The sequence below is a fragment of the Streptomyces sp. NPDC059009 genome (assembly GCF_042740175.1).
Taxonomy (GTDB): domain Bacteria; phylum Actinomycetota; class Actinomycetes; order Streptomycetales; family Streptomycetaceae; genus Streptomyces.
Genome location: NZ_JBHYJB010000019.1, coordinates 56,641 through 114,311, shown reverse-complemented (window position 1 = coordinate 114,311; position 57,671 = coordinate 56,641). Strand labels below are relative to the sequence as shown.

General features: G+C 72.0%; 38 protein-coding genes (2 of these 38 only partly in view). 29 read left to right on the top strand and 9 right to left on the bottom strand.

Features of this window, described 5'->3' with window-relative positions; translation table 11 throughout:
• The 3 genes from ACFWYM_RS20375 to hflX form a co-directional block, all read left to right on the top strand.
• Positions 1-967, top strand: the final stretch of a protein-coding gene (locus tag ACFWYM_RS20375; RefSeq protein ID WP_384838696.1) for a RelA/SpoT family protein. Its footprint begins 1,172 nt before the window's first position; the window shows 967 of its 2,139 coding nt (coding positions 1,173-2,139); the start codon falls outside the window, past its left edge; it ends in the stop codon at positions 965-967.
• A 109-nt stretch (positions 968-1,076) separates the two neighbouring features.
• On the top strand, positions 1,077-2,573 hold the full coding sequence (locus ACFWYM_RS20370) for a M1 family metallopeptidase (protein WP_384838693.1): 1,497 nt from the start codon (positions 1,077-1,079) through the stop codon (positions 2,571-2,573).
• Positions 2,574-2,733: 160 nt separating this feature from the next.
• Entirely contained in the window at positions 2,734-4,224 is a 1,491-nt protein-coding gene (gene hflX, locus ACFWYM_RS20365; RefSeq protein WP_384838690.1) for a GTPase HflX, read from the top strand.
• A gap of 134 nt (positions 4,225-4,358) precedes the next feature.
• On the opposite strand, the gene ACFWYM_RS20360 is transcribed toward hflX, so the two are convergent.
• Both ACFWYM_RS20360 and ACFWYM_RS20355 read right to left on the bottom strand, forming a co-directional pair.
• Positions 4,359-5,576: a trypsin-like serine peptidase gene (locus ACFWYM_RS20360; protein WP_384838688.1), complete on the bottom strand. Its 1,218-nt coding sequence runs from the start codon at positions 5,574-5,576 to the stop codon at positions 4,359-4,361.
• 183 nt (positions 5,577-5,759) lie between these two features.
• Positions 5,760-7,001: a trypsin-like serine peptidase gene (locus ACFWYM_RS20355; protein ID WP_384838685.1), complete on the bottom strand. Its 1,242-nt coding sequence runs from the start codon at positions 6,999-7,001 to the stop codon at positions 5,760-5,762.
• 357 nt (positions 7,002-7,358) lie between these two features.
• On the opposite strand from ACFWYM_RS20355, the gene ACFWYM_RS20350 reads away from it, so the two are divergent.
• The 5 genes from ACFWYM_RS20350 to ACFWYM_RS20330 all read left to right on the top strand — a co-directional run bounded on the left by ACFWYM_RS20350 (position 7,359) and on the right by ACFWYM_RS20330 (position 16,312).
• Positions 7,359-8,894, top strand: coding sequence for a diaminobutyrate--2-oxoglutarate transaminase family protein (locus tag ACFWYM_RS20350; protein ID WP_384838682.1), 1,536 nt, complete (start codon positions 7,359-7,361; stop codon positions 8,892-8,894).
• A gap of 269 nt (positions 8,895-9,163) precedes the next feature.
• Positions 9,164-11,293, top strand: a complete 2,130-nt coding sequence (locus ACFWYM_RS20345; RefSeq protein ID WP_384838679.1) for an IucA/IucC family protein — start codon at positions 9,164-9,166, stop codon at positions 11,291-11,293.
• A 198-nt stretch (positions 11,294-11,491) separates the two neighbouring features.
• Positions 11,492-12,337 carry a GNAT family N-acetyltransferase gene (locus tag ACFWYM_RS20340; RefSeq protein WP_384838676.1) on the top strand — a complete coding sequence of 282 codons (846 nt, stop codon included), beginning with the start codon at positions 11,492-11,494 and terminating at the stop codon, positions 12,335-12,337.
• 44 nt (positions 12,338-12,381) lie between these two features.
• Complete coding sequence (locus ACFWYM_RS20335) at positions 12,382-14,211, top strand: IucA/IucC family protein (RefSeq protein WP_384838674.1); 1,830 nt, start codon at positions 12,382-12,384, stop codon at positions 14,209-14,211.
• 40 nt (positions 14,212-14,251) lie between these two features.
• Positions 14,252-16,312, top strand: a complete 2,061-nt coding sequence (locus tag ACFWYM_RS20330; protein WP_384838671.1) for an ATP-dependent DNA helicase — start codon at positions 14,252-14,254, stop codon at positions 16,310-16,312.
• Positions 16,313-16,376: 64 nt separating this feature from the next.
• On the opposite strand, the gene lexA is transcribed toward ACFWYM_RS20330, so the two are convergent.
• Positions 16,377-17,162 (bottom strand): transcriptional repressor LexA, encoded by a 786-nt coding sequence (gene lexA, locus ACFWYM_RS20325; protein WP_384838668.1) that lies wholly within the window; start codon positions 17,160-17,162, stop codon positions 16,377-16,379.
• A 494-nt stretch (positions 17,163-17,656) separates the two neighbouring features.
• On the opposite strand from lexA, the gene nrdR reads away from it, so the two are divergent.
• On the top strand, positions 17,657-18,202 hold the full coding sequence (nrdR, locus tag ACFWYM_RS20320; RefSeq protein WP_384838665.1) for a transcriptional regulator NrdR: 546 nt from the start codon (positions 17,657-17,659) through the stop codon (positions 18,200-18,202).
• A 132-nt stretch (positions 18,203-18,334) separates the two neighbouring features.
• Entirely contained in the window at positions 18,335-21,232 is a 2,898-nt protein-coding gene (locus ACFWYM_RS20315) for a vitamin B12-dependent ribonucleotide reductase (protein WP_384838662.1), read from the top strand.
• Positions 21,233-21,341: 109 nt separating this feature from the next.
• On the opposite strand, the gene ACFWYM_RS20310 is transcribed toward ACFWYM_RS20315, so the two are convergent.
• Positions 21,342-21,869, bottom strand: a complete 528-nt coding sequence (locus ACFWYM_RS20310) for a TerD family protein (protein WP_384838659.1) — start codon at positions 21,867-21,869, stop codon at positions 21,342-21,344.
• Positions 21,870-21,985: 116 nt separating this feature from the next.
• On the opposite strand from ACFWYM_RS20310, the gene ACFWYM_RS20305 reads away from it, so the two are divergent.
• Positions 21,986-22,807: an arylamine N-acetyltransferase gene (locus ACFWYM_RS20305; RefSeq protein WP_384838656.1), complete on the top strand. Its 822-nt coding sequence runs from the start codon at positions 21,986-21,988 to the stop codon at positions 22,805-22,807.
• A gap of 33 nt (positions 22,808-22,840) precedes the next feature.
• Positions 22,841-23,446: a YdbC family protein gene (locus ACFWYM_RS20300; protein ID WP_384838653.1), complete on the top strand. Its 606-nt coding sequence runs from the start codon at positions 22,841-22,843 to the stop codon at positions 23,444-23,446.
• A gap of 97 nt (positions 23,447-23,543) precedes the next feature.
• Here the strand turns inward: ACFWYM_RS20300 and ACFWYM_RS20295 are convergent, their stop codons facing one another.
• Positions 23,544-24,167, bottom strand: a complete 624-nt coding sequence (locus tag ACFWYM_RS20295) for a TetR/AcrR family transcriptional regulator C-terminal ligand-binding domain-containing protein (RefSeq protein WP_384838650.1) — start codon at positions 24,165-24,167, stop codon at positions 23,544-23,546.
• 115 nt (positions 24,168-24,282) lie between these two features.
• On the opposite strand from ACFWYM_RS20295, the gene ACFWYM_RS20290 reads away from it, so the two are divergent.
• The 3 genes from ACFWYM_RS20290 to ACFWYM_RS20280 are packed head-to-tail and all read left to right on the top strand — an operon-like array spanning position 24,283 to position 27,520.
• Positions 24,283-25,893 carry an ABC-F family ATP-binding cassette domain-containing protein gene (locus ACFWYM_RS20290; RefSeq protein ID WP_384838648.1) on the top strand — a complete coding sequence of 537 codons (1,611 nt, stop codon included), beginning with the start codon at positions 24,283-24,285 and terminating at the stop codon, positions 25,891-25,893.
• 46 nt (positions 25,894-25,939) lie between these two features.
• On the top strand, positions 25,940-26,599 hold the full coding sequence (locus ACFWYM_RS20285; protein WP_384838645.1) for a histidine phosphatase family protein: 660 nt from the start codon (positions 25,940-25,942) through the stop codon (positions 26,597-26,599).
• Between the two features lie 12 nt (positions 26,600-26,611).
• Entirely contained in the window at positions 26,612-27,520 is a 909-nt protein-coding gene (locus ACFWYM_RS20280) for an ADP-ribosylglycohydrolase family protein (protein ID WP_384838643.1), read from the top strand.
• Between the two features lie 61 nt (positions 27,521-27,581).
• Here ACFWYM_RS20280 and ACFWYM_RS20275 read toward each other — a convergent pair whose 3' ends face one another.
• A complete protein-coding gene (locus ACFWYM_RS20275; protein ID WP_384838640.1) occupies positions 27,582-28,532 on the bottom strand; it encodes a L,D-transpeptidase in 951 nt (316 codons plus the stop codon).
• A 117-nt stretch (positions 28,533-28,649) separates the two neighbouring features.
• Between ACFWYM_RS20275 and ACFWYM_RS20270 the strand changes: the two genes are divergently transcribed.
• Both ACFWYM_RS20270 and ACFWYM_RS20265 read left to right on the top strand, forming a co-directional pair.
• Positions 28,650-29,174, top strand: a complete 525-nt coding sequence (locus ACFWYM_RS20270) for a SigE family RNA polymerase sigma factor (RefSeq protein WP_384838637.1) — start codon at positions 28,650-28,652, stop codon at positions 29,172-29,174.
• Positions 29,164-29,793: a L,D-transpeptidase gene (locus ACFWYM_RS20265; RefSeq protein WP_384838634.1), complete on the top strand. Its 630-nt coding sequence runs from the start codon at positions 29,164-29,166 to the stop codon at positions 29,791-29,793. The genes ACFWYM_RS20270 and ACFWYM_RS20265 overlap by 11 nt, the downstream gene beginning before the upstream one ends.
• Before the next feature lie 12 nt (positions 29,794-29,805).
• On the opposite strand, the gene ACFWYM_RS20260 is transcribed toward ACFWYM_RS20265, so the two are convergent.
• The gene (locus tag ACFWYM_RS20260; RefSeq protein WP_384838631.1) at positions 29,806-31,368 is read right to left on the bottom strand and encodes an MFS transporter; all 1,563 of its coding nucleotides are present in this window, start codon (positions 31,366-31,368) and stop codon (positions 29,806-29,808) included.
• A gap of 260 nt (positions 31,369-31,628) precedes the next feature.
• On the opposite strand from ACFWYM_RS20260, the gene ACFWYM_RS20255 reads away from it, so the two are divergent.
• The 3 genes from ACFWYM_RS20255 to ACFWYM_RS20245 all read left to right on the top strand — a co-directional run bounded on the left by ACFWYM_RS20255 (position 31,629) and on the right by ACFWYM_RS20245 (position 33,755).
• The gene (locus ACFWYM_RS20255; protein ID WP_384838628.1) at positions 31,629-32,243 is read left to right on the top strand and encodes a TetR/AcrR family transcriptional regulator; all 615 of its coding nucleotides are present in this window, start codon (positions 31,629-31,631) and stop codon (positions 32,241-32,243) included.
• Between the two features lie 61 nt (positions 32,244-32,304).
• Positions 32,305-33,006: a ribonuclease HII gene (locus ACFWYM_RS20250; protein WP_384838625.1), complete on the top strand. Its 702-nt coding sequence runs from the start codon at positions 32,305-32,307 to the stop codon at positions 33,004-33,006.
• 77 nt (positions 33,007-33,083) lie between these two features.
• Entirely contained in the window at positions 33,084-33,755 is a 672-nt protein-coding gene (locus ACFWYM_RS20245) for a hypothetical protein (protein WP_384838622.1), read from the top strand.
• 171 nt (positions 33,756-33,926) lie between these two features.
• Here the strand turns inward: ACFWYM_RS20245 and ACFWYM_RS20240 are convergent, their stop codons facing one another.
• Positions 33,927-34,565, bottom strand: coding sequence for a hypothetical protein (locus ACFWYM_RS20240; protein WP_384838620.1), 639 nt, complete (start codon positions 34,563-34,565; stop codon positions 33,927-33,929).
• 308 nt (positions 34,566-34,873) lie between these two features.
• Between ACFWYM_RS20240 and ACFWYM_RS20235 the strand changes: the two genes are divergently transcribed.
• The gene (locus tag ACFWYM_RS20235; protein ID WP_384838617.1) at positions 34,874-37,033 is read left to right on the top strand and encodes a RecQ family ATP-dependent DNA helicase; all 2,160 of its coding nucleotides are present in this window, start codon (positions 34,874-34,876) and stop codon (positions 37,031-37,033) included.
• A 55-nt stretch (positions 37,034-37,088) separates the two neighbouring features.
• On the opposite strand, the gene ACFWYM_RS20230 is transcribed toward ACFWYM_RS20235, so the two are convergent.
• Positions 37,089-38,036, bottom strand: a complete 948-nt coding sequence (locus ACFWYM_RS20230) for a methionyl-tRNA formyltransferase (RefSeq protein WP_384838614.1) — start codon at positions 38,034-38,036, stop codon at positions 37,089-37,091.
• 191 nt (positions 38,037-38,227) lie between these two features.
• Between ACFWYM_RS20230 and ACFWYM_RS20225 the strand changes: the two genes are divergently transcribed.
• The 8 genes from ACFWYM_RS20225 to ACFWYM_RS20190 all read left to right on the top strand — a co-directional run.
• Entirely contained in the window at positions 38,228-39,580 is a 1,353-nt protein-coding gene (locus ACFWYM_RS20225; RefSeq protein ID WP_384838611.1) for a lysine N(6)-hydroxylase/L-ornithine N(5)-oxygenase family protein, read from the top strand.
• A gap of 65 nt (positions 39,581-39,645) precedes the next feature.
• Positions 39,646-40,704: a FecCD family ABC transporter permease gene (locus ACFWYM_RS20220; RefSeq protein WP_384838609.1), complete on the top strand. Its 1,059-nt coding sequence runs from the start codon at positions 39,646-39,648 to the stop codon at positions 40,702-40,704.
• Entirely contained in the window at positions 40,701-41,783 is a 1,083-nt protein-coding gene (locus ACFWYM_RS20215; RefSeq protein WP_384838607.1) for a FecCD family ABC transporter permease, read from the top strand. Before ACFWYM_RS20220 ends, ACFWYM_RS20215 begins: the two co-directional genes overlap by 4 nt.
• 44 nt (positions 41,784-41,827) lie before the next feature.
• Positions 41,828-42,673 (top strand): ABC transporter ATP-binding protein, encoded by an 846-nt coding sequence (locus ACFWYM_RS20210; protein ID WP_384838604.1) that lies wholly within the window; start codon positions 41,828-41,830, stop codon positions 42,671-42,673.
• Positions 42,674-42,817: 144 nt separating this feature from the next.
• Complete coding sequence (locus ACFWYM_RS20205) at positions 42,818-43,876, top strand: iron-siderophore ABC transporter substrate-binding protein (protein ID WP_384838601.1); 1,059 nt, start codon at positions 42,818-42,820, stop codon at positions 43,874-43,876.
• A 43-nt stretch (positions 43,877-43,919) separates the two neighbouring features.
• Positions 43,920-45,719: an ABC transporter ATP-binding protein gene (locus ACFWYM_RS20200; RefSeq protein WP_384838598.1), complete on the top strand. Its 1,800-nt coding sequence runs from the start codon at positions 43,920-43,922 to the stop codon at positions 45,717-45,719.
• Positions 45,720-45,805: 86 nt separating this feature from the next.
• Positions 45,806-56,998, top strand: coding sequence for an amino acid adenylation domain-containing protein (locus ACFWYM_RS20195; protein ID WP_384838846.1), 11,193 nt, complete (start codon positions 45,806-45,808; stop codon positions 56,996-56,998).
• Positions 56,985-57,671, top strand: the start of a protein-coding gene (locus tag ACFWYM_RS20190; RefSeq protein WP_384838595.1) for an ABC transporter ATP-binding protein. Its footprint extends 1,026 nt past the window's final position; the window shows 687 of its 1,713 coding nt (coding positions 1-687); it begins with the start codon at positions 56,985-56,987; its stop codon lies off the right edge, out of view. The genes ACFWYM_RS20195 and ACFWYM_RS20190 overlap by 14 nt, the downstream gene beginning before the upstream one ends.

The following is a 57,671-nucleotide window of genomic DNA, read 5'->3' as shown; positions in this document are numbered from 1 at the left end:
GGTCGACGGCGAGCGCGCCGACCCCACCCGCCCCGGCTGGCTCTCCCGCCTCCTGGACTGGCAGCAGGCCGCACCCGACCCCGACACCTTCTGGTCCACGCTGCGCGAGGACCTCGCCCAGGACCGCGAGATCGCCGTCTTCCGGCAGGACGGCGGCACGCTCGGGCTGCCCGCCGGAGCCAGCTGCGTCGACGCCGCCTACGCGCAGTACGGGGAGGACGCCCACGCCTGCATCGGCGCCCGCGTCAACGGCCGCCTGGCGACGCTCAGTACGGTCCTGCGGGACGGCGACAGCGTGGAGCTGCTCATGGGGCAGGACCCGGCCTCGGGGCCCTCCAGGGAGTGGCTGGAGCACGCGCGCACCCCCGCCGCCCGCATCGCCATCCGGCGCTGGCTCACCGCCCACCCCGACCCGGCCACGCCCGCCGCGCCGCCGTCCGGGCGCCGCGCCCAGGTCCCGGCTGCCGCCACCCGCCCCCAGGACGACTCCGCGCCGGAGCGCCCCGCCCCCGCGAGCGCCGTGGTGGTCGACCGGGAGGGCGCCACCGTCCGGCTCGCGGGCTGCTGCACCCCGGTGGCACCGGACGACATCACGGCCTTCTCGGTGCGCGGCGGCGTCGTGACCGTGCATCGCGTGGAGTGCCCCGCCGTGGAGCGCATGAAGGCGGTCGGGCGCGCGGAGGTCGGTGTGCGCTGGGGGGACTCCGCGGAGTGCCGGGTCACGCTGATTGCCGAATCGTTCGGCCGGGCCCACCTCCTTGCGGACCTCACGGAGGCCATCGCCCTGGAGGGCGTCGCCATCATCTCCGCGACCGTCGAGCCGCCCACGCAGCAGCGCGTCCGCCACACGTACACCCTCCAACTCCCGGACGCCGGGCACCTTCCGGGCCTGATGCGGGCCATGCGCAAGGTCCCCGGGGTGTACGACGTGAGCCGCGCCCAGCATCCGGCGGCGGCCACTTCGTAGGGGGCGTTCCGGGCCGGTGTGCCTCTTCGTAGTCGCACGCCAGACTCGTTCGAGTGGCATGGCGCGCGGCACCCCGGGTGCGGAAGGTGCGCGCTGATAGCGGTAGTTCATGCTGCTCACGCCTCGCACCACCCCGCAGACCAAGGCCCCGCGGCGGACGGCCCGCATCGCCACCGCCCTGCTCGCCGCCTCCGCGTCCCTGCTCGCCGCGAGCGCGCCCTCCCCGGCCACCCCGCTCGGCATCGGCGACCCGCTCTTCCCGCACCTCGGCAACCCCGGGTACGACGTGACGTCGTACGACATCTCGTTCACCTACCACGGGTCGAACACCAAGCCGCTCGACGCCGTGACCGTGATCGACGCCCGGGCGACGGCCCCCATGGAGCGCGTGAACCTCGACTTCGCGCACGGGAAGGTCCGCTCCGTGCGGGTCAACGGGACCGCCGCCCGCTTCGACACCACGGGCCAGGACCTCGTCGTCACCCCGGTCAGGCCGGTGGCCCGGGGCGACCGGATGCGGATCACCGTCCACCACACCAGCGACCCGGTGCCCGCGAAGGACGCGGAGGGCGGCTGGGTGCAGACCGGCGACGGGCTCGCCATGGCCAACCAGGCCGACGCCGCACACCGGGTCTTCCCCTGCAACGACCACCCGTCGGACAAGGCCGCCTACACCTTCCGCGTCACCGCGCCCCGGGACGTCACGGTCGCCGCGAACGGGCTGCCCGCGGCGAAGCCGGTCACCAGGAGCGGCGGGGGAGCGACCACCTGGACGTTCCGCACCCGGCACCCCATGGCGACCGAGCTGGCGCAGGTCTCCATCGGGCGGTCCGAGGTGGTCCACCGGACGGGGCCGCACGGGCTGCCCATGCGCGATGTGGTGCCCGCCAAGGACCGTCGCTCCATGGAGCGTTGGCTCAAGAAGACGCCGGGGCAGATCGGCTGGATGGAGGGGAAGGTCGGGCGCTATCCCTTCGAGACGTACGGGGTGCTGATCGCCGAGGCGCAGACCGGCTTCGAGCTGGAGACCCAGACGCTCTCCCTCTTCGAGAAGCAGCTCTTCACGGCGAACGAGTATCCGGAGTGGTACGTCGACTCGATCATGGTGCACGAGCTGGCGCACCAGTGGTTCGGCGACAGCGTGAGCCCGCGCGCGTGGTCCGACCTGTGGCTCAACGAAGGGCACGCCACCTGGTACGAGGCGCTGTACGCGCAGGAGAAGGCGCAGCAGTCGCTTCAGACGCGGATGAAGGACGCCTACCGGCAGTCCGACCGCTGGCGGGCGGCCGGCGGACCGCCCGCCGCTCCGAAGGCCCCCGACACGGGCCAGAAGATCAGCATCTTCCGACCCGTCGTCTACGACGGCAGCGCGCTGGTCCTCTACGCCCTGCGCCAGGAGATCGGGCAGCGCGCCTTCGACCGCCTGGAGCGGGAATGGGTGCGCACGCACCGTGACGGGACCGCGACGAGCGCGGACTTCCAGCGCATGGCCTCGCGCATCGCCGGGCGTGACCTCGGCGCGTTCTTCCAGGGCTGGCTGTACGGGGCGAAGACGCCGCCGATGCCGGGGCACCCGGACTGGAGCACCGCCGAGCCCGGCCACTAGGACAGGCCCTGGGGCGCGCGGCCCGGGAAATAACCCGGGTGACGAGACGGGCCGTCCCGTGCAACCATCGTCAGGTCGGCTGCGCGGGCGGCCCGGGGAATCTCCGGGCGGCGCCGGACGTTGACGACTGTGACGGATTCCCCTTGGACGTAAGGACCCAATGACCTCCTCTTCTTCCCCTTCCCAGGACGCACAGAGCTTCGCGCAGAACTACCCCGAAGGTCTTCGGGCCGATGCCCTGATGGAAGAGGACGTCGCCTGGAGCCACGAGATCGACGGAGAGCGGGACGGCGAGCAGTTCGACCGCTCCGAGCGCGCGGCTCTGCGCCGCGTCGCCGGCCTCTCCACCGAGCTCGAGGACGTCACCGAAGTCGAGTACCGCCAGCTCCGCCTGGAGCGCGTGGTCCTCGTCGGCGTATGGACCTCGGGCACCGTCCAGGACGCGGAGAACTCGCTCGCCGAGCTGGCGGCCCTCGCGGAGACCGCGGGCGCCCTCGTGCTCGACGGTGTCGTCCAGCGCCGCGACAAGCCCGACCCGGCCACGTACATCGGCTCCGGCAAGGCCCTGGAGCTGCGCGACATCGTGCTCGAGACCGGTGCCGACACCGTCGTCTGTGACGGTGAGCTCAGCCCCGGCCAGCTGATCCACCTCGAGGACGTCGTCAAGGTCAAGGTGGTCGACCGCACCGCCCTGATCCTCGACATCTTCGCCCAGCACGCCAAGTCCCGTGAGGGCAAGGCGCAGGTGGCCCTCGCGCAGATGCAGTACATGCTGCCGAGGCTCCGTGGCTGGGGTCAGTCGCTCTCCCGTCAGATGGGTGGCGGCGGCGGTGGCGGCATGGCCACCCGCGGTCCCGGTGAGACCAAGATCGAGACGGACCGGCGGCGGATCCGCGAGAAGATGGCGAAGATGCGCCGGGAGATCGCGGAGATGAAGACCGGCCGCGACATCAAGCGCCAGGAGCGCCGCCGCAACAAGGTCCCCTCGGTCGCCATCGCCGGCTATACGAACGCGGGCAAGTCCTCGCTGCTCAACCGCCTCACGGGCGCGGGCGTCCTGGTGGAGAACGCACTGTTCGCCACCCTCGACCCGACCGTCCGCCGGGCCGAGACACCGAGCGGCCGCCTGTACACCCTGGCCGACACCGTCGGGTTCGTCCGGCATCTGCCGCACCACCTCGTCGAGGCGTTCCGCTCCACGATGGAGGAGGTCGGCGACTCGGACCTGATCCTGCACGTGGTCGACGGCTCGCACCCCGTACCGGAGGAGCAGCTGGCCGCCGTGCGCGAGGTCATCCGTGACGTCGGCGCGACGGACGTCCCGGAGATCGTGGTGGTGAACAAGGCGGACGCGGCCGACCCGCTGGTCCTCCAGCGCCTGCTGCGCAATGAGCGGCACGCGATCGCCGTCTCGGCCCGCACGGGCGCCGGTATCGACGAGCTGCTCGCGCTCATCGACGCCGAACTGCCGCGCCCCGAGGTCGAGATCGAGGCCCTCGTGCCGTACACCCACGGCCAGCTCGTCTCGCGCGCCCACGCCGAGGGCGAGGTGCTCTCCGAGGAGCACACCGCCGAGGGCACGCTGCTCAAGGCCCGGGTGCACGAGGAGCTCGCGGCGGAGCTCGCTCCGTATGTGCCGGTCGCGCGCTGAGCACGTGAGCACCGAGTAGCCGAGCACGTGAGCACGTGAGCACGTGAGTAACTGAGTGTCTGAGCAAGCACGGTGAAGGCCCGCCCCCTGGAAGTAGGGGGCGGGCCTTCACCGTTCAATCAAGCACCGAGCGGTCACTGACCGCCGTACTTCTTGGACATGAAGTCGAAGACCTGCTGGGCGCCCGAGCCCAGCTGCGGTCCGGCGAGCCAGGTGTTGTCGGCCGGGCCGATCGACGTGTTCGAGACCAGCTTGGTCTTGCCGTCCACCACGCGGAACCAGCCGCCACCGGAGGAGCCGCCGGTCATGGTGCAGCCGATGCGGTACATCGACGGCAGCGACGGGGCCAGCGAGAGGCGGCCCGGGCGGTCGATGCACTTGTACATCAGCGCGCCGTTGTACGGGTCGGCCTGCGGGTAGCCCCAGGCGCCCATCGAGCCGACGCTCTTCGTCGCGGGGGCGGAGAAGTCGACGGGCAGCGCGGCGCCGACCGTCTCCTCAAGGGACTTGCCGCCCTGCTGCTCCGGCTGCACGTGCATCACGGCGTAGTCGTACGGGGCGCCCTCGCCGCCGGTCGGGCCGCCGCCGTTGATCCACTCGTTCGAGGTGGAGACCCAGTTGGCCCAGAACTGGCCGTAGGGGGCGACTTCCTGCGGCGACGCGCTCTGCAGCGCCTCGGGCGACTTGCCGAGGTCGTTGTACGCGGGCACGAAGGTGATGTTGCGGTACCAGCCGCCGGTCTTGCCCTCGTGCACGCAGTGGCCCGCGGTCCACACGAGGTTGGACTTGCCCGGGTGGCGGGGGTCCTTCACGACCGTGCCGGAGCAGACCATGGAGCCCTTGGGGGAGTCGAAGAAGATCTTCCCGACCGGGGCGGCGTTCTTGTGGTACGGGGTCTTCTCGGCCTTGGCCTGGACCGGCTGCGGCTCGGGGTCGGTGGCGTCCTGGTCGCTGGGCGCGTCCTTGGCGGCGAGCGTCTTGTTCGGGTCCTTGGCGTCAGCCATGCGCTTCGGCTTCCACAGGTCCTTGATGACCGGGTTCACGAAGTCCTTGGCCTCGCGCATCCACTTGTCCTTCGAGAAGTCCTTCCACCCCCCGTCGGCCCACTTGTCCACGTCGATGCCGTGCTCCTTGAGCTTGTCGGCGATGTCGGTGGGCAGCTTGACGTCGGAGCCGGAGTCGGAACCCTTGTCCGCGCCCTGCGACGACGAGGAGTCCGCCTTGTCGCTCGAGCTGTCGTCGCTCGGACCACAGGCGGTGGCGGTGAGCGCCAGGGCGGCGGCGAGGCCGGTGGCGGCGAGTGCGGCACGTCGGCCGCGCCCGCGCGCGAAAGGCGCACGAATGGAACGCATGGTGCTGATACCCCCGAAGGAACGTGTATTTGCCATGTTCGTGTCAGGCGCTGGTGCAGACCTTTGCAGGTCATCCGGCGCAACACCCCACTATGCCTGTGAGGTTGAGGAGGAACGACGGCGGGGTCGTGAAGGTATCCGGTGCCCCGCCGCCGTACCCGAGTCGCTTGCAGTCCGGCTCGCCTACTGACCGGCGAACTTCTTGCTCACCGCGCCGTAGATGCCCTTGGCTTCCTTGCCCAGGTGCGGCCCCGCGAGCCAGCCCGCGGTGACCGGGCCGATCGAGGTGTTGGACACGAGGGCCGGCTTGCCGTCGGCGCCCGCCGCGACCCAGCCGCCACCGGACGAACCGCCGGTCATCGTGCAGCCGATGCGGTACATCGTCGGGTCGTTCTTGGCGAGCGAGAGGCGGCCCGGCTTGTCCGGGCACTGGTAGAGCGCCTCGCCCTTGAAGGGGGGCGCGGCCGGGTAGCCGGTCGCCGTCATCTTCTTGATCTTCGGCACGGCCGGGGCGTTGAAGTCCACCGGGAGCGCCGAACCGACCGTCTCCTCGAGGGACTTGCCGTTGCCGCCCTTCTCGGGGGTCACGTGCAGGACCGCGAAGTCGTACGGGGCCGCCTTGCCGCCCGTCGGGCCGCCGGTCTCGATCCACTGGTTCGAGGTCTGCGCCCAGTCGCTCCACCAGACGCCGTGCGGGGCGACCTCTTCCTTGGGCGCGCCCTGGAGTTCCTCGACCGGCTTGCCCTGGTTGTTGTACGAGGGCACGAAGACGATGTTGCGGTACCAGCCGCCGTCGGCGCCGGCGTGCACGCAGTGGCCCGCGGTCCAGACGAGGTTGGACTTGCCGGGGTGCGCCGGGTCCTTGACCACCGTGGCGGAGCAGACCATCGAGCCCTTGTCGCTGTCGAAGAACAGCTTGCCCGCCTCGGGGGCGCTCGCGTCGTACGGGGCCTTCACCGGCTGGGCCTTGACCGGCTGCGGGGTCGGGTCGGTGACGCCCTGGTCACCGGAGATGTCGTTCTCGTCGACGCCGCGGTCGGTGTCGGGGTTCTTCTTGTCGGCGTCCCGCATGCGGTCCGCGTCCCACAGGCCGTCGATGATCGGGTTGACGAAGTCGCCGGCCTCGCGCAGCCAGTCCTTCTTGTCCCAGTTCTTCCAGGCGCCGTCCTTCCACTTGTCCAGGTCGATGCCGTGCTCCTTGAGCCGGTCCTGGATCTCCTGGGGAATCTCGATCTTGTCGTTGCCGCCGGTCGTCTTGCTCGCCGAGGCCGACGGCTTGTCGTCCGCGTTGTCGTCGCCGGGGCCGCAGGCCGTCGCGGTCAGGACGAGCGCCGCGCCGATGCCGACCGCCGCCGCCACGGGGGAGGTTCTGCGGCGCGCGCTCGCTCCTCGGCGAGCGGCGGAGAGCGGGCGTATGGGTCGCATGGTGAGAATCCCCCTGGGCCTCGACGATGGTTCCTCGGCTCCGGACAACCGGGCCTGAGCGGTGTGCCTGCACAGTGCCGCACACCCCGTTCCTGGTGAACGGCACCCCACACTATGCCGGTGCCGTAGGGGACGGCCGACGGAACGGCAACGGTTCCGTCACACGAGGATCTTCCCCGGGGTCAAGGAACTTCGGTTTGCCCGTGATCCTCCGGAGTCGGCGTCGTTGGTACGTACGGGGGACTCGCGGTGTGCGTTCATCCCTCGGTCAAGTCAGCCACAGAATCGCCCATATATGGCCATTCGGCGTCATATGCGGTGAGAGCGCGCCCAGTTCGAGCGGGAGGACCCATAGTCGTGGCCGTGACGGAGCCTGCGTCCGCGGTGGTCGCCGCGGCACATGAGGGAATTCTGCGGCGCCAGTCGGCGCGCGAGTCGGCGGCGCGCACCTATGCGCGGGCCCTGCCGATCGTGCCCGTGCGGGCCCGCGGACTGACGATCGAGGGCGCCGACGGGCGGCGCTATCTCGACTGCCTCTCCGGCGCGGGGACCCTGGCCCTCGGCCACAACCACCCCGTGGTCCTCGAGGCCATCAGACGCGTCCTCGACTCGGGTGCCCCGCTGCACGTCCTCGACCTGGCCACGCCCGTCAAGGACGGCTTCACCACCGAGCTCTTCCGGACCCTGCCGCCCGGCCTCGCGGACCGGGCGCGCATCCAGTTCTGCGGGCCCGCGGGCACCGACGCCGTCGAGGCGGCCCTGAAGCTGGTGCGCACCGCCACCGGGCGCGAGGACCTGCTGGCCTTCACCGGCGCCTACCACGGCATGACCGCGGGGGCGCTCGCGGCGTCCGGGGGCGCGCGGGACGTACGGGTGGCGCGGCTGCCCTTCCCGCAGGACTACCGCTGTCCGTTCGGGGTCGGCGGCGCCCGCGGGGCCGAACTCGCCGCCCGCTGGGCCGAGTCGCTGCTCGACGACGACAAGTCGGGGGTGCCCGCGCCCGCCGGGATGATCCTGGAACCGGTGCAGGGGGAGGGCGGTGTGATCCCCGCCCCCGACGACTGGCTGCGCCGGATGCGGGAGATCACCGCGGCGCGCGGCATCCCGCTCATCGCCGACGAGGTGCAGACGGGCGTCGGCCGCACCGGCACCTTCTGGGCCGTCGAACACAGCGGCGTCGTGCCGGACGTGATGGTGCTCTCCAAGGCGATCGGCGGCAGCCTCCCGCTCGCCGTCGTGGTCTACCGCGACGACTTGGACGTCTGGCCGCCCGGCGCGCACGCGGGCACCTTCCGCGGCAATCAGCTCGCCATGGCCGCGGGTGCTGCCACCCTCGCGTACGTCAGGGAGAACCGTCTCGCGGAGCGCGCGGCCGCCCTTGGGGCCCGCATGATCGCTCAACTGCGCGCCCTGGCGGCCGAGTTCCCGTGTGTGGGGGAGGTGCGGGGGCGCGGGCTGATGATGGGGGTCGAGCTGGTGGATCCCGGAGCGGGTGGAGGTGCGGGTGCGGGGGTGCCGGGGCATGGGGGTGCGCCTGGATCGCGGACTGTGCCCGCGCACGGCGGGATTCCGGCCCAGGGCGGCGGTGCGCTCGCGCGGGGCCGCGATACCGCCCTCGAGACTGCCCCGCCACCGCCACCGCCATCGGCCTCTGCCCCGCCATCGGCCTCTGCCCCGCCATCGGCCTCTGCCCCGTCGCCGCCCGCGCCCGAACTCGCCGTCGCCGTCCAGCGCGAGTGCCTGCGGCGGGGGCTCATCGTCGAACTCGGCGGCCGGGACGCCAGCGTCGTACGCCTCCTGCCGCCCCTCACCATCACCGACGAGCAGGCGGCCGCGATCCTCGACCGCCTCGCCGACGCGCTGGCCGCGGCGGTCCGTTCGCGCCACGAATAGCCCGGGCGGGTGCGTCGTCCCGGCTGGTTCTGCCGCGCCGGGCCGGGCCGGGCCGGATCGCTCGACCGATCCGATCGGTCCGGGCGGTTCGATCGGATTGGCCCACCCGGTCGGTTCCGTTCCGGCCCAGACCTCGCCGGACGACGTCGCATCCGCCCGCCACCCCGTCACTCCCCACGGAGCCCGAACAACCCACCAAGGAAGCTCTCTTGAACCCCAGTCCCGCATCCGACGGCCGCTCCCAACCACACGCGTCAGGCGCGCGCGGCATGCATTCCTCGCTGGTGGCGGAGGCCGGTACGGTCCCCCGGCAGCACACCGGGGGCCGCCGGACCGAGCAGCTGCGCGGAGCCCCCGTCGACCTCCTCGAGCACCCCGACCCGCACACCGCGGCCCAGTCCGCGGCCGTGGAGAACCTGCTGCGCTGCTGGGTGCGCGAGAACGGCCTCGGTGCGCCCGAACACGGCGTCCTTCGCGTCCCGTTGCCCGCCAGCGGGTCCGCGCTCCTCGTGCCCGTGCGGTACTGGTCGGCGACCGGATGGCACCGCTTCGACCTGCCCTACCTGGAGGACGGACCGAGCAGCGCACCGCCCGTCGACGCCGTCACGGTCGCCGCGCTGCTCGGGCGGGAGACGGCTCGGGCCGGGGCTGCGCAGGATGAGTCCGTACGGGAGGAATCCGTACGGGCCGAGTCCGTACGGGATGAGTCCGTACGGGATGACTCTGCACGGGACGGGGACGGGGACGGGGACGGGGGCGGGGGCGTCGGCACGGGGCGTGACGAGACCGGCCAGGGTGAGCCGGGCCACGACGAGCCGGGCCATGACGATCCCGGCCACCGCGAGGCCGGCCGTGGCGACCTCGATGGGGACGAGCCCCCCGCAGGCGCGCCCTTCGATGATGGCGCCGCCCACGACGAGGGCCACCCCGTCGCCGAGCCCCCCGACGGCGGCGACCTCGTCGGCCGGGTCGCCGACTCGGTGCGGCGCACCGCCGTGTTCATCGCCGACCGCCGGGCCAGCCCCGGCGACGAGGAGGACCGGTTCCTCGCCGCCGAACAGTCCCTGCTCCTCGGCCACCCGCTGCACCCCACCCCGAAGAGCCGCGAGGGCCTGTCCGACACCGAAACCCGGCTCTACTCACCGGAGTTGCGCGGCGCCTTCGCCCTGCACTGGCTCGCCGTCGACCCGTCCGTCCTCGCCGCCGACTCGGCCTGGACCGAGCGCGGCCGCACCGTCTCCGCCGACCGGCTCACCGCCCGCCTCGCCGGACCCGGACTCCCGCTCCCGGCCGGGCACGCCGCCCTGCCCCTGCACCCCTGGCAGCTCCGCGAACTCCGGCACCGCCCGCAGACCGCCGCCCTGTTCGACGCCGGACTGCTCCATGACCTCGGCCCGCACGGCGCACCCTGGTACCCCACCTCCTCCGTCCGCACCCTCTACCGCTCCGGCGCGCCCGCGATGCTCAAGCTCTCGCTCGGCCTGCGCATCACCAACTCCCGCCGGGAGAACCTCCGCAAGGAACTCCACCGCGGCGTCGAGGTGCACCGACTGCTGCGCAGCGGCCTCGCCGAGCAGTGGCAGGCGGCCCACCCCGGATTCGACGTGGTCCGCGACCCGGCCTGGCTCGCCGTCACCGCCCCCGACGGCACGCCCGTCCCCGGACTCGACGTGATGATCCGGCACAACCCCTTCGGGCCCGGCGACGACGCCAACTGCGTCGCCGGACTCGTCTCCCCCCGGCCACCGGGGCAGAGCGCGGGGCAGGACCGGCCGTCGATGCGCTCCCGGCTCGGCGAGACGATCACCCGGCTCGCCGGGCGGACCGGGCGCCCGCGCGGAGCCGTCGCCACCGAGTGGTTCCTGCGGTACCTGGAGAGCGTCGTCCGTCCGGTGCTGTGGCTGGACAGCGAGGCGGGGGTCGCCCTGGAGGCGCACCAGCAGAACACCCTGCTCCTGCTCGACCCCGACGGCTGGCCGGTCGGCGGGCGCTACCGCGACAACCAGGGCTACTACTTCCGCGAGTCCCGGCGCGCCGAACTCGACCAGAGGCTGCCCGGCATCGGCCGGCACAGCGACACCTTCGTCTCCGACGAGGTCACCGACGAACGCTTCGCCTACTACCTCGGCATCAACAACGTCTTCGGTCTCATCGGGGCGCTCGGATCCCAACACCTCGCGGACGAACGGCTGTTGCTCGCCGGCTTCCGCCGCTTCCTCCGCGACGTCGCCGCCGGACCCGACCGGCTGCGCTCACCCCTGCCCGCGCTGCTGCTCGACTCACCCGTACTGCGCTGCAAGGCCAACCTGCTCACCCGGCTGCACGGGCTCGACGAACTCGTCGGCCCGGTCGACACCCAGTCCGTCTACGTCACCATCGCCAACCCCCTCCACGCGTGAGCGCCCGCGCGCGCTCCGCGCCCCCACCGGCTCCCGCCGCCCCGCCCCCGACCGTTGACCACCCCTGATCCCCCCTGAGGAACATGTCCCGCTCTCCGTATCCGCACCATGCGCACCACCCGCACGACCCGCCCTCCGTCCCGAGGCCCCTGTCCCACCCTTTCCACCACCGTCCACGCCTCTGACAGGAGCGACCCCGTGCCTCCCACCGACGCGAGCACCGGCGCCGGAACCGAAACCGCCTCCGGCGCCGGAGCACCCCCGGCCACCGCCGACGCCCGCGACGACTCCGAGCCGGGCGGCTCGGACGGCCAGGACACCCTCGACCTGCGCCTGCCCGACGAACTCGTCGCCTTGCTCGCCGCCGAGGCCACGGCCGCACCGCCCCCCTCCGCCGGACCCGCCGCCCGGTCCGCCGGACCCGCCACCCGGGCACGACCCGCCTCTTCCGGCGGCGACCTGCTCGGCGACATCGCCGACTGGGGGCCGGTCACCACCCCGGTGGGCGTCTTCCAGCTCGTCCCCGTACGCGTCGAGCGGGACCTCCCGCTCATCAGCCGGTGGATGAACGACCCGGCCGTGGCGGCCTTCTGGCAGCTCGAAGGCCCCGACACCGTCACCGAGGGCCACCTCCGCGCCCAGCTCGACGGCGACGGACGCAGCGTGCCCTGCCTCGGCGTGCTGGACGGCACGCCGATGAGCTACTGGGAGATCTACCGCGCCGACCTGGACCCGCTGGCCCGCCACTACCCGGCCCGCCCGCACGACACCGGGATCCACCTCCTCATCGGTGGTGTCGCCAACCGCGGCCGTGGCCTCGGCAGTTCACTCCTGCGCGTCGTCGCCGACCTGGCCCTCGACCACCGTCCCGCCTGTGCGCGGGTCATCGCCGAACCCGACCTGCGCAACACTCCCTCCGTCTCCGCCTTTCTGAGCGCCGGCTTCCGCTTCTCCGCCGAAGTGGATCTCCCGGACAAGCGGGCCGCGCTCATGGTCCGCGACCGGGCCCTGCGCGCCGTGCTCCGACCCGGTCACAGTCTGTAACGAAGCTCGATCTGATCCGGTTCCCTCCCTCCCGAGGAGTCCCCGTGCCGCAGCCCCCCGCCACCCCGACTTCCCGAGAGCCGTCCGTGCTCTATGACCCGCCCGAGCTCTCCCAGGACGGCTGGGCGCGCGCCGAACGCCGTCTGCTCGCGAAGATGATCGCGGAGTTCGCGTACGAGGAGATCGTCCAGCCCACCGCCGACGCCCTGGGCGGGTACATCCTGCGTCTCGACGGCGCGGAAGGTGCGGCTCCCACGCTCACCTTCCGTGCCCGCCGTGGCTCGTACGGCAGTTGGTACGTGGACCCGGCCGGCCTCGCCCTCGCCGAGGGCGGCGCACCGCCGCGGCCCTTCGCCGACCCGCTCCGCTTCCTCACGCTCGCCCGCCGCACCCTGGGCCTCGACGGCGCCACGCTCGGCCACCTCATCCGCGAGCTCACCGTCACCCTCGCCGCCGACGCCCGCCTGGACCACGCGGCCCTCTCCGCGGCCCGGCTCGCCGACCTCGACTACGCCGAACTCGAAGGCCGCCAGGTGGGCCACCCCTGGCTCGTCCTCAACAAGGGGCGCCTCGGCTTCTCGGCGAGCGACACCGCGCGCTGGGCGCCGGAGTCGGGCACCGAGGTGGCGCTCCCCTGGATCGCGGTCCACACCGACCTCGCCGACTACCGGGGCGTGGCCGCCCTCGACAGCCCGGACAAGCTCTATGCCCGTGAACTGACGCCCGCCACAAGGGAGTCGTTCGAAGCCATACTCCGCGCGCGGGGCGCCGACCCGCGAAGCTATCTCTACTTGCCGGTGCACCCCTGGCAGTGGGACGAGATCGTGCTGCCGCTCTTCGCCCCCTCCGTGGCCGCCGGGGCCATCGTCCCGCTCCCCACCGACGGCGACACCCGGCTGCCCCAGCAGTCCATCCGCTCCTTCCTGAACACCGCACGACCGGACCGGCACACCGTCAAACTGCCCCTGTCCGTCCTCAACACCCTGGTGTGGCGCGGCCTCCCCACCGAGCGGACCCTCGCCGCCCCCGCCGTCACCGCCTGGATGCACGCACTGCGCGACAGCGACCCCTTCTTGCGCGAATGCGGGGTGATCCTCCTCGGCGAGGTCGCCTCCGTGGCCGTCGAGCACCCCCTGTACGACGGCCTCCCCGAAGTCCCGTACCAGTACAAGGAGTTGCTGGGCGCCATCTGGCGCGAGCCCGTCACCCGCTATCTCGCCCCAGGAGAGCGCGCCCGCACTCTCGCCTCGCTCCAGCACACCGACCCGGACGGCAGGGCCTTCATCGCCGAACTCGTCGAGCGTTCGGGCCTGGAGCCCATGGTCTGGCTGCGCCGCCTGTTCGCCGCCCTGCTGCCCCCGCTGCTGCACTTCCTCTACCAGTACGGCACCGTGTTCTCCCCGCACGGAGAGAACGCCATCGTGGTGTTCGACGACAAGGACGTGCCCGTCCGGCTCGCCGTGAAGGACTTCGTCGACGACGTGAACGTCAGCGCCGAGCCCCTCCCCGAGCACGCCACCATGCCGGACGACGTGCGCACGGTCCTCCTCACCGAGCCGCCCTCCTTCCTCACCCAGTTCATCCACTCCGGGCTCTTCGTGGGCGTCTTCCGCTACCTCGCGCCGCTCTGCGAGGAGCAACTGGGCGTCCGCGAGACCGACTTCTGGTCCGCCGTCCGCGCCGAGATCCTCCGCCACCAGGCGCGCCACCCGCATCTGAAGGACCGGTTCGAGATGTTCGACCTGCTGGTGCCGCGCATCGAGCGGCTCTGCCTGAACCGCAACCGGCTCCACCTCGACGGCTACCGCGACCGCCCCCGACGCCCCCACGCCGCCGTGCACGGCACCGTCCCCAACCCCCTGCACCAGCCGTGATCGCGGGACTGTCAGTGGCGCACCGTAGGGTGGTCCGCCTATGACGAAGCCCTCTCTCCCCGATCTCCTGCACGCCGCCGTCGAGGCCGTCGGCGGCACGGAGCGCCCTGGCCAGGTGTCCATGGCCGAGACCGTCGCCGAGGCGATCGACGATGGTTCGCACCTGCTCGTCCAGGCGGGCACCGGCACGGGCAAGTCCCTCGGCTATCTCGTGCCCGCCCTGGCGCACGGGGAGCGGGTGGTGGTCGCGACGGCCACCCTCGCCCTCCAGCGGCAGCTCGTCGAGCGCGACCTGCCACGGACGGTGGACGCACTGCACCCGCTGCTGCGCCGCCGCCCCCAGTTCGCCATGCTCAAGGGCCGGTCGAACTATCTGTGTCTGCACCGCCTCCATGAGGGCGTGCCGCAGGAAGAGGAGGAGGGCCTCTTCGACCAGTTCGAGGCGGCCGCGCCCACCAGCAAGCTGGGCCAGGACCTGCTGCGCATGCGCGACTGGGCGGACGAGACCGAGACGGGCGACAGGGACGACCTCACCCCGGGCGTCTCCGACCGCGCCTGGGGGCAGGTCTCCGTCTCGTCCCGCGAGTGCCTGGGCGCCTCCAAGTGCGCGTATGGAGCGGAGTGCTTCGCCGAGATGGCCCGCGAGCGCGCCAAGCTCGCCGAGGTCGTCGTCACGAACCACGCGCTGCTCGCCATCGACGCCATCGAGGGCGCCCCGGTCCTCCCGCAGCACGAGGTCCTGATCGTGGACGAGGCCCACGAGCTGGTCTCCCGCGTCACGGGCGTGGCCACCGGCGAGCTCACCCCGGGCCAGGTCAACCGAGCGGTCCGCCGCTCCGCGAAGCTGGTCAACGAGAAGGCGGCCGACCAGCTCCAGACCGCCGCCGAGGGCTTCGAGCGGCTCATGGAGCTGGCCCTGCCGGGCCGCCTCGAAGAGATCCCCGAGGACCTCGGGTACGCCTTGATGGCCCTGCGGGACGCCGCCCGCACGGTGATCTCGGCGATCGGCGCCACCCGCGACAAGTCGGTGCAGGACGAGGACGCGGTCCGCAAGCAGGCCCTCGCCTCGGTGGAGACGATCCACGACGTGGCGGAGCGGATCACGAACGGCTCGGAGTGGGACGTCGTCTGGTACGAGGAATCCCGCGGCGGCTCCGCGTACCGACAGGGCGGGGTCTCCCTGCGCGTCGCCCCCATGTCCGTATCGGGCCTGCTGCGCGAGAAGCTCTTCACGGACCGCTCCGTGGTCCTCACCTCCGCCACCCTCAAGCTGGGCGGCGATTTCAATGGGGTGGGGGCATCCCTGGGCCTCGCCCCCGAGGGCACGCAGGCGGAGGACTCCCCGGCCTGGAAGGGCCTCGACGTCGGCTCCCCCTTCGACTACCGCAAGCAGGGAATCCTGTACGTGGCGCAGCACCTCTCCCGCCCGGGGCGCGAGGGGACACGCGGCGACATGACCGATGAGCTGGCCGAGCTCATCGAGGCCGCGGGCGGTCGCACACTCGGTCTGTTCTCCTCCATGCGTGCCGCCCAGGCCGCGGCGGAGGAGCTGCGGGGCCGCCTCGACATGCCGATCCTGCTCCAGGGCGAGGAGACCCTCGGCGAGCTGATCAAGAGCTTCGCGGCCGACGCGAGGACCTGCCTCTTCGGGACGCTCTCGCTCTGGCAGGGCGTCGATGTGCCGGGCGCCAGCTGCCAGTTGGTGGTCATGGACAAGATCCCGTTCCCGCGCCCCGACGACCCGCTGATGAGCGCACGGCAGAAGGCGGTGGACGAGGCGGGCGGCAATGGCTTCATGGCCGTCGCGGCGACCCACGCCGCGCTGCTGATGGCGCAGGGTGCGGGCCGTCTCGTCCGGGCGTCGGGCGACCGCGGTGTGGTGGCGGTCCTGGACCCCCGCCTGGCGACGGCGCGCTACGGCAGCTATCTCCGCGCCTCCCTGCCCGAGTTCTGGTACACGACGGACCGCAATCAGGTCCGCCGCTCCCTGGCCGCGATCGACGCGGCGGCACAGGCCAAGGAAGGCCACGACGCGGCGGCACAGGCCAAGGAAGGCCAGGCCGAGGAAGGCGCCGAGCAAGGCCAGTCCCAGGAGGCGTAGCAGGCAAAAGTCAGGCCCCGGAACCGGCGCAGTTGGTCCCGGGGCCCGGTCATGGGCGGAAGGCTCACACCCGCCGCAGCACCGCCACCACCTTGCCGAGGATCGTCGCCTCGTCACCGGGGATCGGCTGGTACGCGGCATTGTGAGGCAGCAGCCACACGTGCCCGTCCTCGCGCTTGAACCGCTTGACCGTCGCCTCGCCGTCGAGCATGGCGGCGACGATGTCCCCGTTCTCCGCGACGGGCTGGCGGCGGACCGTGACCCAGTCCCCGTCGCAGATCGCGGCCTCGATCATCGAGTCACCGACGACCTTCAGGACGAAGAGCTCGCCGTCACCGACCAGCTGCCGGGGGAGGGGGAACACATCCTCGACGGACTCCTCGGCGAGGATCGGCCCACCGGCGGCGATGCGGCCGACCAGCGGGACGTACGAAGCGGCCGGCTTGCCCGTCGTGTCCGTGGGCTGCGTGCTGGGCTGGTCCGAGCCGCGCACCTCGTAGGCGCGCGGGCGGTGCGGGTCGCGGCGCAGGAAGCCCTTGCGTTCGAGCGCCATGAGCTGGTGCGCCACGGAGGAGGTGCTGGAGAGGCCGACGGCCTGCCCGATCTCCCGCATCGACGGTGGGTAGCCGCGCCGCTGGACGGAGTCGCGGATGACTTCGATGACCCTCCGCTGGCGGTCCGTGAGTCCCGAGCTGTCGGCGCGGATGCCTGGAGGTCGACCGGGCAGGGAGCGCGTGGGCTTGGGCCCCTCCGGGTTCGTGGCTGCGTCATTCATGGCATGCACCGGCTCGAGTCGGCCCTGGGAACGGTCCTGGGCAGTGATGGTGGCGCTGTCTGCGGTGGTGGTCACGTCGGTCGGCCCCTCTCGAGATGTTCTCCCTAGCTAGCCAACGGTAGTTGCTTTCGAAAGGTTGCGCCAAACACACGTTCGAGTGAAAAATCGCAGATTGCCTGACGTGATCATGTGCCTGGGTGTATGGCTGACGCTCGGACCGAATGGCAATTCGGTTCATTACGGTACGCTTCACCGCCGGGGTCGAGACCCCCTCCGATGGGGTCCCCAGTGTGCCATTCGTTGCTCCGTCAACCTGGCATCGGCCCTCGTTCCGTGCGGCGACGACGGGTGTCCTCCCGCTCCCCGCGGTGCGCGGCGGCGCGACACGCGATGGCGTCGAATTTACGGCCAAACCCCAGATCTAGTGGTTGGATTGCAACAGCAGCCCAGAAGTTGTGGTCCCCGGTCCTTCGGGGCCTCGGCCATCGCCTATGCTTGGGGCTGCTTCGAGGGCCCCAAGGGCCCGGTGGAGCCTACGAGTCGTGCCGTGAAGGAGGGTTGGGAGTTCCATGCACTGCCCCTTCTGCAGGCACCCCGACAGCCGCGTAGTCGACAGCCGCACCACGGACGACGGAACGTCGATCCGCAGGCGCCGTCAGTGCCCGGACTGCTCCCGTCGTTTCACGACTGTGGAGACGTGCTCGCTGATGGTGGTCAAGCGCAGTGGCGTGACCGAGCCCTTCAGCCGTACGAAGGTCATCAACGGTGTGCGCAAGGCGTGCCAGGGGCGGCCGGTGACCGAGGACGCGCTCGCGCAGCTCGGCCAGCGGGTCGAAGAGGCGGTGCGTGCCACCGGAAGCGCCGAGCTGACCACCCACGACGTGGGGCTGGCCATACTCGGTCCGCTGCAGGAGCTCGACCTCGTCGCCTACCTGCGCTTCGCGTCCGTGTACCGGGCGTTCAATTCACTCGAAGACTTCGAAGCTGCCATCGGGGAGCTGAGGGAACAGCGGCCCGAACAGGCGCCGCACGACGCGTCCGGGGAGCGGGACGCGCATGACAGCGGGCCCGGAGGGACTGTCGAAGTCCCGGTGCCCGCCACCGCCGCCGACTGACCGGCTACCGACCGCTCGGCGGCAATCCAGACCTGCTGTGCGCCCTTGTGGGCCGCGCAGCATCAGACACACACCGTGCCACGGGAAGAACGTGGCACTTCAGGGCGTTTTAGCCTGATACAGGGAGGCGGCATGACCGAGACGACGAGCGGCCCGGCACGAGGTTCCCGCGCCAAGGGATCCAAGGCCAGCAAGGGTCTGCGTATCGAGCGCATCCACACGACCCCCGGCGTGCATCCGTACGACGAGGTGGCCTGGGAGCGCCGTGACGTCGTCATGACCAACTGGCGCGACGGCTCGGTCAACTTCGAGCAGCGTGGCGTCGAGTTCCCCGACTTCTGGTCGGTGAACGCGGTCAACATCGTCACCAGCAAGTACTTCCGCGGGGCCGTCGGTACCCCGCAGCGCGAGACCGGCCTCAAGCAGCTGATCGACCGCATCGTGAAGACGTACCGCAAGGCAGGCGAGGACAACAGCTACTTCGCCTCGCCCGCCGACGCGGAGATCTTCGAGCACGAGCTGGCGTACGCCCTCCTGCACCAGGTCTTCAGCTTCAACTCGCCGGTGTGGTTCAACGTCGGCACGCCGCAGCCGCAGCAGGTCTCGGCCTGCTTCATCCTGTCCGTCGACGACTCCATGGAGTCGATCCTCGACTGGTACAAGGAAGAGGGCATGATCTTCAAGGGCGGCTCCGGCGCCGGCCTGAACCTCTCCCGGATCCGCTCCTCCAAGGAGCTCCTCTCCTCCGGCGGCAACGCCTCCGGCCCCGTCTCCTTCATGCGCGGTGCCGACGCCTCTGCAGGAACGATCAAGTCCGGTGGCGCCACCCGGCGGGCCGCCAAGATGGTCATCCTCGACGTCGACCACCCCGACATCGAGGGCTTCATCGAGACGAAGGTCAAGGAAGAGGAGAAGATCCGCGCCCTGCGCGACGCGGGCTTCGACATGGACCTGGGCGGCGACGACATCACGTCCGTCCAGTACCAGAACGCCAACAACTCGGTGCGCGTGAACGACGAGTTCATGAAGGCCGTCGAGGCCGGCTCCAAGTTCGGCCTGCGCGCCCGCATGACCGGTGACGTCATCGAAGAGGTCGACGCCAAGGGCCTCTTCCGCAAGATGGCCGAGGCCGCCTGGGCCTGTGCCGACCCCGGCATCCAGTACGACGACACCATCAACGCCTGGCACACCTGCCCGGAGTCCGGCCGCATCAACGGCTCGAACCCGTGCAGCGAGTACATGCACCTGGACAACACGTCCTGCAACCTCGCCTCGCTGAACCTGATGAAGTTCCTGAAGGACGACGGCAAGGGCAACCAGTCCTTCGAGTCCGAGCGCTTCGCCAAGGTCGTCGAGCTGGTCATCACCGCGATGGACATCTCCATCTGCTTCGCGGACTTCCCGACCCAGAAGATCGGCGAGAACACCCGCGCCTTCCGCCAGCTGGGCATCGGCTACGCCAACCTCGGCGCCCTGCTGATGGCCACCGGCCACGCGTATGACTCGGACGGCGGCCGCTCCCTCGCCGGTGCCATCACGTCGCTGATGACCGGCACCTCGTACAAGCGCTCCGCCGAACTGGCCGCGGTCGTCGGCCCGTACGACGGCTACGCCCGCAACGCCACGCCGCACAAGCGCGTCATGAAGCAGCACGCCGACGCCAACACCGCGGCCGTCCGCATCGACGACCTGGACACCCCGGTCTGGGCCGCGGCCACCGAAGCCTGGCAGGACGTGCTCCGCCTCGGCGAGAAGAACGGCTTCCGCAACTCCCAGGCGTCGGTCATCGCCCCGACCGGCACCATCGGTCTCGCGATGTCCTGCGACACCACGGGCCTGGAGCCCGACCTCGCCCTGGTCAAGTTCAAGAAGCTCGTCGGCGGCGGCTCGATGCAGATCGTCAACGGCACCGTGCCGCAGGCCCTGCGTCGCCTCGGCTACCAGGAGGAGCAGATCGAGGCGATCGTCGCCCACATCGCCGACAACGGCAATGTGATCGACGCCCCCGGCCTCAAGACCGAGCACTACGAGGTCTTCGACTGCGCCATGGGCGAGCGCTCCATCTCCGCGATGGGCCACGTCCGCATGATGGCCGCGATCCAGCCGTGGATCTCGGGCGCCCTCTCCAAGACGGTCAACCTCCCGGAGACCGCCACCGTCGAGGACGTCGAAGAGGTCTACTTCGAGGCGTGGAAGATGGGCGTCAAGGCGCTCGCCATCTACCGCGACAACTGCAAGGTCGGCCAGCCGCTCTCCGCCAAGAAGAAGGAGGACGAGAAGGCTGAGATCACCGAGAAGACCGAGGACACGATCCGTGCCGCGGTCGAGAAGGTGGTCGAGTACCGCCCGGTCCGCAAGCGCCTTCCGAAGGGCCGTCCCGGCATCACCACTTCCTTCACTGTGGGCGGCGCCGAGGGCTACATGACCGCCAACTCCTACCCGGACGACGGTCTGGGCGAGGTCTTCCTGAAGATGTCCAAGCAGGGCTCGACCCTCGCGGGCATGATGGACGCCTTCTCCATCGCCGTCTCCGTCGGCCTGCAGTACGGCGTGCCCCTGGAGACGTACGTCTCGAAGTTCACGAACATGCGCTTCGAGCCGGCCGGCATGACGGACGACCCGGACGTGCGGATGGCGCAGTCGATCGTCGACTACATCTTCCGCCGCCTGGCGCTGGACTTCCTGCCCTTCGAGACGCGCTCCGCGCTCGGTATCCACTCCGCCGAGGAGCGCCAGCGCCACCTGGAGACGGGCTCCTACGAGCCCGCCGACGACGAGGTGGACGTCGAGGGCCTGGCCCAGTCCGCCCCGCGGCAGACCGAGTCCCTGAAGGCGGTCGCCGCGCCGAAGGCCGAGGCGGAGCCGGCCAAGGCGGCCCCGCAGCAGGCGCACACCAGTGCCGAGCTCGTCGAGATGCAGCTGGGCATCCAGGCCGACGCACCGCTGTGCTTCTCCTGCGGTACGAAGATGCAGCGCGCGGGCTCCTGCTACATCTGCGAGGGCTGCGGCTCGACCAGCGGCTGCAGCTGAGCCGACCGCCCGCTGAGGGCGTGAGCTGAGGAGCGGCGGGACCCGGGCGGGTCCCGCCGCTCTTTGCTGTTGGCCGGCGCAGCACTGGCCCCCAGTGCGACGGTGTCGGTCAGTGCGCCGAGCCCATGGCCGCGGCGAAGGCCGAGGGGTCCGCTTCGAAGCCGCGCAGGACCTCACGGAAGGCCCACTCGCCCGTCGGCCGCCGGGTGAATTCCGCGACCGTGGCCGCCGTGCACCCGGCGACCTCGGCGAAGTCGTGGTGGACCAGCTCGGCGTACTCGTCGCGGATGCGTACCGCCGTGCTCGGCACGTCGGCGAAGACCTTGAGCGTTGCGGGCTGCTGGATCAGCACGCCGACGACCACGCGCGCGTACCGCGCGTCGAGCCGGTCCAGCTCCAGGGTCATGACCTCGTCGAAGCCGAAGCCCTGGCCGGTCCTGCTGTCCCGGTTCAGGACGATCGTGCCGTCGGGGGAGCGGCTGTCGAAGTGCACGAGATAGGCGGGGCCGCCGTGCGGATCGTCGGCGGTGTAGGTCGCGGCGATGATGTCGAGGTCGTGGGGTGGCTCACCGATCGGACTCGGGTCCCACTTCAACCCGACCTCGACCTTGCGGGATCCCTTTCTGACGCTGCTCACAGAACTCCCCCTTGCTGTCCCGTTGTTGATCCTCCTCAGGACACGCTACGTCCTCGGACCGACAGAGGGAGAAAAGGGAGTTGGCGAGCGGCGGTGGTGCGGTGATCATTACCGGCATGACATGGAACGGGGAACAGCTGGATTTCGACGCCTACTTGGCGCGGATCGGATACGAGGGCAGTCCGAAGCCCGACCTGGAGTCGCTGCGCACGCTCCACCGGGCGCACGTGGCGGCGGTGCCCTTCGAGAACCTGGAGATCATGCTCGGCCGTCCCGTCCTGCTGGACCTGGAGGCCCTGCAGGACAAGCTGGTGCGCCGGCGCAGGGGCGGCTACTGCTATGAACAGAACCTGCTGTTCGCCGCGGTGCTGGAGCGGACCGGCTTTGCTGTCACCGGACTTGGGGCCCGGGTGCGCGCGGGCGCCACCGCGATGCGTGCGGTGACCCACATGATCCTGAAGGTCGAGGCGGACGGTGAGGAGTGGCTGTGCGACGTCGGGTTCGGCGCCGAGGGGCTGCTGGAACCGATCCGGCTGCGTGACGGCGAAGAAGCGCGGCAAGGAACGTGGCGCTTCGGCCTGGTGGCCGAGGAGGGCGGCGTGAAGGCGCTGCGCACGCTGCACCACGACGGCTGGTTCGACATCTACGGCTTCACCCTGGAGCCGCGCTTCACCGTGGACTACGTCCTGATGAACCACTACACGTCCACACACCCGAAGTCCGCCTTCACCCGGCGCCCGGTGATCCAGCGGGCCGCGCCGGGCGTGCGGCGCTCCCTGGTGGGCGCGCGGCTGACGGTCACGCGCCCCGGCGGCGAAGTGGAGGAACGGGACGTGGCGGAGGGCGAGTTGAAGGACGTCGTCGTCCAGGAGTTCGGGGTGGAACTGAGTGACGACGACTGGCGAACGCTGATCCGGGTGTACTCCGCCGGAGCGTGACCCGCGCCACGTTCAGGGCCGTACGATGGCGCGGTGCTGGTCAAGTGGATTCGCTGCAACGTGGTGGACCGCCGGGGGTTCGAGCGGGGGCAGCGGAAGTGGGCGGGGCTTCTGGGGGAGCCGGGATTCCGGGGGCAGGGCGGGGGGTGGAGCAGAGGGCGGCCGGGTGTGGCGCACGTCTTCGCCTTCTGGGAGAACCGCGCCTTCTACGACTCCTTCATGGCTCGCTCGCACGACCGGCTCGCGGCCGCTCAGGCGCGCACCTTCAAGGACATGCAGGTCAAGCTCTTCGACCACCGCTTCGACGTGAAGACGGGGTTCGAGCCGCGCTTCACGGACGCGGACGTGGTGCGGGTCGCGCACTGCCGGGTCCGGGAGGCGCGCGTGGAGCACTTCGTGCTCATGCAGGAGAAGGTCTGGAACCCCGCGATGGCGGGCTCTCCGGGCATGGTGCGGGGGCTGTTCGGCGAGGCGGCCGAGCATGAGTTCCTGGTGCTCTCGATGTGGCAGTCCGCCGCCGAGCACGGCAAGTACCGCGTCGAGCGGGTGGAGCGGCTCGCCCTGCGGGCGCAGACCGAGGCCGATGTGGCGGCGCTCGCCGGTGACATCGTGGAGCTGGAGCCTTCCTGGATCGTGTGACGCGCCCTTCTCCGGATCGTGTGACGTGCCCTGCTCTTGATCGTGGACGCGCCTTCCCTGGACCGAGTGACACCGCAGGCCGGCGCACGCCGGTCGCTCAGCGCCGGGTGAAGGCTCCCGCACGCGTTGCCGCCAGGGCCGCCGCGGCCGACTGGTCGGCGAGTTCGCCGTCGATCGGCTCCCGGGTGATGAAGAGGCGGAGCATCAGCGGCGCCGACACGGCCCGCACGAGCGCCCCCGCGTCCACGTCCGCCGTCGCCTCGCCCCGCGCCACGGCTCGCGCCACGACGGCCTCGCAGCGCGTGAACCGCTCCGCGTAGAAGGCGCGCAGGGCCTGTTCGGCGCGCTCGGACTGGAAGGCCGCCCCGATGAAGGCGGTGGGGGCGGCCGCCGCGGCGTCATCCGTGAACGCATCGACGACCTCGTGGGCGAGGGCGCGCAGATCGCCCTCCAGGCTCCCGGTGTCGGGCGGGGTCCAGGTGTCCTCGCCGGCCAGGTCGAGCGCGTCGGCGACCAGCCCTTCGAGCCCGCCCCAGCGGCGGTACAGCGTGGTCTTGTGGACGCCCGAGTGGTCGGCCACGTACTCGACGGTGAGGCCGGGATAGCCGTGGTCGGCGAGTCCGCTGAGCACGGCGTCGCGGACGGCGGCGCGGGTGCGGGCCGTGCGGCCGCCGGGGCGGCGGGTGCCGGGGGGTGGGGTGGGTGGCGTGGACTCCGTCATGGTCAGCAATCTATCGCTACGGCTGTTGCATTAGCGAGCCGGTCGTGTCAGACTCGTCGTAATGCGACTCGAGTTGCGTTTGACGGTGGGTCCACTACGGATTCGGGGGTGCCCTTTGCCTACTCAGATCTCTCTGCGCGGCGTGACCAAGGCCCGCGGCGAGCGGCTGCTGCTCGACGGGGTGTCGCTCGCGGTGCGCCCGGGCGAGCGCATCGGGGTGGTGGGGGAGAACGGCGCGGGGAAGTCGACGCTGCTGCACCTCCTGGCGGGGACGGAGCGGCCCGACGAGGGCGAGGTCGTCACCGTCGCCGAGGGCGGTGCGGGGCTGCTCGCGCAGACTCCGCAGCTCCCCGCCGACCGCCTCGTCAGTGACGCCATCGACGCGGCTCTCGCCGAACTGCGCACCATGGAAGGCGCGTTGCGTGCCCTGGAGGCGGGCCTCGGCACGGCCACCGAGCGGACCCTCGCGGAGTACGGGGACCTGCTCACGGCCTTCGAGCTGCGCGGTGGGTACGAGGCGGACGCGCGTGTGGACAAGGCCATGCACGGACTCGGCCTCGGGCACATCGACAGGGACCGCGTCCTCGGCAGTCTCTCCGGCGGCGAGCAGGCCCGCCTCGGGCTCGCCTGCCTCATCGCCTCGGCCCCCGAGGTGATGTTCCTGGACGAGCCGACGAACCACCTGGACGAGGGCGCGCTCGACTGGCTCGAAGAGGCCCTCGTCGCCCACCACGGCACGGTGATCGCCGTCTCCCACGACCGCACGTTCCTGGAGCGCGTCGCCACCACGATCCTCGAGGTGGACGACGCCCGGCGCACCGTCGTGCGGTACGGCGGCGGCTACCCCACCCTGGTCGCCGAGCGGGCGGCGGCCCGGCAGCGCTGGGAGCAGGCGTACGCGCAGTGGTGCGAGGAGACGGCGCGGCTCGAGGAGTTCACGGTGACCACGGCCCACGCCGTCGCGGGCGGCCGTGGCATGAAGGACAACAACAAAATGGCGTACGACCGGGCGGGCGGCCGGGTGCAGGCGTCCGTCGCGGGCCGGGTGCGCAACGCCCAGGAGCGGCTGCGGCGCCTGCGGGAGCAGCCCGTTCCGCGCCCGCCCGAGCCGTTGCGCTTCGCGGCCCGGCCGGTTGCGGGGGCGGCCGAGGGGGAGCTGGTGTCCCTGCGGGACGTGCGCGTCGGGGACCGCCTGTCGGTGCCGGAGCTGACCGTGTCGGCGGGCGAGAAGCTGCTGATCCACGGGGGCAACGGAGCGGGCAAGTCGACCCTGCTGCGGACCATGACCGGGCTGACGGAGCCGGACGCGGGAACGGTGGTCCGCCGCGGCCGCATCGGACACCTGGCCCAGGAGATCGCGGTCAACCACCCCGCCGAGCGGATCCTGGCCGCCTTCGGCAGGGGCCTCGCGCTCACCGAGGAAGAGGCGGCCGAACTGCTGCTCTCGTACGGCCTCTTCCGGCCCCGCGACCTCCACGTCCCGGTGGGCTCCCTCTCCGCCGGGCAGCGCCGCAGGCTGGCCCTCGCCCGCCTCCTGGCCCGCCCCGCCGATCTGCTGCTGCTCGACGAGCCGGCCAACCACTTGGCGCTCGGCCTGGTCGAGGAGCTGGAGGACGCCCTCGAGCAGTGGACCGGCGCGCTCGTGGTCGTCTCCCACGACCGTTCGCTGCGGCGCCGCTTCACCGGGCGAATACGCCGGATGGAGTCGGGGCGGCTGCTCGACTGACCGGCCCGATGAGCCGACCAGTGCGGGGCCGATCTAGGGTTTTGGCATGGCACGACCGCGGCGGATCTTCCTTGTCCGGCACGGTGAGTCGGAGGGAAACGCCGACGACACCGTGTACGAGCGCGAGCCCGACCACGCCCTCGCGCTCACCGAGACGGGCTGGCGTCAGGCCGCCGAGACGGGCAAGCGGCTGCGCGAGGTGGTCGGCCGCGAGCGGGTCAGCGTGTACGTCTCGCCGTACCGGCGCACCCACGAGACGTTCCGGGCGCTGCGGCTCGACCCCGAGCAGGTGCGGATCAGGGAGGAGCCGCGGCTGCGCGAGCAGGACTGGGGCAACTGGCAGGACCGGGACGACGTCCGGCTTCAGAAGGCGTACCGGGACGCGTACGGGCACTTCTTCTACCGCTTCGCCCAGGGCGAGTCGGGAGCCGATGTGTACGACCGGGTCGGGGCGTTCCTGGAGAGCCTGTACCGGAGCTTCGAGGCCCCGGACCACCCGCCGAACGTGCTGCTTGTGACCCATGGGCTGACGATGCGGCTGTTCTGCATGCGGTGGTTCCACTGGACGGTCGCGGAGTTCGAGTCGCTGTCCAATCCGGGCAACGGGGAGATGCGGATGCTGCAGCTCGGGGAGGACGGCAAGTACAGCCTGGACCGGCCGTTCGAGCGCTGGCGTGAACCGGAGCCTTATGGGATCACCGGTTAGAGTGGCAGCGCGATGACCGCCGAATTCTCTTCCGACGCGTCCCGGGACCGCGCCCTGGCCAGCCTTCGCGGGCTCGCGGTGGGGGATGCGCTGGGCTCCCAGTTCTTCGTGCCCGCGCACTACCCGCTGCTCAAGCGCCGGGAGCTGCCGCCCGGGCCCTGGCCGTGGACCGACGACACCGAGATGGCCTCCTCCGTGCTGGCCGTCCTGGTGCGGTACGGGCGGATCGACCAGGACGCGCTCGCCCTGTCGTTCGCCGAGTACCAGCACACGGACCGGGGGTACGGCCCGGCCGTGGACCGGCTGCTCGGGCAGATCCGGGAGGGCGGTGACTGGCGGGAGCTGGCCTCCGCGCTGTTCAAGGGACAGGGTTCGTGGGGGAACGGTGCCGCGATGCGGATCGCCCCGCTCGGGGCCTGGTACGCGCACGACCCGGAGCAGGCCACCCACCAGGCGGAGATCTCGGCCTATCCGACGCACCAGCACCGCGAGGCCGTCGTCGGAGCCATGGCGGTGGCCGCGGCGGCGGCGCTGGCCGCGGATCCGGCGGGGCCGCCGAGTGCGACGGCGCTCCTGGACGGCGTCATCGCCCTGGTGCCGCGCAGTGCCGTCGGGGCCGGGCTGCGCAGGGCCCGGGACATGCTCGACTACGCCGACGCCGCGACGGTCGCCGCGGTCCTGGGCTGCGGCAGGCGCACCACGGCGCATGACACCGTGCCCTTCGCCCTGTGGTCGGCCGCGCGCGGCCTCGGCAGCTTCGAGCAGGCGATCTGGGACACCGCGCGCGTGGGCGGGGACATGGACACGACCTGCGCGATCGTGGGCGGCGTGGTGGCCGCCGGCGCGGGCGGGGCGCCGCCCCAGGAGTGGCTCGACCACACCGAGCCGCTGCCCGACTGGGCCGTGGCCCCCGCCGCCTGAGATCGAGGCCCCGCCGCTGAGCTGAGCCGCCTCGGACGCCTGGGGCCCCGTGCCCGGTCCGCTACAGGGCGCTGCCCGCCTTCCACCGGTCCCACGGCACGTTCCAGTCCCCGTATCCGTTTCCGGGAGCCACCGTCTCCCTGGAACCGGTGACGCGTATGACGTCCCCGGGGATCACCTCGCCGTAGAAGCGGCGTGCCGTGCCGTTCGTGGCGAGACCTATGCATCCGTGGGTGACGTTGCCGCGCCCCGCGTAGGTGTCGGCCTTCGGGTTCTGGTGGAGGTAGGTGCCGGATGTCGTCAGGTGGACCGCGTAGTCGTAGTAGTCCTTGTACGCGTCTCCGTAGCCGACGGTCCGGGAGTCCATGAGGACGCGGCGCTGCTTGTCGGAGACGACCATCGTGCCGTTCCAGGTGTCCATCCCCGGGGCGCCCGCAGTGACCGGGACGCGGCGGGTCGTCCCGGCCTTCACCACGGTCATGGTGTGGGTGCGCACGTCGACCGTGGCCACCAGGGAGCGGCCCACCGTGACGGTCGTGTCGATGGCCGAGCCCGCACGGACGGTGATCTTCGTGCCGGGCTTCCAGTAGGCCCTGGGGCGGTAGTCGATCCGCTGGCCCTCGTGGAGGTTGCGGTCCTTGACCCAACTCCAGGAGCCGGTGGTGCCGTTGTCGGTCGACACCTTCAGGCGCCTTTCCACCGCGGCGCGTTCGGACACCGGTACGGGCCGGGCGAACGTCACCGACACCGGCATGCCGACGCCGACCGTGCCACCGTCGGAGAGGTTGATCTTGGCGCCCGTGCGCAGCGCCGCGGGCAGTGGCTTCGCGTGCGGGGTGGGCTTCTCCTCGGGGGCCGTTCCCGCGGGCCGCTCCCCGGTGCCGCGGTCGTCGGCACGGCCCGCGCCGCTCTCTTCGGCCCCCTCTCCGCCGCCCGCGCAGCCCGCGAGCAGCAGCGCGCAGAGGGCAGCCGTGGCCGCCGCTCTTCTGGTCGCCTTGATTTGCCTGGTCAACAGAGCCCCCCATGGGTGATGTGCTTCGATGTACGCGACCTGTACGCATGCCGGGGGCCATCGGGTTGCATGCGAGTTCGAAGAATTCACCAGGGATCTGGGATCCGCGGGGGCGGCATGACGGAGGAGGAGTTCGACGCGTTCTACGCGTCGGCGTTCCCGCGTGTCGTCGGCCAGGTGTATGCCTTCACCGGTGACCACGGCCAGGCCCAGGACGTCGTCCAGGAAGCTTTCGTACGAGCCTGGGACCGGCGCCGCGACTTCCTTGCGAGCGAGGCCCCGGAGGCGTGGATCCGCACCGTCGCGATGCGGCTCGCGGTCAGCCACTGGCGACGGGCCCGGCGGTGGCTGGAACTGGTGCGCCGCACTCCGCCGCCCGGTCACGCTCCGGGCCCCGGCCCCGAGCACGTCGCGCTCGTCGCGGCGCTGCGCCGGCTCCCGGAGGCGCAGCGCCTCGCGATCGTGCTGCACCACCTGTGTGACCTCAGCGTGGAGCAGGTAGCCTCCGAGACCGGCGCGCCGGTCGGCACGGTCAAGGCCCGCCTCTCGCGCGGCCGGGCGGCCCTCGCCGAGCTGCTGTCGACGGGCGAGACCGGCGTACTGGGCGAGAAGGGCGAGAAGGAGGGCGACCGTGTCCGATGACCTGTCCGCCGCCCTGCGCGAGCTGGCCGACAGCGGCCGGGCTCCGGCCCCCACGACGGGCGCGGAGGTCCGCCGCCGGGCCGTGTTCCGCAGGCGCCGTCGGCACGCCGCCGTGGCGGGCGGCACCGCCGTCGTCGCCGCGGCCCTCGCGTTCGGCCTGACCACGGCCCTCGGCGGCGCGCACTCCGAGCGGCGCCCGACTCCGCCCGCCGCCTCCTCCGCTCCGGCCTCGCCGGCCGCCACCGTCGACCTCGGGCGGCGCACCCTGACCCTGGGGGGCCGGGCGCTGCCCGTGTCGTCGGGCCGTGCCGACCAGCCCACGAAGCCGGGCCGGATGACGGTCGTCGCCAAGCACCGCACGAAGCGGTTCACCGGCGAGACCGTCGGGCTCGGCGGTGAGTACGACGTGACGCTCCCCTGGGTCCTCGAACTGCGGGGCCCTGGGGGCGCCACCACCTACATCGTCGCCCTGACGTACGCCGAGCAGGCACCCGGCAGACAGGACGTCACCCATGGCGTGATCGGCCTGCGCCGCTCCGACGCCAAGTGGCTTTACGGACGGCTGAGTTCGGGATCGGTGGTGACGGTCGAGGGCGCGGCGCCCGCCGCCACGCCCTGACACGCACGGCGGTCACAGGGCCGGGGCACCCCCGCCCGTGCCGCTGAGGGCCTCCATGTCGCTCTTGCGGACGCGGATGACGACGGCCGCCACGGCGAAGGCGAGTACGGCCATGGCCGCTGCCGGGATGAAGGCCGTCGCGATGCCGTGGGCGAGGACCTCGTGGCCCCAGGGGGCGGGCAGTTGGTGGGTCTTGGCGAGTTCGGCCTTCTGCTCGGGGGTGGAGTGGGCCATGAAGTCCGGGAGTTGGTCCTTGGCCTCGTTCCGGCTCGCGGTGCCGAAGACCGTGGTCAGGATGGAGAGGCCGAGTGAACCGCCCACCTGCTGCGTCGTGTTGAGCAGGGCGGAGGCCGCGCCCGCCTCGTGCTGGGCGACGCCGGAGACGGCGGTCACGGTGAGGGTGACGAAGTTGAGGCCCATGCCGAAGCCGAAGATCAGCATGGGGCCGAGTACCCCGCCGACGTACGAACTGTCGGAGTCGATCAGGGACTGCCAGGCCAGGCCGACGGCGACGAGGGCCGTGCCGCCCATCAGGAACGGCTTGGGGCCGAGCACCGGCAGCAGCCGCTGCGAGATGCCCGCGCCGAGCGCGATGACCACGGTGACGGGCAGGAAGGCCAGGCCGGCGCGGGTGGGGGAGTAGCCCAGCACGTTCTGCACGAAGAGCACGATGTAGAAGAACATGCCGAACATCGCCGCGGCGAGGCTGATCATGATCACGTAGGTGCCGGAGCGGTTGCGGTCGGCGAACATGCGCAGCGGGGTGATCGGTTCCTTGGCGCGGTTCTCGATCAGCATGAAGGCGATGAGCAGGACGACCGCCGCGGCGAACGAGCCGAGGGTGAGCGAGTCCCGCCAGCCGTCGGACGCCGCCCTGATGAAGCCGTAGACGAGGGCGACCATGCCGAGCGTCGAGGTGAGGGCGCCGAGGAAGTCGAAGCGGCCGGGGTGGCGTTCGGACTCGCTGATGTAGCGCGGGGCGAGCGCCGCGATGAGGATGCCGATGGGGACGTTGACGAAGAGCACCCAGCGCCAGTTGAGCCAGTCCGTGAGCAGGCCGCCGGCCAGGAGACCGATCGCGCCGCCGCCCGCGGAGACGGCCGCGAAGATGCCGAAGGCCCGGTTGCGTTCCGGGCCTTCGGGAAACGTGGTGGTGATCAGCGCGAGCGAGGTGGGTGACGCGATCGCGCCGCCGACGCCCTGGAGGACCCGCGCGGCGAGCAACTGCCAGGGCTCCTGGGCGAGTCCGCCGAGCAGCGAGGCGAGGGTGAAGAGCAGGATGCCGGCGATGAAGACCCGGCGGCGCCCGAGGATGTCCCCGGCCCGGCCGCCGAGCAGCAGCAGACCGCCGAAGGTGAGGGTGTAGGCGCTGACCACCCAGGTCAGGTCGGTCGTGGAGAAGTTCAGTGCCGTCTGGATGTGCGGCAGGGCGATGTTCACGATGGTGGCGTCGAGCACGACCATCAACTGGCACGCGGCGATGACCGTCAGTGCGATGCCCGGGTGCGGTTTGCGGGACGTCGCCCCCGGCGGGGTGGGCGCGGGTGACTCCGTCCGTATCTGATCATGCGTCACAAGAGGTCCCCCAGAGACTAAGTAGTGAACGTATCCGTTCACTACTTGGGACCATAGCGAGTGCCGCTTGGTGAACACAAGCGTTCCTTAAGGGAGTTGACGCCGAGAGGCGGTCTTGGGTTGAGAGCCGTGATGCCCGACCATCGATAGAGCCGCCGTCGCCTGACATGCTGGTCGAGGGGGTGGACGACCCTCGTTTGTTTCGCACGGAGGCGTAACCGTTCGCTGGCGCTGCCTCGATGCTCAATGGAGAGACAGAGATGGTTGGTTCGCGGTGGACGGCCGGTCCCGCTCGGTCGGCCGCGCTGCGCAAGCGCGGTCCGGTCCTGGAACGGGCGATCCTCGACGCCGCGCTGGAACAGCTCAGCACGGTCGGCTGGAGCGGCCTGACCATGGAGGGCGTGGCCGCCGGTGCGCACACGGGCAAGGCCGCGGTGTACCGCCGCTGGCCCTCCAAGGAGGACCTCGTGGTGGACGCGCTGCAGGCCGGACTGCCGAGGATGGACGGCGTGCCGGACTGCGGCAGCGTCCGGGAGGATCTTCTCGCGCTGTGCCGTCTGGTCCGTGAGGCGATGTTCTCGAGATCGGGATTCGCGCTGCGTGCGGTGCTTCACGAATGTGATCAGGTCACCGCCGAGCGTTTCCATGACGTGATCTTCGACGGGGTGATCCAGCCCGGAGTGGAACGGGTCAAGGAGGTTATCGGGCGTGGAATCGAGCGCGGAGATGTGCGTTCCGGAGCGCTGGATTCGTATGTCTGTGACGTCATTCCGGCCATGCTGATGTACCGCACCAAGGTGTGCGGCAGTGAATGGGGCGACGAGGAATTCGGTGAGCTGATCGACCAGGTGATGATGCCGTTGCTCAGTCCGTGAGGCGGCGCGCGCGGACCTGGGTGTCGCGGGCGGCTCCGGGCGGCGTACGCTGTCTGGCGCCATGCCGTACGAAGCACCCACTCACCGCGTCGAGCGCTCCTTGCGCGCCACCACCGGAGCCAAGGTCGTCGCAGGCGTCGACGAAGTGGGACGCGGCGCCTGGGCCGGACCGGTCACGGTCTGCGCGGCGGTCACCGGACTGCGGCGCCCGCCCGAGGGGCTCACCGACTCCAAGCTGATCAGCCCGAAGCGGCGCACCGCGCTCGCCGAGGAGCTGGCCGGCTGGGTCACGGCGCACGCGCTGGGGCACTCCTCCCCGCAGGAGATCGACGAGGTGGGGATGACGGCCGCGCTGCGGCTCGCCGCGGTGCGCGCCCTGGAGGCGCTGCCGGTCCGTCCGGAGGCGGTCATCCTCGACGGGAAGCACGACTACCTGGGGACTCCCTGGCAGGTGCGTACGGTGATCAAGGGGGATCAGTCCTGCGTGGCCGTCGCCGCGGCCTCGGTGATCGCCAAGGTTCAGCGCGACAAAATGATGGCCGAACTGGGCATCGAACATGCAGACTTCGGTTTTGCGGCCAACGCCGGCTATCCGTCGCCGGTGCACAAGGCCGCGCTGGAGGAGCGGGGGCCCACCCCGCACCACCGGCTTTCGTGGGCGTATCTTGATGCGCTGCCCCAGTGGCGGCACCTCAAGAAGGCCCGCAGCTGGGCGGAGGGGACCGTTCCGGAAATCGAGGGCCAGCTCGGCTTTGAATTCTGACGTTCCCAGCAGTTCCGGTCGCACTCATGTGCCACCCGCCGACGCGTGTCGCATCGGCGTTTGATAGACAACACTTCATGCCTCTCATTCCCGAGGAGCCTCAGATTCACGAGAGTGCCCAGGGTCCCCGCGCCACTCCGGCCACCGGCCGCACCGCGCCGACCCCCCGCCCCGTACCCGGCCCGCGTCCCGCGGCTCCGCCGCGCCCCGGGCGTCCGGGTCCTGCCCGGCCGATACCGCCCGCGCAGCGCACGCCGCGCGAGCCGGCCGCCACGGCCGCCCAGCCGGGGCCGAACGCCCCGGCCGGAAACGGTCCTTCCGCCGCCGCCGCTGCCGCTCCGGCTGCTCCGGCCGCTTCGGTTCCGCAGATCCAGCTGATCCCGGCCTCGGCCGAGGGTGCCCTCGACGCCGCCGAGGAAGCCGTCGACCTGCTGCTCGACTCGGGCCGCGGGCCCGGCGAGGTGCTGGTGATCACCACGGGTGACCCGCACCCGTGGGCCGCGCACGAGCTGAGCTTCGGCGAGTCCGCCTACTGGGCCCAGCACGACGCGGGCGACGACGTCTTCTACGCCGACGCCGACGCCCTGTCCCGTGCCGCGTCCCGCCCGGTGGTCGTCGTCGCCGTCAACGGCGGCAGCGAGGAGCTCGCCGTCCGCGCGCTGCCCACGGCACTCGGCAAGGCGTCCGCCCTGCTGGTCGTGTGCGGTGATCCACAGCGCATCAACTCCCTGCTGGGCGCGGGCGTCTGACGTCTTCCCGCGCGCGGTGTGTGCCGCGCCGGGGCGCGTCGCGCGGTGCGTGACGCGTACGACGTCGGGCGTGGCCTGACGGGTTGGCCGGGCCCGCCGCACCGCGCGGCCGGGCTCGTCGGCATGCCCGCCCGCAGCCCGAAGGGCAGGGCGGCCGGGCGGGGAGCGGGCTCAGCGGGCCGCCGCGCGCCGCAGCAGGTCCGATGCCGCGCCTCCCGTACGAGGGGGCGGCGCATCGGGCTCGGCCAGGGTGCCGGCCCGCGTGTCGGCGCTCGGCCTGCGACCCCCGCGGCCCTCGCCGAGCACCTGCCACCCCTCGTGGGTCAGCGTGATGTAGGCGCCGCAGCGCAGCCCGTGCAGCGTGCAAGCGTCCCGCAGGCCCCACATCCAGGCCCCGTCCTCCGGTGTCCAACGGGCGTCCCCGTCACGGCAGTAGAGCAGCACCGCCGTCCGCACCGGGGTGCGCCGCCGCAGGTCGTGCGGGATCACCCGGCGCAGGCGCGCGAGCAGGGCGTTGCGGAACACCCAGCCGTCCACCGCGCTCGCCCGGTGGGCGAACGAGGCGCTCGCCATGAGGCGCTCCTCCGGGTCGAGCACGGCCACGATCGCGGTGGCCGGGGTCGGCAGGTGGCGGGTGTGGAGGCCGCTGACGACCTCACGGGGGTTGCGCAGCAAGGGAATTCCGGCCGCCGACCACTCCGCGGGCTCGAGCATCCGGGCCAGTCGGTTGGTGGAGTCGGCGGACCAGGTGGCTGAGGTCGGGGACGTCGGCGACGAGGCCGCTGGGGACGGGGTGAATCCGAAGGTCACGGTCCTCCCTTCGGCTGCGCACCCGGGGCACAGGGCGCGAGGGGACTGGCAGAGCGCACCGCGGCACAGCCCTACCGGACCTCGGGGGAGCCGTACGGGGAGCGGCTCCAATTCTTCCTGCCGTACTCGCCCTCGGCAACGAGCAATTGGGGCCCCGGGCCGGTATGTGTCCGTGCGCCGCGTATATCCCTGCCCAGGGTCGCCGTGATCGACGCGTGGCTGGTCCGGTACACACGTACTGGTGGCGACACCCGCCGTCACGCTCGGTGAGTTCGCCGATTGTCAGTGGCATCGGGTTGCATGGGGTCATGGACGAACTGGAGCTGCGGGCCGAAGCCGACGCCATCCTCGCCGAACTCGTCGGTGCCCCCGGGGGGTCGGCGCGGCTGCGGGAGGACCAGTGGCAGGCGGTGGCGGCGCTGGTCGAGGAGCGCCGCCGGGCCCTGGTGGTGCAGCGCACCGGCTGGGGCAAGTCGGCGGTGTACTTCGTGGCCACGGCCCTGCTGCGCAGACGGGGCTCCGGGCCGACGGTGATCGTCTCGCCGCTCCTCGCGCTGATGCGGAACCAGGTGGAGGCGGCGGAGCGGGCCGGCATCCGCGCCCGCACCATCAACTCGGCCAACCCCGAGGAGTGGGACACGATCTACGCGGAGGTGGAGCGCGGCGAGACCGATGTGCTCCTCGTCAGCCCCGAGCGCCTCAACTCGGTGGACTTCCGCGAGCAGTTGCTGCCCAAGCTCGCGGCCTCGGCCGGTCTCCTGGTGGTCGACGAGGCGCACTGCATCTCGGACTGGGGCCATGACTTCCGCCCCGACTACCGCAGGCTGCGGGCGATGCTCGCCGAGCTCGCCCCCGGCGTCCCGGTCCTGGCCACGACGGCGACGGCCAACGCGCGCGTGACGGCGGACGTGGCCGAGCAGCTGGGCACCGGCGCCGGTGAGGCCCTGGTGCTGCGCGGCCCGCTGGACCGCGAGAGCCTGCGCCTCGGCGTGGTCCGGCTGCCGGACGCCGCGCACCGGCTCGGCTGGCTCGCCGAGCACCTGGACGAGCTGCAGGGCTCCGGGATCATCTACACGCTCACCGTCGCCGCGGCCGAGGAGGCCACCGCCTACCTGCGCCAGCGCGGCTTCGCCGTGTCCTCGTACACGGGGCGCACGGAGAACGCGGACCGGCTGCAGGCCGAGGAGGACCTGCTCGCCAACCGCGTCAAGGCGCTGGTGGCGACGTCGGCGCTCGGCATGGGCTTCGACAAGCCGGACCTGGGCTTCGTGCTCCACCTCGGCTCGCCCTCGTCGCCGATCGCGTACTACCAGCAGGTGGGCCGCGCCGGGCGCGGTGTCGAGCACGCGGACGTACTGCTGCTGCCGGGCAAGGAGGACGAGGCGATCTGGCGGTACTTCGCCGACACCGCCTTCCCGCCCGAGGAGCAGGTCCGCCAGACGCTCGCGGCTCTGGCGGAGGCCGGGCGGCCGCTGTCCGTACCGGCTCTGGAGGCCGCGGTGGACCTGCGGCGCAGCCGCCTCGAGACGATGCTGAAGGTCCTGGACGTCGACGGCGCGGTCAAGCGGGTCAAGGGCGGCTGGGAGAGCACCGGGCAGCCGTGGGTGTACGAGACGGAGCGGTATGCGTGGGTGGCGCGGCAGCGCGCCGCCGAACAGCAGGCCATGCGCGACTACGTGAGCACGTCCGGGTGCCGGATGGAGTTCCTGCGCCGCCAGCTCGACGACGAGGGCGCGGCCCCGTGCGGCCGGTGCGACAACTGCGCGGGCCCCTGGGCCGATTCATCGGTTTCGGAGCAGACGCTGACGGCGGCGGTGAAGGAGCTGGACCGCCCCGGGGTCGAGGTGGAGCCGCGCCGGATGTGGCCGACGGGGATGCCCGCGCTCGGGATCAGCCTCAAGGGGCGCATCCCCGCCAAGGAGCAGTGCGCCACCGGGCGGGCCCTCGGGCGGCTCTCGGACATCGGCTGGGGCAACCGGCTGCGCCCGCTGCTCGCGGAGGGCGCGCCGGACGGGCCGGTGCCCGACGACGTGCTGCGGGCCGCCGTCGCGGTCCTCGCCGACTGGGCGCGCTCTCCCGGGGGTTGGGCATCGGGCGCCGCGGAGGCCGGGCCGCGGCCGGTGGGGGTCGTCGCGGTGCCGTCGCTCGCGCGGCCGCAGCTGGTGGGTTCGCTGGCCGAGGGGATCGCGACGATCGGCCGGCTGCCCTTCCTGGGCAGCCTCACGTACACGGGGTCGGGCGGTGCGCACGCCACGCGCCGGAGCAACTCCGCCCAGCGGCTGCGGGAGTTGTCCGGCGCCTTCGCGGTCTCCGACGAGCTGGCCGCGGCCCTGGCGGCCGCCCCCGGCCCGGTCCTGCTCGTGGACGACTGCACGGACTCCGGCTGGACGCTCGCGGTCGCCGCCCGGCTGCTGCGGCAGGCGGGCAGCGACCAGGTCCTGCCGTTGGTCCTTGCCGCCGCGGGCTGAGGGGAGGGTCTGCCTGCGGCGGCTGGTCAGTGAGCGATCGGTGGGGGTGTGACCGTCAGGGGCGGTTGGTCAGATAGCCGCCCATCGCGGTGAAGTAGTCCGTCGCGGCCAGTTCCCGGCCGTCCTCGGTGCGGACGCGCGTGATGGCCAGGCCGTGGTTGCGGCCGGTGCGGGCGTTGGCGCCGGCGACGATCACCACGCCCTCGCCCTCGCGGTAGAAGATGCGGCCGGGCGTACCGCCGTAGCGGCCCTGGGAGACCACCGCGGCCAGGACCTCGAGCCGCTTGCCCTTGTGGAAGGTGAAGGCGGCGGGGTAGGGCTCGGACTGCGCGCGGACCAGGCGCTCCAGGTCGGCGGCAGGCCAGCCCCAGTCGATGCGGATGTCCTCCTCGGCCCGCTTGTGGAAGAAGGTCGCCTGCGAGCGGTCCTGCGGGGTGAAGTCCGTGTCCCCGGCGGCGATGCGGTCGAGGGCGCCGATGGTGACCGGGGCGATGAGGTCGACGGTCTTGTGGAAGAGGTCGGTGGCGGTGTCGGCAGGACCGACCGCGACGGCCTCCTGGCAGACGATGTCACCGGCGTCGAGCTGGTCGTTCATCATGTGCGCGGTGACGCCCACTTCGGTCTCGCCGTTGATCAGGGCCCAGATCAGCGGCGAGAAGCCGGCGTACTTCGGCAGCAGCGCGTCGTGGACGTTCAGCGTGCCGTGGCGGGGCAGGGCGAAGATGTGCGGCGGGATCCACGTACGCCAGTTGTTCGCCACGATGATGTCCGGCTCGGCCTCCTTGAGGCGCTGGAACAGCTCGTCGTCGTCAGGGCGGTTGCGGATCACGACCGGGATGCCGTGGGCCTCGGCGAGGTCGGCGACGGAGTCGCTCCAGATCTTCTCGTACGCGTGCTCGCTCTTGGGGTGGGTCACGACCATGACCACGTCGTGCTCGGAGTCCAGGAGGGCTTGCAGGGTGCGGTGCCCCCAGGTCTGGTAACCGAACATGACGACCCGCATGGGGTTCCTCCTCTGAGCAGGGATTGACCGATGGCAAGTAAAGCAAGGCTTACCTTAGCTTGCAAAGGGGGCGTACCAGACCCGAGTTGACGGCGCCCCGCTGTCGACAGTTCAGTGAAATTAGCTTAGGCTCACCTAAGTTTTTGTTCTCTGACGCCTGACAGGCGGCTTCCCCGCACGATGGGAGTGACATGTCACAGGTTCTTCCTGGCGACGCAGCACCGGTCCACGACCTCATTGGCATCGGCTTCGGGCCGTCCAATGTGGCCATGGCGATCGCGCTCCGCGAGCACAACGCGCGCGTCGGCAGGCAAGAGGCGGTCACCGCTCACTTCTTCGAGCAGCAGCCGCGCTTCGGCTGGCACCGTGGCATGCTCATCGACGACGCGACGATGCAGGTCTCCTTCCTCAAGGACCTGGTGACACAGCGGAATCCCACCAGTGAGTTCAGCTTCCTCTGCTACCTGAAGGACCGGGGGCGGCTGATCGACTTCATCAACCACAAGAATCTCTTCCCGCTGCGCGTGGAGTTCCACGACTACCTGGAGTGGGCCGCCGCCAAGGTCGACGACGTGGTCAGTTACGGCCATGAGGTCGTCGGCGTCACGCCCTACGTCCGCGACGGCGTCGTGGAGTACCTGGACGTGACGGTCCGCTCGGCGGAGGGGCTCGCGGTCCACCGGGCCCGCAACCTCGTCGTCGGCACCGGCCTGCGCCCCGCCATGCCGGAGGGCGTGGAGCGCGGCGACCGCGTCTGGCACAACTCCGAACTGCTCACGCGGGTCGACGAGTTGGAGGGCACCTCGCCCTCGCGGTTCGTCGTCGTGGGCGCCGGACAGAGCGCCGCAGAGAACGTCGCCTATCTGCACCGCCGCTTCCCCGAGGCCGAGGTCTGCGCGGTCTTCTCGCGCTACGGCTACAGCCCCGCCGACGACAGCAGCTTCGCCAACCGGATCTTCGACCCCGACGCGGTCGACGAGTACTTCGCCGCGCCCGAGGACGTCAAGCGCCGGCTGATGGACTACCACGGCAACACCAACTACTCCGTGGTCGACATCGACCTGATCGACGACCTGTACCGGCAGGCGTACCAGGAGAAGGTCCTCGGCACCGAGCGCCTCCGCTTCCTCAACGTCTCCCGGCTCACCGACGTGAAGGAGGCCCCCGACGGGGTCCGCGCCACGGTGAAGTCCCTCGTCTCGGGCGAGGAGACCGATCTGGACGCCGACGTCGTGGTGTTCGCCACCGGCTATGACTCCGCCGACCCCATCGGCATCCTCGGTGAGGTGGCCGACCGCTGCCCGCGCGACGACCAGGGCCGCGTCCAGGTCGAGCGCGACTACCGCATCGTGACCGAGTCCGAGCTGCGCTGCGGGATCTATCTGCAGGGCGGCACGGAGCACACGCACGGCATCACCTCGTCGCTGCTCTCCAACATCGCGATACGGGTCGGCGAGATCCTGGACTCGCTCCTGGAGCGCGGCGCCACGGCCGCTGCCGCGCCCCGCCCGGTCGCCGACGGGACCGGCAGCGTCGCTCGCTAGCGCCCGTCCACCGGGTCCGGGCCCGGTGGATCAAAGGGATGATCAAAGGGATAACGTACGTCGACATGTCCGCGACTGCAGTTGAGCGATCCGTGCCGAGGGGTGCGACAGAAGCCCGTCGGCGCCGGGTCGTGGGTTTGGGCCTGCTGGTGGTGGTCCTCCTCGTCGCCGGGGCGGCGTCACTGGCCGTCGGCGCGCGGGCGCTCAGCCCCGCCGAGGTGTGGCACGGGCTGTTCGCGGCGCCCCAGGACGACCAGCGGCTCACCGAGATCCGGCTCATCGTGCAGACCGTGCGGGTGCCCAGGACCGTGCTCGCGATCGTCGCGGGCATCGCCCTGGGCGTCGGCGGTGCGCTGATCCAGGGCTACACGCGCAATCCGATCGCGGACACCGGGCTGCTGGGGGTGAACGCCGGAGCCTCGTTCGCCGTGGTGACGGTGGTCGCCGTCTTCGGGCTCACCAGCCCCTTCCAGTACGTCTGGTTCGCCTTCTTCGGGGCGGCGGTTGCCGGGATCGTCGTGTTCGCCCTCGCCAGCATCGGCCGGGGCGCGGGCAATCCGCTGACGCTGGCCCTGGCCGGGCAGGGGATCGCCGTGTTCCTCCAGGCGATGACCACCGCCGTCTCGCTCTCGGACCAGAAGTCGCTGAACGCGGTGCGGCTCTGGAACGCGGGCACCGTGGCCGGGGTCAAGTTCGACGTCATCTGGCCGATCACCGCGTTCATCGCGGTCGGCCTCGTCCTCGCCGCCGTCACGCTGCCCGCCCTCAACCTGCTCAACCTCGGCGACGACGTGGCCCGGGGCCTCGGCGTGAACATCGCGCTGAGCCGGACCGTCGGCATCGCCGCCATCACCCTCCTCGCGGGCGCGGCGACGGCGGCCTGCGGCCCCATCGCGTTCCTCGGGCTGATGGTCGCCCACGTGGCCCGCTATCTGACCGGTCCCGACTACCGCTGGCTGGTGCCGTACGCGGGTCTGCTCGGCGCCGTCGTCCTGCTGGTCTGCGACATCGCGGGGCGTCTGGTGGTGCGGCCGGGGGAGTTGGACGCGGGGGTCGTCGTGGCGCTGCTCGGCGCTCCGTTCTTCGCGGTGCTGGTGTGGCGCGGAAAGTTCAAGAGCGCATGAACAGGACAGCGGTGAACTCATCGGGGACAGCGGCGAAGGCGTCGGTGGCGGCGGGCGTGCGGTTCGGCGGCGTCTCCTTCGTATGGCGGCCGTGGTTCGCGTTCGCCACCCTCGCGCTGATGGCGGGGACCTTCCTGCTGTTCTGCCTGTCCGTCAGCGTCGGGGACTTCCCCATCAGCATGTCCCGGGTGATCGCCACGATCTTCGGGCGGGGCGAGCAGGTCGACGAGTTCGTGATCATGGATCTGCGGATGCCGCGGGCCCTGGCCGGGCTCGTCGTGGGGATCGCGCTCGGGGTCTCCGGGGCGCTCACGCAGTCCATCGCGCGCAACCCCCTTGCCAGCCCGGACATTCTGGGCATCACCGGGGGTGCCAGCGTGGTCTCGGTGTTCCTGGTGACGGTCTCGGGCGGGGCCGCCACGGCGGTCGCCGACTCCGTGGGCCTGTCCGTCGCGGCGCTCGGCGGCGGCCTCTGCACCGGCCTGCTCGTGTACTTCCTGGCGTGGCGGCGCGGCGTCGACGGCCTCCGGCTCATCCTCATCGGCATCTCGGTGAGCGCCGTGATGGAGGCGATCACGACCTGGCTGCTGGTCAAGGCCGACATCAAGGACGTGGCCCGGGCCCAGGCGTGGCTGGTCGGCTCGCTGGACAACCGCTCGTGGGACGAGGTCTGGGTGGCCTTCTGGGGCACGCTCGTCCTGCTGGCCGTCGTGGCCTGCGTCGCGTTCCAGTTCAAACCGATGCACTTCGGTGACGAGGTGGCCGCGGGCCTCGGTGTGCGCTATTCGATGGTGCGCGCGGTGCTGCTGCTGTGCGCGGTCCTGCTCGCGGCGTTCGCGGTGAGTGCGGCGGGGCCCGTGCCGTTCGTCGCGCTGGTGGCGCCGCAGGTGGCGATGCGTCTGGTGCGGTACCCGACGCCGCCGTTGGTGGCTTCCGGCATGGTCGGGGCGCTGCTTCTGATCGGCGCGGACCTGGTCACGCGCACCGTGCTGCCGGCCGGTCTGCCGGTCGGCGTGGTCACCGCCGCGATCGGCGGACCGTTCCTGATCCTTCTCCTGGTGCGGGCGAACCTCAAATAGCCTGGTACAAAGGTGAGGCATGCCTAAATAGATGAGGGGGGCTTGTGGTCACTCAGTACATCACCGAGATCGAGTCCGAGGCCGGGGCCGACGACACCTCGCGGCTCTCCGCCCGCGGCGTCAGCGTCGGCTACGGCGGCCGGAGCGTCATCGACGGTCTCGACGTGTCGATCCCGCCCGGAGTGATCACGACCATCATCGGCCCCAACGGCTGCGGCAAATCGACCCTGTTGCGGACCCTGACGCGGCTGCTCAAGCCGAGCAGCGGCTCGGTCGTCCTCGACGGCCAGGACATCGTGAAGCTCAAGACCAAGGACGTGGCGAAGAAGCTGGGCCTGCTGCCGCAGGCGCCCGTCGCCCCGGAGGGCCTCACGGTGGCCGACCTGGTCGCCAGGGGCCGCCACCCGCACCAGAGTTGGCTGCGGCAGTGGTCCTCGGACGACGCCGACGTGGTGGAGCGGGCGCTCGCCATGACCGGCGTGGCCGACCTCGCCGACCGCCCCGTCGACTCGCTCTCCGGCGGGCAGCGCCAGCGCGTCTGGATCTCGATGACCCTCGCCCAGGGCACTGACCTGCTCCTCCTCGACGAGCCGACCACCTACCTGGACCTGGCGCACGCCATCGACGTGCTCGACCTGGTGGACGATCTGCACGAGTCGGGGTGCGCCGTCGTCATGGTGCTGCACGACCTCAATCTGGCCGTGCGCTACAGCGACAACCTCGTCGTGATGAAGGACGGCGCGGTCCTCGCGCAGGGGCACCCGCGCGACGTGGTCACCGCCGAGCTGCTGTACGAGGCGTTCGGCCTGCGCGCCAAGGTGATCGACGACCCGGTGGGCGACCGGCCGCTCATCGTGCCGATCGGCCGCACCCACGCCCAGCTCGCGTAGGCCCGCCGCGGCGACCGTGGTCCACCCCGCCCTCCCCGCAAAGGAATTGGCTGGTTAGGCTAGGCTAACCTCACTTCATCGGGTTAAGGTTTGGCTGCCCTGACACCGGGGTGCAGCGGACAGCGCTAAAGCAAGGGAATCGGGATGCTTCTCCATCGAACGACGATCACGAAGCCGGGGCGGCGGCTCGCGGCGGTCCTGTCCGCCACGGCCCTCGGTGTCGGACTCCTCGCGGGATGCGGCTCCGACGACTCGTCGGACAAGGCGAGCGACAACGCCCCTGCTGCCGCCGCCGGTCACTTCCCGGTCACCGTGGAGCACGCGTTCGGGACCACGAAGGTCGAGAAGGCCCCCCAGCGCGTCGTCACCGTCGGCTACACCGACGACCAGGCGGTCCTCGCGTTCGGCACCAAGCCGGTCGGCATGACCGACCAGTACCCGAACCCGGCGGGCAAGAGCCCCGACATCAACACCCAGTGGCCGTGGGTGAAGGACAAGTGGGGCAGCGCCAAGCCCGAGGTCATCATGAAGAACGGTGACTCCGGCCCCAACTACGAGAAGATCGCGGCCCTTCGGCCGGACCTGATCATCGCGGTCTACTCCGAGATCGACAAGGCCGCCTACGAGAAGCTCTCCAAGATCGCGCCGACGGTGGGCCGCACCAAGGCCGAGAAGGAGCCGTTCAGCGCTCCGTGGCAGGACAACACGCTGCACATCGCCAAGGCGCTCGGCCAGGAGGAGAAGGGCGAGAAGCTCGTCAAGGGCATCCAGTCCAAGCTCGACACGGCCAAGAAGGCGCACCCGAAGTTCGGGGACCAGACCGCCGTCGCGCTGTCCTGGTACAAGAACTCCCTCGCCCCGTTCACCTCGACCGATGTGCGCGGGCGCCTGGTGACGGGCATCGGCTACAAGTACCAGACCAAGATCGACAAGATCGCGGACGGCAACTTCTCCACCCAGCTCTCGCCCGAGCGCACCGACCTGGTCGACGTGGACCGCATCTTCGTCATCAACGACAAGGCGGACACCGAGGCGTTGAAGAAGGACAAGCTGTTCGGCAACTTGAAGGCGGTCAAGAAGGGCAACGTCTCGTACCTCCTTGACAGCGAGGGCCCCGCGGTCGGCGCGGCCATGTCCCAGGGCACCGCGCTCTCCCTGCCGTACGCGATCGACGAGCTCGTCAAGTCGGTCGACAAGAAGTGATGGACCGTCACCCGTACCGTCCCCGGCCCGACTTGGTTCTCGTGTGAGTACGACCGACACCCGCGTCGGCCCGCCGGCGCAGACGGCGACCCTGCGCACCGCGAGCGGGCGCGAGGCCACCCGGTGGGTCTCGGCGCACTGCCGTGAGGTTCCCTGGCTGACCACCGCCACCGTGCTCTCCACGGTGGCCGGTGCGGCGCTCCAGGTGCTCCCGGTCCTCCTGCTCGGCCGGGTGGTCGACTCGGTGGCCGAGGGCGACTCCCGCTCGGGCCTGGCCGGAATCGGGGTGACGCTCGTGGCCGCCGCGCTGCTCGGCGCGGTGGCCACCGCCGTCTCCACGTATCTGATCGGGCGCCTCGGCGCGGATCTGCTGGCGCGGCTGCGCGAGGGCGCCGTCCGCGCGGTCCTCGGGATGCCGAGCGCGCGGGTCGAACAGGTCGGCCGGGGCGATGTGCTGTCCCGCGTCGGCGACGACGTGGCCGTGCTCTCCAAGGGCATCCGGACGGCCATCCCCACCGTGTTCTCGGCGGGCGTCCTCGTCTTCATCGCCACCGTCGGCATGTTCGGCCTCGACTGGCGGCTCGGCCTCGCGGGCGCCGGGGCCCTGCCCGCGTACGCCTTTGCGCTGCGCTGGTATCTGCCCCGGTCCGCGCCGCTCTACCGCAAGCAGCGGGTGGCCCAGGCCGACCGGGCGCAGGCGCTGATCAGCGGCCTCGACGGCATCGACACGGTCCGGGCGTACCGCCTGGAGGAGTCCGTCCGCGAGGAGGTCACGCGCGAGTCGTGGCGGGTGCGCGATCTCGGGGTCGACGTGTTCCGGTTCTTCGGCCGGTTCGTCGGCCGGGAGAACCGGGCCGAGTTCATCGGTCTCGTCCTCATCCTCGTGGTGGGGTACGCCCTGTTGGAGGCCGACGCCGCCACCCTGGGCGAGGTGTCGGCGGCGCCGCTGATGTTCCACCGCCTCTTCACCCCGCTCGGCGCCATCATGTTCACCTTCGACGAGGCGCAGAAGTCGGGCGCGAGCCTGACCCGGCTCGTCGGGGTGCTCGGGGAGGCCGAGGAGGGCCGCCTCGTGGGTGACGCCGCCGCCGAGGCGGGGGAGGGCGCGTCGTACGCGGTGGCGGTGGAGGGGCTGACGTTCAGCTACCCCGACACCGAGCAGCCGGTCCTGCGGGACATCAACGTGTCCATCCCGGCGGGCGGTTCGCTCGCCCTGGTGGGGGCGACGGGTGCGGGCAAGACGACCCTCGCCGCGCTGATCGCCGGTATCGGGAGCCCGCAGGAGGGGTCCGTCCGCATCGGACCGCACGACCTCGCCGGTCTCGACGAGGCCGGGGCGCGGGCCCTGGTGAGCATCCTGACGCAGGAGACGCATGTGTTCTCCGGCTCGCTCGCCGAGGACCTGCGGCTCGCCGCGCCGGGGGCGAGCGACGCCGAACTGCTCGGCGCGCTGCGCGTCGTGGGCGCCGACGGATGGGTCGAGGCGCTGCCCGAGGGCCTGGACACCCTGGTCGGCGAGGGCGGTGAGCGCCTGGACTCGACCAAGGTGGCTCATGTCGCCCTGGCCCGGCTCGTGTTGGGCCGGGCGCCGGTGGTGGTGCTCGACGAGTCCACCGCGGAGGCGGGCAGTGAGGGCGCCGCCCAGCTGGAGCGTGCCGTCCTGGCCGCGTGCGCGGGCCGGACCACGCTGTTCGTGGCGCACCGGCTGACCCAGGCGATGGCGGCGGACCGGATCGCCGTGCTGGACGCGGGGCGCGTGGTGGAGCTGGGCACGCACGACGAGTTGGTGGCCCTGGGGGGCCGGTACGCCGAACTGTGGCGGGCCTGGCGCGAGGGTAGTTAGGTCACCCTAAGTTAGGTTAGGCTGACCTCATTCCTTGAGGGTGTTGAGTAAAGGGTGCTGAGTCTTCGATGGATTCGCTGGATTCGATGATGGAACCGAGCGCTGGTCTCGTACTGCTGTCTCCCGCGCGGCTCGCCGATATGCGCCGGCGCATGGGCGGCTACTCCGACCGGACCCTCGCCGAGGCGTGCGCCATCGGTCTCTCGTACTGGGCGACCGGCCGCAGCCCCGAGGGCATCGACCTCGCGCCCGGCACCCTCTTCGCCGACGTGCTCGGCTGGGTCGACAACGGCGGTGTGGCGCCCGGCGGTTGGGAGACCGCGGAGGAGGGCACGGACGGCGCGGACGGCCGGAGCATCGCCGTCCCCGCCGGTGTCGGACTCGCCGACGCCCAGCTCGCCCTCGGCGACCTGGCGGACTTCCCGGACCGGCCGCTCGGCACCATCAGCCCCACCGGACCGGCCGTGCGGCTCGAGACCCTCGCCCGGTGGAACGACACCGAGGCCCACCGGGAGCGCCCGACCATCGTGGAGATGTTCCGCGAGCAGGCGCGCACCCGGCCCGACGCCGTCGCCATCGTCGACGAGCGCCGCACCCTGACGTACCGTCAAGCAGTCGAGCTGTCAGCCCAGTTGGCCCACCACCTCGTCGAGCGCGGGCTCGCCGCCGAGCAGGTCGTCGGCATCTCCCTCGGCCGCGGCGCGGAGATGGTCATCGGGCTCCTCGGCGTGCTCCAGGCCGGGTGCGCCTTCGTGCCGCTCGACCCGCAGTGGCCCGCCGAGCGCCGTGCCGTCGTCATCGAGGACGCCCGGGTCGTGCTGCAGCTCAGCGGCTCCGGTGAGCGCGAGGCGGGCGAACCGGACGCCGTCGCACTCGACCTCGACGCCTGGGGTTACGGCTCCTGCCCGGTCGAGGAGACCGGCGTCGCCGTCGACGGCGACGCGCTCGCGTACGTCATCTTCACGTCCGGTTCGACCGGGCGGCCCAAGGGCGCGATGATCCGTCACCAGGCCATCAGCGAGCGGCTGTTGTGGCAGGTCGACGAGATCCTGGGCTTCGGCCACGACGACGCGTCGCTGTTCAAGGCGCCGCTGTCCTTCGACATCTCCATCAACGAGATCTTCCTGCCGCTGGTCTCCGGCGGCCGCCTCGTGGTCCTGCGGCCCGGCGGCGAGCGCGACCCGCACCACCTGCTGAGCATGATCTCCGAACAGCGCGTCACCTTCACGTACTTGGTGTCGTCCATGCTGGACGTGCTGCTGGAGATGGCGGGCGACTCCGGGCGCCTCGACAGCCTGCGGCACGTGTGGTGCGGCGGCGAGGTGCTCACCCCGGAGCTGTACGAGCGGTTCCGCACCCGGCTCGACATCCCCATGTACCACGGCTACGGCCCGGCCGAGACGACGATCGGCGTCTCCCACGTCATCTACCGGGGCGCGGCCGAGCGCCTGTCCACGTCCATTGGCAAGGCCAACCCCAACACCCAGCTGTACGTGCTCGACGAGGAGCTGCGCCCGGTCCCGGTCGGCGTCGGCGGCGAACTGTACGTGGGCGGGCTCCTGTTGGGGCGCGGCTATGTCAACGCGCCCGGTCTGACGGCGTCCCGGTTCGTGGCGAACCCCTTCGCGGCGGACGGGTCGCGGCTGTACCGGACCGGTGACCTCGCCCGGTTCGCCCCGGACGGGTCCCTCGACTTCCTCGGCCGGGCCGACAACCAGATCAAGATCCGCGGCATGCGCCTGGAGATCGAGGACGTCGAGGTCGGCCTCGCCGAGCACCCCGGGGTGCGGCACACGTGTGTCGTCGCGCGGAAGAACACGGCGGGCGGCACCTACCTGGTCGGGTATGTGATCCCGGCCGCCGGGAGCGAGGGGCTGCGGGCGGCCGAGGTCAAGGAGTGGGCCACCGCGCACATGGTCGAGTACATGGTGCCGACCCACGTCGTCGTCCTCGACGCGTTGCCGCTCACCGCCAACGGCAAGCTCGACCGGAACGCCCTGCCCGAGCCCACCGTCGACACGAGCGCCCTCGCCCTGCCCGGCACCGAGAACGAACGCGCGGTGTGCGCGGCCGTCGCCTCCGTGCTGCGGCTCGAACAGGTCGGCGTCGACCAGGACTTCTTCCAGCTCGGCGGCGACAGCATCCTCGCCATCTCGCTGCTCAGCGCCCTGCGCGAGGCGGGCCTCCACGTCACCGCGCGGCAGATCTTCACCCACAGTGTCGTGGGCGCCCTGGCGGCCGTGGCCAGCCACGAGGACGTCACCGCCGTGCACCGCGCCGAGGACGTCGCGACCGGCGCCGTCGTGGGCTCACCCGTCGTGCAGTGGCTCGGCGAGACCACGGACGCGATTGACGGCTTCGTGCAGTCGGTGGTCCTCACCACCCCGGCGGAGCTGACCGGCGAGGCGCTCGGCGCGATCCTCACCGCGCTGATCGGGCGGCACGACATGCTCCGTGCCCGCCTGGTGCGCGGCGAGCGTTGGAGCTTCGACATACCGGAGGCGGCGGGGGCCGCGGCGTCGTGGCAGGAGAGCGACCTGCCGCTGGACGACTGCGTCGCGCTCGCCACCGAGGGCCTGGACCCGGCGGGCGGTGTGATGCTGCGCGCCGTGTGGCGCCGCGCGGACCGGCAGCTGGTCCTCGTCGCCCATCACGTCGTCATGGACGGGGTGTCCTGGCGCGTCCTGATGGAGGACCTCGCCACCGCGTGGCGGCAGCGCTGCGCGGGCACGCCGGTCGAACTCCCGCCCGTGGGCACGTCGTTCCGGCAGTGGACCACATACCTTCAGAGCGCCGCCGCCGACGCCGACCCCGCCCCCTTCCGGCAGGCCCTGCCAGGCGCGGACCGGCCGGTGGCCCGGCGCGCGCTGAGCGAGGCCGACACGGTCGCACAGGAGCGGACCCGGACCGTGACCGTCGGCCCGGAGGTCACGGCCGCGCTCCTCGGCGAGATCCCCGCGAAGTTCCACGCGGGCGTCAACGACGTCCTGCTGACCGGGCTCGCCGTCGCCCTCGGCCGGTGGCGCCGCGACCTCGGGCAGGACCAGACGTTCGCGCACATCGAACTCGAAGGCCACGGCCGCGAGGGCCAGTTCGTGGCGGCCGCCGCCGGCCGTGAGCCGGACCTCTCGCGCACCGTCGGCTGGTTCACCACGCTGTTCCCGGTGACCGTCGACCCCGGCGCCCCCGGGGAGGGCGACGTCGACTTCAGCGCACCCGGGTACCTCGCGGCCGCGCTCAAGGCCGTCAAGGAAGACCTCGCCCGCGTGCCGGACAACGGCATCTCGTACGGCGCCCTGCGCTACCTCGCCGACGCCGCGTTCGACGCGCCCGCACCGCAGATCCTCTTCAACTACCTGGGCCGCTTCGACGCGGGCGCGGCCGGGGACTGGCAACTGGCCGGTGCCACCGGACAGTTGGGCGAGAAGCGGGACCCGCGGATGCGGCTGCCGCGCCCGCTGGAGTTCAACGCGATCGCCGAACCCGCGGCCAACGGCGCAAGCGGTGCCAACGGCGCGAGCGGTGCGAACGGTGCGAGCGGCGCGTATGAGCTGGTCACCACCATCTCCTGGCCCGAGGGCCTGTTCACCGACGAGGACATCACGACCCTCGGCGGGTACTTCCGCGCCGCCCTGGCCGGACTCGCCGCGCTCGACGCGGGCGGCCACTCGCCCAGCGACTTCCCCCTGGTGCCGCTCACCCAGGCCGACGTCGACGCCCTGGACGGCCCCCGGCTGCGCGACGTCCTGCCGCTGACCCCGCTGCAGGAGGGCCTCTACTTCCACTCGGTCTTCGACGACGACTCGGCGGGCGCCTACGTCGAGCAGCAACTCCTCACCCTGGAGGGCGAGGTGGACGCCGAGCGGCTCGCGGCGGCGGCCACCCGGCTGCTCACGCTGTTCCCGAACCTGGCCGCGCGGTTCGTGGCCCTCGCCGACGGCCGCGTCGTCTCCGTGCTCGACGGCGGCGCGCAGGCGCCCTTCACCACGCTCGACCGGCCCGGGATCACCGACGCGGAGCTCCGCGACCTCGCCGAGCGGGACCGCCGCGCCGGGTTCGACCTGGCCACCGGCCCGCTCATGCGCTACACGCTGATCCGCGCGGGCTCCGGCCGCACCGACCGCACCGTCCTGGTGCAGACCGTGCACCACATCATCGCCGACGGCTGGTCGGTGCCGCCGATGCTGCGCGCGCTGCTCACCGAGTACCACGCGCCGGGCACCGTGTACCCGCGCGGCGGCTTCGCCGACTACGTCCACTGGCTCGCCGAGCGCGACGAGGACGAGAGCGACCGGACCTGGCGCGCGGAGCTCGCCGGCCTTGCCGGGCCCTCCCTGGTCGCCGAGGGACACACGCCCTCCGACCGGTTCGCCGACACCTCCGTACAGCCCCACGAAGACATCGATGCGGCCGTACGGTCGGCCGGAGTGCCGCTCAGCGTGGCGGTGCACAGCGCCTGGGCGGTGACGCTCGGCTCCGTCCTGCACGGCCAGGACGTGGTGTTCGGCTCCACCGTCTCCGGGCGGGACGCGGACGTGCCCGGCATCGAGGACATGGTGGGCCTGTTCATCAACACCATTCCCGTACGGGCGCGCTGGACCGCCACCGGCACGGCGCGCGAGCTGCTCGCGGCCGTCCGGGAACACCAGAGCGCCGTCCTGCCGCACCAGCACGTCTCGCTGGCGCGGATCGGCCGCCAGGCGGGCGCGGGCTCCCTCGCCCAGGGCGGTGCGGGCTCGCCCGTCCAGGCGGGCGCGGGCTCGCTCTTCGACACCCTCGTGGTCTTCGACGTCGCCACCGACGTGGCCGGGCTGCGCACGCCCGGCGACGACCTGGTGATCGCGGACATCGTGAACGAGGGCGCCCCGCACTACCCGCTGACGCTGGTCGTCGAGCGCACGCCCGACGGCACGCCGCGCTTCAATCTGATCTACGACGGTGAACTCCTGCGCGAGGAGGGCGCCCAGGCGATCCTGCGCACCTTCACACGGACCCTCACCGGACTGCTCACCCGGCCGGACGCCCTGGTCGACGAGCTGGTGCGGGAGAGCGGACGGCAGCCCGTCCAGGTCGCCCCGGCGACCCTGGGTGAGCTGTTCGACGCCGCCGCCCGCCGCGACCCGGCCGCCACCGCGGTCACCCAGTGCGGACTCGACGGCGGTGCCCGGTCCCTGACGTACGGCGAACTGGCCGACGCCAAGGACGGGTTGGCGGCCTCCCTGCGTGCCGCCGGAGTCGGTCCGGGGCGGCGGGTCGCCGTCGCCGTGCCGCGCTCCCTCGAACAGGTCGTCGCCCTCGTGGGGGTCGTCGCCGCGGGCGGCGCCTATGTGCCGCTCGACCTGGCGTACCCGGACGAGCGCCTGGAGTACGTCCTCGCCGACGCCGCCCCGCAGGTGGTCCTGGTGGACCGGGAGCAGCGGGACCGCTTCACCCGGCTTCTGGAGCGGGCGGGCGTGACGGCGCGGGTGGTGGTGCAGGGCGACGAACTCCCGCTGGTGGCGCCGGGCGACGAACTCCCGCCGGCAGAAAGGGAGTCGGCCCCCGTCGCCGACTGGCGCGACCCCGCGTACGTGATCTACACCTCCGGGTCGACCGGCCGCCCCAAGGGCGTCGTCGTCCCGCACTCCAGCGTCGTGACGCTGCTCGCCCAGACGCAGCCCGACATGGACTTCGGCCCCGACGACGTCTGGGTCCAGTTCCACTCCTTCTCCTTCGACTTCGCGGTCTGGGAGCTGTGGGGCGCGCTGACGCACGGCGCCGAACTGCTGGTCCCGGAGTACGGGCTCACGCGCTCGCCGGTCGACTTCCACCGGCTGGTCCGGGAGCGCGGGGTGACCGTGCTCAACCAGACCCCGTCGGCGTTCTACCAGTTCATCGAGGCGGACCGGCACGCCGACGAGCCGGTCGCGGCGCTGCGCCGGATCATCTTCGGCGGTGAGGCCCTCGACCTCGGGCGGCTGCGCGGCTGGGTCGAGCGGCACGGCACCGGCTCGCCCGAGCTGGTCAACATGTACGGCATCACCGAGACCACCGTGCACGTCACGCACCGGGTGCTGACGGACGCCGACTTCGGCCTCGGCCCGGGCTCCGGCGTGGGCTCGGCCTCCGGTTCCGGTGCTGGCTCCGGCGGCGACGTCAGCCCGATCGGCGGCCCCATCCCCGGCCTGGTCACCTATCTGCTCGACGACCGGCTGCGCCCGGTCCCGCCGGGCCGCGTCGGCGCCATCTACGTCGCCGGTGATCAGGTGTCGCTCGGCTATCTGGGGCGGTCGGGCCTGACCGCGGGCCGGTTCGTCGCCGACCCGTTCGCGGACGACGGCTCCCGCATGTACCACACGGGCGACCTCGCCCGGCGCACGCTCGACGGTGAGCTGGAGTTCGCGGGGCGCGCCGACGACCAGGTCCAACTCAAGGGCTTCCGCATCGAGTTGGGCGAAGTGGAGGCCGCCGTCCGGGAGCTCGACGGCGTCGTCGACGTCGCCGTCACCGTCGCGGACAGCGGCGACCACCTCGTCGCGCACGTCGTGGGCCGGGTCCCCGACGACATCGCCGCCCTCTCCGTAGCGCTGTCCGCGAAGCTGCCGGTGCACATGGTGCCCGGCCGGGTCCTGACGGTCGACGCCCTGCCGCTGACGGTCAACGGCAAGCTGGACCGCAAGGCGCTGGCGGCGCAGGCGCTCGCCGCGCAGGCGGCCGCCGCGCCGGACGACGCCGCCCCCGCCCCGGCCGCCGCCGCGAGCGACACCGTGCCCGACGCCCTCGAAGCGCTCACCGGCGTCTTCGCCGAGACGCTGCCCGGCGCCACCGTGGACGCCGACACCGACTTCTTCGTGGCCGGGGGCGACAGCATCGTCGCCATCACCGTGATCAACCGGGCCCGGGCGCTCGGCCTGCCGATCGCGCCGCGTGACGTGTTCCTGTTCCGCACCCCGCGCGCGCTCGCCGAGCACCTGGGGGCTCAGGGCGCCCTGGGAACCCGTACGCCATCGGCCGCCTCCGCCGCCTCCGCGCCCGCGCGCCGCGAGGACGGGCCCCTGGCGCCGACGCCGATCATCCTGCGCCAGCGCGAACTCGGTGAACTGGGCGGATCCCTCGACCGGTTCGCCCAGGCGCGCACCCTCGTGGCCCCCGAAGGCGCCGGTTTCGCCGACGCCGAGCGCGCCGCCCGCGCCGTGGTCGCCGCGCACCCGGCCCTCAGGCTGCGGCTGCGCACCGAGCACGGGGTGTGGGCGCTGCGCACCGAGCCCGCCCGCGAGGTCACCGTCGAGCGGATGGGCGCGACCGACGCGACCGCCGTGGCGAACGACGCCGCCGGACGCCTCGACCCCGAGTCCGGCGACGTCATCGCCTTCGCCTGGCTGGAGGCGAGCCGGACCCTCGTCGTCACCGTGCACCACCTCGCCGTCGACGCGGTGTCCTGGCTGATCCTCCTCGACGACCTGACCACCGCGATGAGCGGCGCCGAACTGCCGCCGCCCACCACGTCCTTCGCCGAGTACGCCGAGGCGCTCACGCTCGGGGCCGCGCAGGACGTCGACGGCATCGGGCACTGGATCGACACCCTCAAGGCGCCCGAACTGGTCGCACGGACAGGGGAGTTGCGCGAGATCACGGTCGTGCTCGGCGCCGAGGCCGGCGACCGCGTCACCCGCACCGCGCCCGCCGCCCTGGGCCTCGGCCTCACCGAGCTGCTGTGCGGCGCGCTGCGCACCGCCCTGACCCGGACCCAGACGTCGATGCAGGCGTCGCCCACCGACCTCGCGGTCGAACTGGAGCGGCACGGCCGGGTCCCCGCCCTGGAGCACCACGACTACACCCGCACGGTCGGCTGGTTCACCGCCATCGCGCCCGTGCGGCTCACCGCGCACACCGACCCCGTCGCGGCGGCCCGCGAAGTCGCCGAGCGCCAGCCCGACGAGTGCGGCCACATCGCGTACGGGAAGCTCCGCCATCTCAACCCGCAGACGGCCCCGCTCCTGACGGCCCGGCCGCAGGTGCTCTTCAACTACCTCGGCCGGGGCGGCGAATCGCAGGCGCTGCGCCTCACCGGCGGCGACCGGACAAGCCCGTACGCCGTCGAGGTCAACGCGTGGACGGACGACGCCACCGGCCGGCTGCACGCGGAGTTCCTCCTCGGCGAGGACATCCCCGACGTCATCACCGAGCACTGGCTGAGCGCCCTGGAGTCCCTCGCGGACGCCGCCGCCACGGCCGAGCGCACGGCGCCCGTCACCCCGCTCCAGCGCGGTCTGTTCTTCCAGGCCCAGCTGGCGGGCGCGGCCGGACACTACGTCGCGCAGAGCTGGTTCACCTTCGACCGGCGCCTGGACACCGGGGCGCTCGCCGAGGCGATGGCGCACGTGATCGAGCGCCACCCGGTCGTCGGCGCGGGCTTCGGCACCGACGACGACGGCAACCCGGTCCAGGTCCTCAAGGCGGGCCGCCGCGTGCCCGTCCGCACGGTCGAGCTCACGAGCGACGCGGACGTCGAGGAGCTGCGCGCACGGGACCGCGACACCGGGTTCGACCCGGCCGAGCCGCCGCTGGTCCGGCTGACCGTGGTGCGGCTTCCCGACGGCCGCGACGGACTGCTGCTCAGCTACCACCTGCTGCTGTGGGACGGCTGGTCCCGCGAGATCGTGCTGCGGGACCTGTTCGACGCCTATGAGGCCGCCGTCCAGGGCGAGTTGACGCCCGCTGTGCCCGCCGCGCCGAGCTTCGAGGAGTACGCAAGGACGCTCGCCGCCAAGGACTCCGCCGCGGCCGAGCGCTTCTGGGCCGGGCACCTCGCGGACCTCAGCGGACCGACGCTGCTCGCGGGCCCGGCGCCGTCCCTCTCGGACGCGCTGCCGCAGCCCCTCGTGCACACGCTCTCCGCCGAGCAGTCGGACCTCCTGCGCGCCGCCGCCAAGGCCCACGGCGTCACCCTCAACTCGGTGCTGACGGGCGCCTTCGGGCTGCTGCTCGGCGCGCACACCGGCCGCGCCGACGCCGTGTTCGGCGTGACCGTCTCCGGGCGCGACGGGGAGGGCCTGGCCGACATCGTCGGCGTGCTGCTCAACACCGTGCCGATGCGGACGAAGGCCCGGCCGCACGAGACCGCGGGGGAGTACCTGGCGGGCGTGCAGGCGGCCCGGGTCGAGGCGATGGAGCACGAGCACCTCGGGCTCGGCGAGATCCAGCGGGCCAGCGGGCACGACACCCTGTTCGACAACCTCTTCGTGCTCCAGAACTTCCTGGACCTGGACGCGTTCGCCGCGATGAACGCCCGGCACGGCATCACCTCGGTGACGGCCGACGACTCCACGCACTACCCGTACACCTGGGTCGTCACGCCCGGCGAGCGGCTCACGGTCAAGCTGGAGCACCGCGTCGGCGCCCCCGAGGACGCCCGCCGGCTGCTCGACGACTATCTGCGCGTGCTCGACGAGCTGGCCCGGTCGGCCGGTCCGCTGGGGGCGCTGCCGGGGCTCGGCGCCGAGCCCGCGCCCGGCGCCCGTACGGACGTCGGCACGGACACCGTCGTCGACCGCTTCGACCGGGCGGCGGACCGCGCCCCCGAGCGGGTCGCCCTCGTCGCGGACGGCGCGTCCCTGACCTTCGCCGAACTGCAAGGCCGCAGCCGGGCGGTGGCGGGTGTGCTCGCCCGGCGCGGCATCGGACCCGAGACGACCGTGGGCCTCGCACTCCCGCGCTCCCTCGACTCGATCGTGGCGCTGTTCGCGGTGCTGCGGGTCGGCGCCGCCTATGTGCCGCTGGAACTGGACCACCCGGATGAGCGGATCGCGGGGATCGTCGCGGACGCCCGGCCCGAGGTGATCCTGACTCTCAGCTCCGTGTCTCCGAGGCTCTCCGGCGACCTGATCGAGCTGGACCGTCAACTCCCCGACGCCGAGCCCTTCGTGACGTTCGCGCCGGACGACCCGGACCGGCTGCGCCACCCCGCGTACACGATCTACACCTCCGGTTCGACCGGGAAGCCCAAGGGCGTGGTGACCGAGTACGCGGGCCTGACCAACATGCTGATCAACCATCAGCGCCGCATCTTCGAGCCGGTCCTGGCCGAGCACGGCCACCGCGTCTTCAAGATCGCGCACACCGTGTCCTTCGCCTTCGACATGTCGTGGGAGGAGCTGCTCTGGCTCGCCGACGGGCACGAAGTGCACATCTGCGACGAGGAGTTGCGCAGGGACGCGCCCCGCCTTGTCGCGTACTGCCTGGAGCACGGCATCGACGTCATCAACGTCACGCCGACGTACGCGCAGCAGCTGGTCTCCGAGGGGCTCCTCGACACCCCTGAGCGGCGGCCCGCGCTGGTGCTGCTCGGCGGCGAGGCCGTCACACCGACGCTGTGGCGGCGGCTCGCCGAGACCGAGGGCACCGTCGGCTACAACCTGTACGGGCCGACCGAGTACACGATCAACACCCTGGGCGTCGGCACCTTCGAGTGCCAGGACCCGGTGGTGGGCGTCGCCATCGACAACACCGACGTGTACGTCCTCGACCCGTGGCTGCGGCCGCTGCCGGACGGTGTGCCCGGCGAGCTGTACGTGGCGGGCGTCGGCATCGCGCGCGGCTACCTCGGGCAGAGCGCCCAGACCGCGCACCGCTTCGTGGCGTGCCCGTTCGGCGCGCCCGGCGAGCGCATGTACCGCACGGGGGACCTGGTGGTGCGGCGGCCCGACGGCAATCTGAGCTACCTGGGCCGCACCGACCAGCAGGTCAAGATCCGCGGCCACCGGGTCGAACTGGGCGAGGTGGAGGCCGCGTTCGCGGCGCACCCCGCGGTGCGGTTCGCCGCGGCCGTCGCCCAGCCCGACCCGCAGGTCGACGGCGCGTACCGGCTCGCCGCCTACCTCGTCCTGGACGGCGCGGACCTCGTGGCCGTGGCCGCCGACGTGGGCGCGGGGCTCCCGGACTTCCTGCGCCCCTCGCACTACGCCGAGGTCGACGGCATCCCGCTGACGGTGAACGGGAAGGCCGACACCAAGGCGCTGCCCGAGCCCAAGCCCCTCGGCGCGCTGACCACGGCGGCGGAGCGCGCCCCGCAGACCGAGACCGAGACCGTGGTCTGCGAGCTCTTCGCCGAGGCCCTGGACCTGGACGACGACGAGGTGAGCGCGGTCAGCGACTTCGTGTCCCTCGGCGGGCACTCGATGCTGGCGGTCCGCCTGATCGGGCTGCTGCGCCGGGAGTACGGTCCTGTGGTCACCGTCCGCGACCTCTTCACCCTGCGAACCCCGGAAGCGATGGCCCGCCATCTCGATGAGAACTCCTGACACCCAGCGGCCCCGGACCTCCCGCCCGGGGTCCGACATCCTGCGGACGGCCCTGCGCCGCAACGTCGGCGCCATGATCTGGGGCACCGTCCTCATGGGCCTGTACCAGGCCGGTGAGACGGCCTTCCCGATCGCGCTCGGCCTGATCGTCGAGCACACGATGAAGGGCGAGCGCAGCCTCGGCGCGCTCGCCGTGTCGATCGGCGCGCTCGCCGTGATCATCACGACGGTGTCGCTGTCGTGGCGGTTCGGGATGCGCATCCTGCAGAAGGCCAACACGACGGAGGCGCACCGCTGGCGGGTGCGGGTCGCGGCCTGCGGGCTCCAGCCCGTCGCCCGGGACGTCGACCTGAAGTCCGGCGAGGTCCTGACCATCGCCACCGAGGACGCCGACCAGACCGCCGACATCGTCGAGGTCGTGCCGATGCTGATCAGCTCGCTGGTCGCGGTGGTGGTCGCGGCCGTCGCCCTCGGCCTCGCCGACTACCGGCTCGGCCTCCTGGTGATGGCGGGGACCGTCGCGATCCTGACGATCCTCAGCGTGATGTCGAAGCGGATCGGCTCCAGCACCCGCGAACAGCAGGCCCGGGTGGCGCGGGCCGGCGCGAAGGTCGCCGACCTGATCACCGGCCTTCGCCCGCTGCACGGCTTCGGCGGCAACCACGCGGCGTTC

Bases quoted from the DNA above. Each gene is read 5' to 3' on its own strand.
- ACFWYM_RS20215 (WP_384838607.1), top strand. From the start codon at position 40,701: ATGAACAGGACAGCGGTGAACTCATCGGGGACAGCGGCGAAGGCGTCG.
- ACFWYM_RS20305 (WP_384838656.1), top strand. From the start codon at position 21,986: ATGACATGGAACGGGGAACAGCTGGATTTCGACGCCTACTTGGCGCGG.
- ACFWYM_RS20285 (WP_384838645.1), top strand. From the start codon at position 25,940: ATGGCACGACCGCGGCGGATCTTCCTTGTCCGGCACGGTGAGTCGGAG.
- ACFWYM_RS20370 (WP_384838693.1), top strand. From the start codon at position 1,077: ATGCTGCTCACGCCTCGCACCACCCCGCAGACCAAGGCCCCGCGGCGG.
- ACFWYM_RS20230 (WP_384838614.1), bottom strand. From the start codon at position 38,036: ATGCGGGTCGTCATGTTCGGTTACCAGACCTGGGGGCACCGCACCCTG.
- ACFWYM_RS20255 (WP_384838628.1), top strand. From the start codon at position 31,629: ATGGTTGGTTCGCGGTGGACGGCCGGTCCCGCTCGGTCGGCCGCGCTG.
- ACFWYM_RS20360 (WP_384838688.1), bottom strand. From the start codon at position 5,576: ATGCGTTCCATTCGTGCGCCTTTCGCGCGCGGGCGCGGCCGACGTGCC.
- ACFWYM_RS20280 (WP_384838643.1), top strand. From the start codon at position 26,612: ATGACCGCCGAATTCTCTTCCGACGCGTCCCGGGACCGCGCCCTGGCC.
- ACFWYM_RS20225 (WP_384838611.1), top strand. From the start codon at position 38,228: ATGTCACAGGTTCTTCCTGGCGACGCAGCACCGGTCCACGACCTCATT.
- ACFWYM_RS20250 (WP_384838625.1), top strand. From the start codon at position 32,305: ATGCCGTACGAAGCACCCACTCACCGCGTCGAGCGCTCCTTGCGCGCC.
- ACFWYM_RS20235 (WP_384838617.1), top strand. From the start codon at position 34,874: ATGGACGAACTGGAGCTGCGGGCCGAAGCCGACGCCATCCTCGCCGAA.
- ACFWYM_RS20195 (WP_384838846.1), top strand. From the start codon at position 45,806: ATGATGGAACCGAGCGCTGGTCTCGTACTGCTGTCTCCCGCGCGGCTC.
- hflX (WP_384838690.1), top strand. From the start codon at position 2,734: ATGACCTCCTCTTCTTCCCCTTCCCAGGACGCACAGAGCTTCGCGCAG.
- ACFWYM_RS20355 (WP_384838685.1), bottom strand. From the start codon at position 7,001: ATGCGACCCATACGCCCGCTCTCCGCCGCTCGCCGAGGAGCGAGCGCG.
- ACFWYM_RS20315 (WP_384838662.1), top strand. From the start codon at position 18,335: ATGACCGAGACGACGAGCGGCCCGGCACGAGGTTCCCGCGCCAAGGGA.
- ACFWYM_RS20295 (WP_384838650.1), bottom strand. From the start codon at position 24,167: ATGACGGAGTCCACGCCACCCACCCCACCCCCCGGCACCCGCCGCCCC.
- ACFWYM_RS20220 (WP_384838609.1), top strand. From the start codon at position 39,646: ATGTCCGCGACTGCAGTTGAGCGATCCGTGCCGAGGGGTGCGACAGAA.
- ACFWYM_RS20245 (WP_384838622.1), top strand. From the start codon at position 33,084: ATGCCTCTCATTCCCGAGGAGCCTCAGATTCACGAGAGTGCCCAGGGT.
- ACFWYM_RS20205 (WP_384838601.1), top strand. From the start codon at position 42,818: ATGCTTCTCCATCGAACGACGATCACGAAGCCGGGGCGGCGGCTCGCG.
- nrdR (WP_384838665.1), top strand. From the start codon at position 17,657: ATGCACTGCCCCTTCTGCAGGCACCCCGACAGCCGCGTAGTCGACAGC.
- ACFWYM_RS20330 (WP_384838671.1), top strand. From the start codon at position 14,252: ATGACGAAGCCCTCTCTCCCCGATCTCCTGCACGCCGCCGTCGAGGCC.
- ACFWYM_RS20270 (WP_384838637.1), top strand. From the start codon at position 28,650: ATGACGGAGGAGGAGTTCGACGCGTTCTACGCGTCGGCGTTCCCGCGT.
- ACFWYM_RS20345 (WP_384838679.1), top strand. From the start codon at position 9,164: ATGCATTCCTCGCTGGTGGCGGAGGCCGGTACGGTCCCCCGGCAGCAC.